The sequence below is a fragment of the Allobosea sp. NPDC055594 genome (genome assembly GCF_053618995.1).
Genome location: NZ_JBSHIO010000021.1, coordinates 1 through 52,064, shown reverse-complemented (window position 1 = coordinate 52,064; position 52,064 = coordinate 1). Strand labels below are relative to the sequence as shown.

The following is a 52,064-nucleotide window of genomic DNA, read 5'->3' as shown; positions in this document are numbered from 1 at the left end:
GGAAACGACCCCGAAATCCTCGGATGCAGCGCCTCACAGGCGAAATCTCAGCGATGACCGTGCCGCAGCGCCCTGCCGCGAGAGCGGCTTAGTCCATTGGCGCGGCGAAGTCTCTGACATTAGTTTTTGGCCCTACCGCATCGCAAAAGCCGGCCACGCGACGTCGTCAGGTATCCCTGTTCTGGCTTGTTCGCGACGGCCACATCGGAGCGACGTCAGGCCAGGTTTCGTTCCAGCAGGCACTGCTTGATGAATTCGTGCGTGCCCTCGATGCTGGCGCGGGCCATCTGCGCGGCCTTCTCCTCGTCACGGTCGAGCAGCGCCTTCACGAGGTTTTCGTTCGCCCTGACCGAGTTCTCGCGCGCGGTCCGCGAGCGGTTATAGGCCAGGAAGCGATAGCGGAGCGCCTGCTTGTGAATGGTGCCTAGAAGTCGGATCAGCGGCCGGTTGTGCGAAGCGGCGAAGAGCTTCTGGCTCATCTCGACATTGACCCGGAAATGCTCGCGGACGTCGTCGCGGTCGAGCGCCTTGATGCAGGCCTGATGGGCGGCGCTGATCGCCTTGATCTCCTTGTTCGTCGCCGTCTGGGCAGCGAGTCGTGCGGCCATCGATTCGAGCGAGATCCGGCAGACATAGAGCTGATCCAGCTCGGCGACGGTGAGCGCCGAGACCCGAACGCCGCGCCGTGGCTCGCGCTCGACCAGGCCGTCGCGTTCGAGCAGTCGCAGGGCCTCGCGGACCGGTGAGCGGCTGACGCCCATCTTCTGGCAGATTTCCTCCTCGGTCAGCCTGGCGCCGTCCGGAAGCTCGCCATAGATGATCGCTTCCTCGATGATCGGCGCGACGCTTCGCGCGTAGATCTGCGGCACTTCCACCTGGACCGTCGGCAACTGGAAAGCGTCTGCGGGCATTGGCGGGTCAAAAGCTCGATCTGCGGGCGTTGGAAGGCGGATATATAGGCGGCGCTGTGACCCGCCAAGGGAAGGCGAAGGTCGGATCACTTCAGATCCGACCTCTCCGTTTCTAGCGCGGGCTGGCTCGCGGGAGGACGCGCCCGATCGGCTCGGCATATTGCGGCAGCTTTTCGATGCGCGGCGTGTGGAGTCCCTTGTCGATCAGCCCCTTCACATAGGCGGCGATCTCCTCGAGCGGCGCGAACCAGACCTCCCCCGTCTTCAGCTGAGCCTCCAGGAACTCGGCAAAGACGTGCCAGCGCGCCAAGCGGCCGGTGGCGAAGGGATGGATCACCGGAACCCAGAGCGCGCCATAGAGCTTGGCGATCTCGAATTCCTGCCGGAAGATCTCGAAACCGTGCCGCGGCGCCCGGATCGGCATCATGTAGTTGAGGTCCATCGACTGCACATATTGCGGCCAGTCATCCATCCCCCAATGGCTCGGCATTTCGATCAGTCGGCCGCCATTGGCGCGGCTTTCGATCACATAGGGAATGTCGTCGCCCATCAGCGAGGCGTCGTAGTGGAAGCCGCGCTCGAGCAGCAGATCGAGCGAATCCGCAGAGAAGTTGTAGAGCGGCGCGCGCCAGCCGCGCGGGCGCCGACCCGTCATCCGCAGATGCACCTCAAGCCCGGCGTCGAGCCAATGCGCCTCGTCGGCCCGTGTCTGCGCCACCGGGTTCTCGTGGATGTAGCTGTGATGGGCGATCTCGTTGCCGCCGGAGAGGATCGCCTCGACAGCTTCCGGGTATTGCTCCATGCACCAGGCCGGGATGAAGAAGGTCTGGCGCAGGCCGAGCCGGCGATAGGTCTCGACGATGCGCGGGATCGCCACCGTCGGCCCGTAGCGCAGCATCGAGATCGCCGAGACGCGGCGATGGCCGTCATTGGGATGGTCGACATGGATCAGGCTGTCGGCATCCATGTCGAAGGTCAGGCAGGCCGCGCATTTCGCGCCGTTCGGCCAGGGGATCGGGTTGCTGATCATCGCGCGGGCCTCGTCATGTCATCGCCGCTCCGCCATTCACCGACAGGCAATGCCCGGTCATGAAGCTCGCGCCGGGCCCGCAGAGGAAGACCACCGCGGCGGCGATCTCCTCCGGCTGGCCGAGGCGGGCGAGTGGGTGGGCGAGCTCCAGCGCCTGCTGTTCAGGTGTCATCTGGTCGAAGCCGAGCAGTGGTGTGTCGGTCGGGCCGGGGGCGACGGCATTGACCAGGAGGCCCGGGGCGAGCTCCCTGGCCCAGGACCGGGTCAGGCCGATGACCGCTGCCTTGGTCGCGACATAGACCGAGGCGTTCTGCCGGCCGAGCGTCGCGAGTTCGGAGGATAGGTTGACGATCCGCCCACCTGTCCCGAGCCACTTCAGCGCCTCTCGCGTCACCAGAATGAGGCCGCGGAGATTGACCGAGAGATGCAGGTCGATATCGGCCGCAGAGACTGCGGCCAGCGGGGCTTCGCGCATGATGCCGGCAGCGTTGACGAGGATGTCGATTCCGCCCAGCCGCTCGGCCGCGTGCGCCGTGCCGGCGATGATCTCCTCCTCGTTGCGCAGATCCGCCCGCTCGATCGCAAAGGGCAGGTCGCCGGGCGCGGCCCGGTCGAGGCCGACGACGTTCGCACCGGCGGCCTGCAGCGCCTGCGCCGAGGCGCGGCCTATACCGCTCGCCGCGCCCGTTACCAAAGCCCGCTTGCCGGAAAGCTCCCGGCTCATCGCCCGCCCCCGTCGCGGGCGTGCAGGATACGGCCGATGAAGTTCATCAGGATCTGGGCGGCCAGGATCGCGGTGCTGCCGGTATGGTCGTAGTCGGGCGCAACCTCGACGAGGTCGACGCCCACGACGGTGCCGCGCCTGGCGAGGCCAGCGAGCAGTTCGAGCACTTCGTAATACTGGAAGCCGCCATGCGAGGGCGTGCCGGTGCCGGGTGCGATCGAAGGGTCGAAGCCGTCGATATCGATGGTGACGTAGTAGCGTTTGCCGGCCGGGATGCGCGCGAGTACGCCCTCGATGCCGAGCTTGCGTAGCTGCCGTACCGAGAGGATGTCGGAGCCCATCCGGCGGGCATCGTCATAGCCTTCCTTGGCGGTCGACGAGACGTTGCGGATGCCGATCTGGGTCAGGCCGGTGACATAGGGTTTCTCGGCGGCGCGCCGCATCGGGTTGCCATGGCCGTAGCGAACGCCATGACGTTCGTCGACGAAGTCGAGATGCGCATCGATCTGGACGAGATGAAGGTCGCCATAGCCTTCGAAGGCGTTGATGCAGGGGATGTTGATCGAATGATCGCCGCCGAGCACGACCGGCAGCGCACCGGCTTCGAGGCATTTGCGGACGCCGTACTCGATGTTGGCATGGCTGTTCAGCGTATCGGTGTGAATGATGTCGGCGTCGCCGAGATCGACCAGCTTCAGGCCCGCCGGCAGGTAGACGACATCGTCCTCATGGTCGTAGGCGCCGCCATGGCCGAAGGCGAACAGCGTCGATGCCTCGCGGATCGAGCGTGGCCCCAGGCGGGCGCCGGCGCGCCACTGCGTACCGAAATCGAAGGGCGCGCCAAGCACGGCGACATCGGCGTCGATGCTGTTCCAGTCGGCGTGATAGGGCCATTTGCCGAAGGTGCAGATGCCGACGAAGGGCAGGTTCAGGCGACCGGTCTCGTAGCTGTTGCGCGGCGTGGCGTTCGCGTCGCTGCTCATCGTCATCGTCCTCCAGGCGGGCCGTTCGAGCGGGGTGTTCTGATCGGGTTCAGCACATGACCTCTCCGCGATCGACCATCAGGGCCTGGCCGGTCATGTTGCGGGCCGCTCGCGAGGCCAGGAACAGATAAGTCTCGGCGACATCATCCGGCTCCATCAGCCCCGGCAGGACCTGCTTGGCGACGATCTCGGCGAGCAGCTCGTCTTGCGGACGCCCGCTCTCCTGCGACATGCGGGCAAGCGAGCGCATCGCGGCACCGGTCCGGACCCAGCCGGGGCAGACGGCGTTCACCCGGATGCGGCGCGGCGCCAGCTCCTTAGCGAGGGTGCGGGTCAGGCCGATGCAGGCGTGCTTCGACGCGACATAGGCCGAAAATCCCGCCTCGGCTGTTCTGCCCCAGATCGAGGCGGTGTTGACGATCGCCCCGCCATTCGCTCCGAACAGTGGCAGGCAGGCCTGTGTCGCAGCGAAGGTGCCGCAGATATTGATGTCGACAATGCGCTGGAAGGCGCCGGAGACCTCCTGCTCGACCGGGGTCAAGAGCTCGAGACCGGCATTGTTGATCAGCACGTCGAGGCCGGCGAGCCCGCTCAGGGCCTGCGTGAGCTGTACCCGGTCCGTGATGTCGGCGACGGCGCTGCGTACCTCCGAGCCGGTTGCGGCCGCAAGACGGCCGGCCGCTTCATGGACCGCGCCGTCCTCGGCCAGCACAGTGACCGCTGCGCCGGATCGCGCAAATGCCTCGGCAATCGCATAGCCGATGCCGCGGCTCGCCCCGGTTACGAGAACGCTCCGCCTTGAGAAATCGAAGCGGCATTCGGGCAGGTCCAGGGGCGGGAGCGTGGCCTGTGGCATGGTCGCCGCTCACTCGCTCAGAACGAACTGGGGGGCAGTTCGGCCTTGCGGGAGAGCGTCCAGCGTCTTGCCGGGGACTGCAGCGAGCAGCGCCTTCACATAAGGGTGCGCGTCGTCCTCGAACAGCGACTCGACGCCGCCGGCATGGCAGATTTCGCCCTTCAGCATCACGACGGCCCGGTCGGCGATCTGCCGGACGACGCCCAGGTCGTGGGTGATGAAGAGAAAGGCCAGGCCGCGCTCGGCCTGTAGCCTGCGGCAGAGATCGAGGATCGTGCCCTGCACGGACACATCGAGCGCCGAGACGGCTTCGTCGCAGACGATCAGGTCCGGCTCGGTGGCGAGCGCCCGAGCGATCGCCACCCGCTGCTTCTGTCCGCCGCTCAGTTCGTGCGGATAGCGCTCGAAAAAGGCGTGGGGCAGGTCGACGCTGGTGAGCAACTCGCGCGCCAGAGCGCCGGCCTCGGCCGTGGATCGCGCCCGCCCATGGATCAGCAGCGGCCGGCAGAGCGTCTCGCCCACCGTGCGGCGACCATTGAGCGATCCATCCGGGTTCTGGAAGACGATCTGCAGCCGCCGCCGCAGGGACAGTGGTCGGTCGTGGACACCTTTGGGACAGGGCGCGCCATCGAAGACGATGGCGCCGCCATCAGGCTTTTCCAGCCCGAGCACGCATTTGGCGACCGTGCTCTTGCCCGAGCCGCTCTCGCCGATCAAAGCGACGCATTCACCACGGCGGATGTCGAAGGAGACATCCTTGCAGGCGACGGTGGCGTTGCCGCGGCTGCGATAGACCCGTTGCAACTCGCGAATGTCGAGGATCGCTGTTGCTGCCGGGCGTTCGGTCGGTGCCGGTGGCAGATAGCGTCGTTCGGAAGGCGGTTCGATCAGGATCTCGGCGCCCCCGGCTTCCGCTTCGGCGCGGATCGGCTCGAAGCTGTGGCGCCGGTAGAGATCGGGGATCGCGGCGACGAGGCGCTGCGTATAGGGCTCGCGCGGTTGCCGGAGCACGGCCGCGGCGTCGCCTTCCTCGACCATGCGCCCGCGATACAGGACGAGCACGCGATCGCAAATGTCGGCGACGACGCCGAGGTCATGGCTGACATAGAGGATCGCCACCCCCGTCTTGGCCCGCAGATCGCGCACCAGATCGAGGATCACCGCCTGGGTGGTGACGTCGAGCCCGGTGGTCGGCTCGTCCATGATCAGCAATTCGGGCTCGAGGGCGAACGCCATGGCGATCACCGCCCGCTGAAGCTGTCCGCCGGAAAGCTGGTGGGGATAGCGCTCGTAGATCCGCTCGGGATCGGGCAGATGCACCTGCTTCAACCAGTCCAGGGCACGCTCCCTGGCGGCGGTGCGCGCCAGGCTGAAATGGTGGCGCAGCCCTTCTGCGATCTGCTCGCCGACGGTATAGGCCGGGTTCAGGGCCGTCTGCGGCTCCTGATAGACCATGCCGATCCGCCGCCCGCGCAGGCGGGCCCATTCGACCGGGGAGAGGGAGAGCAGGTCCTCGCCACGGAAGCGCAGCCCGCCGGTCGCTTTGCCGGCACTGCCGAGATGACCGAGCACGGCGTAGCCGAGGCTGCTCTTGCCCGAGCCGGATTCGCCGACCAGGCCGAGGATTTCGCCGGCCCGCAGGGTCAGCGACAGCTCCTGCACCGCTTTGATCCGGAGGGCGCCGAGATCGTAGGTGATGTTCAGCTGGTCGATGCTCAGCACGGTTTCAGTCGTTGCGGGCTCAGACATGGGACACCGCCCGGCGCATGCGCAGCCCGATCCATTCCTGCAGGAAATCACCGACCAGATTGACGCTGACGACGGAGAGCACGATCGCCCCGGCCGGACCGAACAGCATCCACGGCGCGGCGGTGACATAGGACGCGGCTTCCGAGATCATCAGACCCCAATCGGGCGTCGGCGGCTGCAGGCCGATGCCGAGATAGCCGAGCGCGCTGATGATCAGGATGGCGTAAGAGAAGCGAAGACAGGCCTCGACCAGCAGGTTCGGCCAGATGTTCGGCAGGATCTCGCGAAAGATCACTGAAACCTGGCTCTCGCCGATCACGCTCGCGGCGGAAACGAACTCCAAGTTTACGACGTTGAGCACGACGCTGCGAGTGATGCGGGCGGCGCGCGGGGCGAAGATCAGGATGATCGCCATCAGGATCGCCGCCGGCCCGCTGCCGACTGCGACCATCACGAGCATGGCGAGGATCAACGAGGGCAGGGCCATGACGGCGTCGCCCAGCCGCATCAGCAGTTCGTCGAGCAGGCCGCCTTTGTAGCCCGCCACCATGCCGATCAGGGCGCCGATACCGACGCCGAGCACGGTCGCTGCGGCGGCCAGCGACAGTGTCGAGCGGCCGCCGATCAGGGTCCGGGCGAGGATGTCACGGCCGAGCTGGTCGGTGCCGAGCCAGTGTTCGGCGGTCGGGGGCGACAGGATCGCGTCGATCGCCATCGCCTCGCCGTCGATGCCGAGCACGGTTGGGGCCAGGAAGACGACGGCGCCCAGGATGGCGATCAGGCTGCCGCCGATGAGCAGGCCGAGATCCGTTCCGTGCAGGAGGGATGGGCGCCTGGTCATCGCGCCGTCCGCAGCCTGGGATTGAGGATGAGATAGGCCATGTCGGTCAGGAAGCTCGCGATGATGTAGACTGCCGCCATGGTCAGCGTGCAGGCCTGGATCAACGGGATGTCGCGGTTCTGGACGGCGAAGATCGTCAGGCGGCCGAGGCCAGGATAGGAAAACACCAGCTCGACCACGACGACGCCGCCGATCAGATAGCCGACATTGATGCCGAGCACGGTGAGCGTCGGCAGCAGCGCGTTGCGCAGCGCATGCTTGAACACCACCGTTCGCCGCGGCATCCCCTTCAGCACGGCTGTGCGGACATAGGGAGCCGCCAGAGCCTCGATCATCGAGACCCGTGCGGTGCGCATGACATGCGCCAGCATGATGAAGGTCAGGCTCAGTACAGGCAGGATCATGTGGGCGAGCCAGCGGCCGATGCCGTCGCTCGGCGACGCATAGCCCGAGACCGGCAGGATGCCGGCGAAGGCCAGGATAAGCACGCTGCCGGTAACGAATTCCGGCATCGAGATGCCGACCAGCGACAGGCTCGACAGCAGCCGGTCGGTGGGCCGGCCGCGCTTCAGCGCCGCCAATGTGCCGAGCCCGACGCCGATCACGAAGACGAGCGCCAGCGACATCGCCGCGAGCGTCAGCGACAGCTTCAGCCGCTCGAGCAGGATCGGCCCGATCGGCAGGTTCATGCGTGGGGATTCCCCAAAATCGCCCCGCAGGATGCCACCAGCCCAGCTGAAGAACTGGACGATGGCCGGCCGGTCGAGCCCGAGCTTGGTCTGCAGCGCCTCGATCGCTTCCTGGGAGGCAAACTGGCCGAGGATCAGGTGCGCGACATTGCCCGGCATGAGCTGGGTTGCCGCAAAGACCAGCACGGAGGTGAAGACCAGCGTTGCGAGCGCCCAGAGGACGCGCGTTGCGGCCATGTGCAGGAACACATGGCCGCCGGGGGAGCGGGCGCCCGAAGCGGCCATGGTCAGGACAGCCGGGCTTCGCGGAAGTCGACCCATTTCAGCGGGCTGACCGGCAGATTCTGGACGGTCTTGGCGCGCGCCGTGGCGTAGTTGGCGAAATAGGGGATGACGGCCGGGCCGTCGAAGGCCAGAATCTCCTGGACCTTTGCATACTTGGCCTTGCGCGACTCCATATCGAGATCGCTTCGTGCCGCGTCGAGAAGCTTGTCGAGCTCAGGGTTCGAGTAGTTGTACTCGTTCCACGAGCCGGAGCTGTGGAAATAAGGATAGAGCTGCTCGTCGGTGGTCGGCCGGCCGACCCAGTTGCTGACGAAGAAGGTTTCCTTCTTCCAGACCTCGGCGTTGAAGCGATCCCACGGCACCTGCTGGATCTCGACCTTGATGCCGATCGCTTCCAGCATCGGCTTGATCACCTGCGCGGTCTCGATGCAGCCGGAGCGCTCATTGGAGGCGAAGAGCCGCACCTGAAAGCCGGCTTCGTGTCCGGCCTCCTTCATCAAGGCCTTGGCCTTGGCGACGTCATAGGCCGGTGCCTTGGCGTCCGAGCGCATGGCGCTCGACGGCGGCACGGGCGTGTCCTGTGCCACGACCCCGCGGCCCTGCAGCACGAAGCGCATCACCGCCTCGCGGTTGATCGCATGCTTCACGGCGCGGCGTACCCGCGAGTCGTTGAAGGGCGGGCGATCGCTGCGCATCACGATCGGCTGGAAGGAGGTGCTCGGGATCTCGGTGAGCTGAACGTTAGGCAGCTTGCCCACCACCGGAATCAGGCTGCTCGGCACGTCCCACATCATCTGGGTCTCGCCCGAAGACAGGGCAGACTGCTCGGCCGCCTGGGCCGGATAGCTGACGAGCCAGACCTCGTTGAGCTTCGGCAGGCCTTCCATCCAGTATTCTTCGTTCCGGACCAGCTTGAGATGCTGGCCGGGCACCCATTCCTTGTACTTGAACGGACCGGAGCCGACCGGCTTCTGGTTCAGGTTCTCACTGGCGTCCCTCGGGACGATGCGTGAGAAAGTTCCGGTCATGATCGCCGGGAAGTCGGCGAACGGTCCTTCGAGCACGAATTTGACGGTCGAGGCATCCTCCGCCGTCACGTCCTTGATCGGACCGATGGCGCGCCGCCCCGGCGAGCCTGCCTTGGGGTCGAGCACGCGCTTGATGCTGAACACCACATCCTCGGCGTCGAGAGCACGGCCATGATGGAAGCGCACGCCCGAGCGCAGCTTGAAGATCCAGGTCTTCCCGCCGTCAGGGCTCTCCCAGGAACTGGCGACGCCCGGGATCGGTTTCAGGTTCTCGTCGAGGCGCGTCAGGTTGTCATAGATGGTCTGCGTCGCGACATACTCGTCGCTCGATACGGTGAAGGCGGGGTCGAGGCGCACCAGCGCCGAACGGAAGCTGACCTTGAGAATGCCGGAGCTCTGAGCCGAGGCTCCGAGGATCGGAAGGCCGCCGAGCGCGGCTGCTGCGCCGCCGCCGAACAGGGCGAGAAAGTCCTTTCGCGTGATCATTGCCGTCCCCTTCTGTTTTTTATGACAGTTTGAGTTCGATGCGCCCGGCCGCTCCCTCGGTTGGACGCGGCGGTACCCAGTTCGCCGACAGGCCCTCCAGATAGGCTTCCGCCATGGCCGGATAGGCCGCGGAATACCAAAGCTGGCCGAGGTCCAGCGCGTCGAGATCGGCCCAGGCCTGATCCTGCGGTGTGTCGATGATCTCGATGACGGCGCTGTCGGGGCTGCTGCTGGCCTTGTGGTTCCAGACGAAGCGGGCCGGCAGATCGTGCTCGCGGATGAAGCTTTCGATGCTGGGGGCGATGCCATTCTCGGCGTGCTCTTTCGCCAGGAGCCTCCCGCGCTCGGAGCCCCAGGCTCGCAGCGCCTCGATGATGACTTCGCGTCCGGCCTCGCCATGGCGTTCGATGATGGCGCGCGCATGCACGTAGAAGCGCCCTCCGACGAGGCGGTTGCTGCGCTTGAGCGAAAGCCATGCCGCCTCGACCGGCGAATAGGCCTCATAGTCCCGCGCCAGTCGCCGGCCGAGCTCCGTGGGATCCGTCTCGGGCAGAGCGGCCGCATTGGGCGGCATGATCCACTGGAAATGGCAGTGGTCGTCGCCTTTCATCAGATTCTGCGGAATGACCACGTTCCCGTCCGGGTGGTAGGCCGCCGCACAAGCCTGGTGGAACTCGTCGCAGTACATGTGGCCCCACTGGAAGAATTCGGCGTCCTGCCAGGCTTCGGCAGCGGGGCAGTAGTGCACGTCGAAGCGGGTGTCGTAAGGCAGGTAAGTGCCACCTTCCTCCATCGCATCCTTGACGATGTAGGTGCTGGCATTGTCCCAGCAGCCGATCAGGTTTTTCATGTTGATCTCGAGGCCCATCGCCTGGTGGGCCTGGCGCATCTCGGTGCCGCGCCAGAGGCCGTAGGCCCTCAGGCCGAGCCGGATCGTCATCTCGCCTTCCCGGCCGAAGCGGGTGATCGTGGCCTTGGCGAGGTGCATGTACATCCGCGCGCTGACCTTGAGCAGGCGCTTCATGGCGGCGACGAGGTCGTCGGTATCCACCTCGTTCGGCATCGTGATCGACATGCTTCCGATCTCCAATCGCTCGTCATTCTTGGATACAGGATACTTTTAAACTGTGTCAATTAGTCAATCGCATTTTTAGAATCCCGTATACAGGATACCAGCAATAAGGTAGATGGTTTTTGTCGCGCCGGCTCCCGATCCAGGCCTTGCGGCGGCCGCCATCCCCGGAGCCGGCGATCTAGCGCGGTTTCCGGCGAGAGCTTGCCGTCGCCAGCCACAGCAAGAAACGGCCCAGCCCGCAAGACGAGGAACGGCGAAGCAAGGAGACCGTGATGACGGCACCGCAGAATAACGATGTCTTCCTGGAGATCGCCCGGCTAGGCGCGAGGAACGACGTTCTGGTCGAGTTCGACGAGAAGACCCAGTTCCCGCGCCTCAGGCGGCTCTACCGAAGCTATACCCGGGTCGACCTCGCCCACGCCGTGATGCTGGTGGAGACCGGCATCCTGTCACGCGAGCGGGGCGCCAGGCTGCTCTCCGGTCTGCGGGCGATCCATGCCATGAGCGTCGACGAGTTCCCGTGGCTCGACAACTCGAATTCCTTTCTCGTCCATGTCGAGCACTGGCTCGGCCACGAGGTCGGCGAGGACATAGCCGGCTTCCTGCAGACCGGGCGCAGCCGGAACGACCAGGACGCAGCTGCCGAGCGGCTGTTCCAGCGCGAACTGATCCTGGACCTGGCGGAGCCGCTGCTCGGCCTGGTCTCGTCGATCATCGGCCAGGCCGAAAGCCATGCCGACACGCTCATGCCGGGCTATACCCATCTCCAGCATGCCCAGCCCTGGACCTTCGGGCATTATCTGCTCCGGCATGCCTCGATCCTCGCTCGTGACCTCCAGCGCCTGCGCGACGTCTATCCGCGCGTCAACCTGTCGGCGCTGGGTGGCGCCGCCAATGCCGGCACCTCCTGGCCGATCGACCGCCGCCGCACCGCCGAGCTGCTGGGCCATGGCGGTATCGTGGTCAACTCCTGCGACGCCGGCGAGTTCGCCCGCGACCATATCGAGGAGGTGACGGCAGCGCTTTCGATCCTGGCGGCCAATCTCGGCCGCCTCGCCACCGACCTCTATCTCTGGAGTTCGTTCGAGTTCGGCTATGTCGAAGTCGCCGACGGACTCGCCGGCACCAGCTCGATCATGCCGCAGAAGAAGAATCCGCACGCGCTCGAACGCGTCAAATCGGTCGGTGGTCAGGCTGCGGGCTGGCTCGCGACGGTCATGGCCTGCCAGCGCCCGGCCTTCTCCACGGATCTCGACTTCACCTTCGCCGACGACGTCTTCGGTCGCTTCGCCGAGGTGACCTACGGCTCGATCCGCCTCATGGACGAGGTCGTCCGCACCATCACCGTCCATAAGGAGCGCATGGCGGTAAATTCCGACGCCTACTGGAGCACCACCAGCCATCTGGCCGATGAGCTGGTTCGCCGCCACGACATCAGCTTCCGCAGCGCTCACAACATCGTCGCGGTCTTTGTTCGACAGGCGCTGGAGCTCCGGCAGACGCCGCATACGGTCGAGGCGCGGCTCCTGGCTGCGGCCGGGCGCGAGGTTGCCGGCGTCGAGATCGACCTCGACGATGCCGCGCTGCGTCGCATGCTCGACGGTCGCAATTTTATCGAGACGCGGGCCTCCGAGGGCTCGGTGTCGCCCGTCGAGGTCAGGCGCCACGCCGCCGGCCTGCGCAAGGAGGTCGCGACGCAGCAGGCCGCCTTCGCCGAATGGCGCGTGGCCGCCGACAATGCGATCGGCGCGTTGCTCGCCCGCGCCGGCGAGCTCAGCCCGGCCTGAACCAAGTCTCCGAACCGGAGGCGCGTCATGCGCCTTCGGATTCCGGGCCGGCTCGCCCCCGGCCGCCGGCGGGATCCCAGGACGCAAACAGATGACGAAGCCGATCGCCTCCCCGACGCGCGCCATGGCCCTTGCCGGCTTCTGCTCCGGCTATGCCGCGACCGACCTGCCAGCCGGCTTCGCCGAGAAAGCCAAGGCCCATATCACCGATACGCTGGCCTGTGGCGTCGCTGGCGCCTGCTCGGCCGAGGCACAGGCCGTGCTGACAATGCAAAAAGCCCTAGGGGAGGAAGGGGCAGTACCGGTCTGGGGCACGCCTGTCAGCCTGTCCGCGCGCTCTGCCGCCTTTTGCAACGGCGTTGCCAGCCACGCCTTCGAGCTCGACGACACCATGGGCTGTGACCATTCCGGGGCAGTCGTGCTGCCGGCTGCGCTCGCCGCTTTGTCGCAAGCTACGCACCCGGTCGCTGGCGCTGATTTCATCGCGGCGGTGGTGCTCGGCTACGAGGTGGCCAAGCGCGTCATGGAAGCGCTTGGGGGCTACTGGCCGCACAACGAGACGGGCTGGCATTCGACGGCAACCTGCGGCACTTTTGGCGCTGCGATCGCAGCCAGCCGGATCCTGCGGCTGACACAGAACGAGACCGCCTCGGCGCTCGGCCATGCCGCCAGCTTCAGCGGCGGGCTGTGGGCCTTCATCCATGATGCCAGCCAGACCAAGCGCATTCATGCCGGCCGCGCCGCGGAAGGTGGCCTGACTGCGGCATTGCTGGCGCAGGCTGGCGTCAGCGGACCACAATACGTTTTCGAGGAGGTCTGGGGTTCCTTTCTCAAGGCCTTCGCACCCGGCGCATACGATACCAGCCGGCTTCTGCGCGGTCTCGGCGAGGAGTGGGAGTTCGCCTACGCTGCGATCAAGCCTTACGCGTCCTGTCGCGGTACGCATTCGACGATGGACGCGATCGCCGCGCTCATGCGCGAACATGCCATTCAACCCGCGGATATCGTTTCGGTCGAGGTCTCGCTGCCTGCCGGTCTCCATGAGATGTGCGGCGGGCGTGATGTCTCCAATCTCGCCTCCGCCCAGATGAGCCTGCCCTTTGCCGTCGCCTCCTTCCTGGAGCGCGGCGAGCTCGGGATCACGGCATTTTCGGAAAGAAACCGCGCAGCCGAGGCGGTTCATGAGCGGATGAAACTGATGCATCTGCGGGTCGACACTGCGCTCGCCAGCCTGTCCGAGCCGATTGTGACGCTGCATTCCTGCTCGGGTGAAAGCTTCACGCTGAGCGTCGATCCGCCACTCGGCTCCCCAGAGAACCCGCTCACGCCCGACCAGCTCCGCTCCAAGGCGGCTGGGCTCTTGAGCATGACGCTGGATGATGACGACGCACAACGTCTGCTCGGTCGACTGGCCGAGCTGGAGGTCTGGAGCGATGCCAGAGAACTCCCGGGTTTGTTGACAGCGAAGCGGCCGGCGCCCCAGTTTCGGTAGATCAAACGCACAAATTGGCATCTTGAAGCGGAAGGTGGCAGCGTGCGTAAGACCTCACTGCACACCGAAATGTCCGCTCTCCGGCATCCATCTTTTGTCCGGACGTAGCGCATGGCACACAAGGCCCAATGATCGGCGTGCTTCTTGTTATCGAACAATTTCGCTAGCGGTCGGAAATGCGCACACCCGCGAAGCGCCGGCAGCCAGGGCGACGGCGACCATCAGAAGAAACGCCGCAGCGAGAATCGGTATCTGCGGCGAGATCAGGTGCAGCGCCACCCGGGCAAGCGGACCGGTCGCCAGATCCATTCCCTGGCCGCTCACATTGAAACCCGCAGCCTTCCCTTGGGCATTCGGTCCCACCGCAGGCTGAGCGAAGCCAGGCTGCCGGGCGGCATCAGCCCTAGGGTCCCTGCGGTCGTCCTTGTTCGGGATAACCGGGCGCATGCCTCTTCCGATGAGGTTTTCGCGGACCGCATCGCTGTCATAGGCCTTGTCGGCCAGAGGCTCGCCCGCTGGTGGTGCGGCGTCGAGCATGACGGGCAGCATCTTGATGTCTGCGGCCTGTCCGGGTGTGAGCGCCAGAACGAGAGGACGCCCTTTGCCGTCGCTCAGGGCATGAGTGTCAGGGCGGCGTAGATGCTCTGCCAGATGCCCTTCCGGGACCAGCGGTTGAAGCGATTGTAGACCGTCGTGTAGGGGCCGTACTCCGCCGGGCAGCCGCACCAGCGGCAGCCGCGCCGAAGCACATGGACGATCCCGCTCAGGATGCGCCGGTCGTTGACCCGAGGCGGGCTGCCATAATGCGGCAGCAGCGGCTCGATCTTCGACCATTGCTAGTCATTCACCCAGAACAGGCGGCTCATGGAACTTCCCTTTCCCATGAGCCACCTGAATCACAAGATGCTCGTTGAGTTTAGAACCTAGTGCTCGGCCACGACTTGCGCGACGAACCCGGGACCGTTGTCTGAGCGAATGTGCTTCGGCACGCTGCGCAGAATGACCACCAATATCGACGCGCTGGTCGATGCCAAGAGCGGCCTGACCCGCCTGAAGCTGACCAAAGGCGAGGTCCATGACGGGCGCCTGGTTGCCAACACGGCATGTTCTCTTGCCGAGCGCGAGCAAATGAAGCACAAGCAAGGCCTGAGACTGCATTGAGAGGCTGGTGAACGTAAAATGTATGCTTATCTGCTATTCTCGATTAAGAACCCTGCATACCTGCCCAACATTCGATCGTTCATTGCTACAGCGTCTTCGCTTCTGCTCCCCGGCTACAGCTCATCGCCGACGGTTGTTCAGCCCTCCGAAAAATTCCTGCTCTGTTACTGGCACACGGCGTACGCCCCACTCGTAAGTGAGGTGAACCCTGGCCATATGTCAGGCGAGAAGGGGACATTCCTCTGCTCAAACTACGCCGGGCGCGGGCTTCTCACCCTCACAGGCGGGATCAAGCATATCTCACGCATCGACGGCGGAAGACTCGCTTTCGACCGGAGCCCCGGCGGAGTGGCATCCTGGGCGTGGATAGCTCCGGATGCCGACACAGCCATGGCGTGGAGCACGATCCCGCCGGCGATTACAACATTCATCGCCAAGAACCGGGACGGCTTCTGTGTCGCCGGGAACCGGCCGCGCCTCACTCACGCCGCCTCGATCCTATCGAAGGGCTACCGGCCTTCTCTAGACTATCTCCCGAAATACCTGACATCTGGCTTCGCGCTGGATGGGCAAACGTCCTACGCGAACACGATTGCCATCCCCTCCGGCAATAGCGCCACATTGAGAGACGGTGGCTACAGGATCACCGAACACCCGACGCCCAAGATCGACCCAATCCCGCAGGACCGGCCGCTCGACGAAAAAGCCGAAGCTCTGGCCGCCCTGCTTCGTGAAGCTTGCTGGCCTGCGACCAGGACACAAGCCGGGATTTTCATGTCCGGCGGGAAAGACAGCCGCACGATGACGGCAGCCCTCCTTGGTGAAGGCGTCAAGAATGCACTGGCCTTCAATTTCGGCAACGATACCACCGGCGAGGGCCAGATAGCGCGAGAAGTGTCCAGCGCCGCAGGGTACGGTTTCGAATTCCGCCCCCAGCCCATCGTTACAGACCCTCTCAACGGCCTCGCCCTGGCACTCCAAAACTCGGACGGCTTGGGAAGCGGGTTCGCGCACCAGTACAACTACAGATATGATCTCGCCTTTGCGTCTGGACGCTCGTCCTTCCACGGCCATGGGCATCTGCTTCGCGGCGGGTCTGCGCGAACGATGAAACGCGATCCCGCCTTTATGGCCGCAGCGAACCGAAGCTGGATTGTGTCCGCCTATGTGACTGAGACTGCATCCGAATCCACCGAAAGGGCTTTCGCTACTTACATGCGCGATCGGTTTCCCTCGCTTGCGAAGGAGCCGCTGGACGCCCTATTCTACCCCAATCGGGATTATCGCTTAGGACTGTTCAGCGCGACCAGTTCACTTGATCTGACGGCGCAGACTTTGATGTGCTACCCGTTGCTCGACGAGCGCGTGGCGCAGTTTGCAGGGGCGCTACACGCCTTTGACCGGATTTCAGAGCGGGTCGTCTTCGGCGCGATCAAGAAGCTGGCGCCACTTCTGGCGAATATTCCGTTGTTCGGAGAGATTTGGCGCTTCGACCGCGATCCTGACCGCACGGATTTTCCTGACAGCAATCATAATTTCCAAGACGGCCATGAAGCCCGCAAACCGCGGCAGGCTGACAAATTCACCAACCTGACCGCCCCCCAGAACTCCCTGCTGCTGGATGCCGACCAGGTCGGAGCCGCGCGCCGCAAACGCGAAAGCGCCCAATTCATCCTGGACAGTTCCGTCTGGCGGGACATCATGCCATCCATCACCCCGGATATCCATGCAGAGCTTTGGCTGCGAGCACTGGGGCGACCGAGCGACCATTCTAGCAAGCACCCCAATGAACGTTTTGCGATCAACCAGTTCATGGACCGAGTGGCGGTCGCGGCCGCAATCTATGAGGTCAGATGGTAGTTTCTCGTCGTTCCTTTCTCGCAGGCGCCGGCAGCCTTGCGCTAAGCCATAGAGCCTTTGCCGCGCCGTTGAATGTCCGGGATTTCGGCATTCGTGGCGATGGATTAACTGATGAAACAGACGGCTGGCGGGCGCTCGCCCGCCATGTTCGTCAATCTCCCGGCGCGGCCGTGCGGGGCAACAGGGGCGATGTCTACCGCCTTGATGGCGACACCACAGTCGAGCTTCCAGACGCGTGCCGACTGGAACTGGACGGGGCCCGCTTTCTTCGCCTCAAGCCCCTCCCACGAGGGCGCTACCTGATCACCTTCGGCACCGATGCATCGGTCGACGTGCTCGACATCGAGGTCGGAGACGGAGCGGATTTCAACCGTTTGGTTCGGTTCTATGACCGCGCGCAAGTTGAGTTTATCGACATTCAGGCAACCCGGCGCATAAAAAACAAGGCCTCCGACCTCGATGCCGCTGTGCTCTTCGTCGGCAACCAGAACCGGTCAACTCCTGCCGATGATCGCGCCGGCCAATTCCGTCTGGGCAGGATCCACTCGAACAACATCGACGCCGTAGTCCTGTTCACGCAGTTTTCGGTGACCGCGGGGCAACCCAACCCCCTGCGGGACATTTCAGTTGGAACATGTCGCTTCCAAAAGGCCGTCCTCGGTCTCTACCTGCGCAACGTCCAGTCAGGAACCATCGAAGACGTCCAGCAGGACGGCTTCGCAGACGGAGCCAAGCCGGCCGAGGTCGGCGGCAATGCCGTGCTTTGCAACGGCGCCAAGGATATCATCTTCCGCCGGATAGAGGCGAACGACACGCCTTCGCATGGGATGCGTATCGGCGGCCCCGTCAAGAACACATTCGAGCTGGACTCGGGGAACATCACCGTCGAGCATTTCATTTCGCGACGTTCGCGCCGATCCGGCTTCAAGTGCAAGCCTGGCCTCGACGGCTCTCGCGCGCGAAACATCACGTTGAAGCACGCGGAGATCCACGACTGCCATTTCGGCAACGCACCGAGCACGAACGAGCAAGGCGTGCTGCTGGAATGCACCGATGATTTCGAAGGTGGCCATATTTCCGTAGGCGTCAGAGAATCACGCGACGGCACGTCCAGCCATGACGCTGTGCATCTCTCGAATGTAACCAGAGCTTCCTTCGGGTGCTTGGATTCCGATCGCCCGGCCCGGCACCACCTCTGGCTCAACAGCACTCCACAAGCCAATTTCTCCCGCGGCCCTCTGCATGACATTCGTTTCGATGTGATCAATGGCAGAGGCGCCGGCGGCGCGAACATTGGCATTGATGGTTACGATCAGGAGGTCTCGGATATCAGCGTTGCGACGGCGCGTTTCCAAGGCGGGAAACGTCCGATAGACGTTCGCAGCGGAAGGCTCGCCGGCCCGATTCGAATAGGGCACGCCAGCGCAGGAGGCCGACCGACCTGCGGGCCGAGCGTCGATGGACGTCTTGTTTCGGTCGATGCCACCACCTGTTAGAGGTTGGCCCAACCGAGAGCATGGCTGGCTGCCGTGCTCATCTCGTCGGGCGAGACGCCATTGGAGCCCCCGACGATGAATCGTCCAAGGCTCTAGCCAAGTTCGGGCAGGTCTCTCCTCAGCCAGGCCAGCCGATTGATGGCGCGTGCCGCGAATTCCTGGGCGAGCATCATCGCAGCCTCATCGCGAGCCCGGTCGGCCGCCTCGAGATAGCGATCGAGCAGGAACTCGGCGATGGCGAGCGGGGCGTCGAGTTTCGGTGGGACCGGCCCGATGGGAATGGCGACCGCGCCCTCCTCGAGTTGCTGGGCCTGACGGCGGGCCTCGGCGGCGAACCGCAGCAGGGTGTCGCGAGACGGATCGGCGCTCTGCGCCGCCGCGTCCAGCACATCGGCCAGACGCCGCTCGAGCGCCGCGGCGGTGGGGGGCGTTTCGCTCTCGCCCTGCGCTTGATGCCGCTCGCGATGAAACGCCTTCCGCCGCTCCCGGCGCAGCAGCGCGACGTGGCCGAGCTCCTCATGCGCCAGAGCCTCCGCCGCGGTCCGGATATCGGCGGAGGAGGCGTGGGCCGCGACATAGCTCCAGAAGGCAAAGGCACGTTCTTCGTTCCGTACCGCCATCGATAGGGTCCGATAGACGCTGAGCAGGCGAGGATCGGCCGTCGCGGCGCCCTCATCATCGAATGTCTCGGGAGCCGTCCAGCGGATCATGGCCGGGTCGGGCGGCCGGCCATGAGCCAGCCGGGACCAGTCGCTGACGCTGTCCAGATGCCCGCGCTCATCGGCGGCGAGCTTCTCGAAGGCTTCCGCGAGCGCGATTTCTCCGTCCGATCGCATCCGCGCGCCGATCGCGGCATAGCGGCTTTCCGCCTCCTGCTCCATGGCGAAGGCGATGGCGAAGAGCTCCGCAAGCGATGTCACCGGAGCCGAAGGCTCCGCTTTCAAGAGCGACATGGGTTCCCCCTGTAGCGCTGCCAACCCGTTTCCGCAGCATCGGCGATCTCAGATGAAGTTTGTTTGCGTTGGATCAAAGTGCCGCTCCGGCCGGAACTCCATAACGACCTCGGGCCGATCTCCGGTTTCGGATCGGTCCGGCCCTTGCTGTCGAAGGCTGAGCCAGAACGCCTGCCCCTGCTGGCCGCCGCGCTCAGCGAATTTCCGAAACCGGACGGTGTCAGGTGTCAAAGCGCGTACATTGCATGGCCGACAGGTCGCAAGCTCACGGCTTCGGACGGGTCGCGCGCATTCTGGCCGGGCTCGGCGCGGCGCTCTGGCTGCTGTTCAGCGTTCAAGCGGCGCTCGCGGCAGGGCGCATTCAGGAATTCCTGCCGCAGGCGAAGCCGGCCGAGTTCTTCGCGACGGCCGATCGCTTCGGCCCGGCCCAAGGCGAGTCGGCGATCGTGCCGGCCTATCAGGGAGACCGGCTGCTCGGCTATGTCTACCTGAACTCCGACTTCACCAATGCGACGGGCTATTCCGGCAAGCCGATCAACATGCTGGTCGGCATCGACCCGCTCGGCGTCGTCACCGGCATCAAGCTGGTCGAGCACAAGGAGCCGATCGTTCTGGTCGGCATCCCGGAGCGCCGCATCGTCGAGGCCGTCAACACGCTGATCGGCAAGGAGATGAGGCCGGTCGCTGCCGGCCAGGAGCGGCCGCCCCAGGTCGACATCGTCAGCGGCGCGACAGTGACCGTCCTGGTGATGGGCGACAGCGTCGTGCGCTCGGCGGTGAAGCTGATCCGCAGTGGCCGCCTCGCCGGAGGGGGGCCAGTGGCCGCGGCGCCGAGCGCGGCCACGCTGATGCGCACGCTCGCTCCCGACAGCGGTGAGGTCCGCGACTGGCAGAGCCTGCTCGGCGACGGTTCGATCCGCCGGCTCTCGCTCTCGGTCGGCGAAGTCAACGAGGCCTTCCTCCGGGCCGGCAATCGGGCGGCCGCCGAGAATGCGGAATCCGACGACCCGGCTGACAGTTTCATCGATCTCTATATCGCGCCCGTCAGTGTGCCCGTCATCGGCCGGAGCCTGCTCGGAGCCGAAGCCTATGAGCGGCTGAAGGCCCGGCTCAAGCCCGGTCAGCAGGCGATCATCGTCGCCGGCGAAGGCGCCTACTCCTTCAAGGGCTCCGGCTATGTCCGCGGCGGCATCTTCGACCGGATCGAGCTGCTGCAGGACGGCCAGGGCGTTCGCTTCCGCGACCGCAACCATATGCGCATCGGCGCCTTGCTCGCGGATGGTGCACCGGAACTGCCCGAGATCGCGCTCTTCGTCATGCCAGACGAGTTCAAGCTCGATCCGGCCGAGCCCTGGCAGTTGCAATTGCTGGCGCAGCGCAGTGTCGGCGCCCGCGAAAAGGCCTTCCTCGCCTTCGAACTCGCCTATCAACTGCCGGAGGCCTATCTCCGCGTCGAGCAGGTCCCGGCTCCGGTGGCGGCAGCCGGCGCGCCTGCGCCAGTGCCAGCGCCGCAGGCTGGCACGCCGGCCGCTGCATCGCCGGCGCCGTCGACCGATATGGCCCAGGGCGCCGGCGGCGTCGACGAGCCGCTCTGGCTGGCGATCTGGCGGATGAACACGGTCGCGGTGGTGATCACGGCCATCGCGCTGCTCGTCCTCACCGGCATCTTCTTCTTCCAGAACCTGCTGGTCAGCCGGCCCGTGCTGTTCGGCTGGATCCGCCGCGCCTACCTGCTCTTCAGCCTGGTCTGGCTCGGCTGGTATGCCAATGCCCAGCTCTCGGTCGTCAACGTCCTAACCTTCATCCACTCGCTGATGACCGATTTCAGCTGGGAATTCTTCCTAGCGGCACCGTTGATCTTCATCCTCTGGGCAGCGATCGCCGCCGGGCTGCTGTTCTGGGGCCGGGGACCGTTCTGCGGCTGGCTCTGCCCGTTCGGCGCATTGCAGGAACTCCTGAACAACCTCGCGCAATGGCTCAAAATCCCGCAGGTCAAGATCCCCTGGGGTCTGCATGAGCGGCTGTGGCCGCTCAAGTACATCATCTTCCTGAGCCTGTTCGGCCTGTCGCTCTACTCGGTCGCACTGGCCGAGACCTTTGCCGAGGTCGAGCCGTTCAAGACCGCGATCATCCTGAAATTCGTCCGCGACTGGCCCTTCGTGATCTATGCGCTGACGCTGCTGGCGGCCGGCTTGTTCATCGAGCGCTTCTTCTGCCGCTATCTCTGCCCCCTTGGTGCCGCACTCGCGATCCCTGGACGGCTGCGCACCTTCGAATGGCTGAAGCGCTGGCCGGAATGCGGCTCGCCCTGCCAGCGCTGCGCCAAGGAATGTCCGGTGCAGTCGATCCATCCCGAAGGGCACATCAACGTCAATGAATGCATCTACTGCATGCATTGCCAGGAACTCTATCACGACGACCACCGCTGCCCGCACATGATCCAGGTCCGCCTGAAGCGCGAGAAGCGCGAGGCGCTGACCTCGCCCTCGATGCGGGCGCCCCAGAGCAACGGCCCGACCAGGACACTCTTCACCCACAAGGGCAACCCGGTCGCCGAACCGAATGCGGCCAGTGCTGCCGACCCCTCCGCATGAGCAAAGCAAGGAGACTGTGATGTCGACCGAAGACAGGAAAAAGGGCGGGCTGAACCGGCGCGACATGCTCGGGACCACGGCGGCGGTCGCGGTGGCCGGCGCAGCGGGCACGGCCGGAGGCGTCGGGCTCTCCCGCATGGGAGCGGTTTCGACGGCCGAAGCGCAGACGCGGCCGCAGCAGGGCGCGGCCCGGCCCGCAACTGCGAGCAAATACGAGGTCAAGCCGGGCGAACTCGACGAATACTATGTGTTCTTCTCGAGCGGCCAGACCGGCGAGGTCCGCATCGTCGGCTGCCCCTCGATGCGCGAACTGATGCGCATCCCGGTCTTCAACCGCGACAGCGCCACCGGCTGGGGCCAGACCAATGAGAGCCTGCGGGTGCTGACCGAGGGGCTCACCCCCGAAAGCCGCGCGTTCCTGAAGGACAAGGGCGGCACCTATCTCAACGGCGACCTGCACCACCCGCACCCGTCCTTCACCGACGGCACCTATGACGGGCGCTATCTCTTCGCCAACGACAAGGCGAACACCCGCGTCTGCCGTATCCGGCTCGACGTGATGAAGTGCGACAAAATCCTCGAGCTGCCGAACCAGTACACGGTGCACGGCCTGCGCGTGCAGAAATACCCCCGGACGGGCTACGTCTTCTGCAATGGCGAGGATCGCGTACCCGTGCCGAATGACGGGCGGGACCTGAACAACCCGAAGAAATACGTGTCGATCTTCAGCGCTGTCGACGGTGACACCATGAAGGTCGCCTGGCAGCTCAAGGTCGACGGAAATCTCGACAATGTCGACTGCGACTACCAGGGCAAATACGCCTGGGCGACCTGCTACAATTCGGAAGAGGGTGTGACGCTCGCCGAGATGATGGCGAAGGAGCAGGACTGGGTCATCGTCTTCAACCTCAAGCGCATCGAGGAGGCGGTGAAGAAGGGCGAGTTCGAGATCATCGGCGGCGTGCCGGTGCTCGACGGCCGCTCGGGCTCGAAATTCACCCGCTACATCCCGGTGCCGAACAGCCCGCACGGCATCAACACCGCCCCTGACGGCATCCACTTCGTCGCCAATGGCAAGCTCTCGCCGACCGTGACCGTGTTCGACGCGCGCCGGCTCGATGATCTGTTCGACGACAAGATCAAGCCGCGTGACGTCGTGGTGGCGGAGCCGGAGCTCGGCCTCGGCCCGTTGCACACTGCCTATGACGGCAAGGGCAACGCCTACACCACGCTCTTCCTCGACAGCCAGGTGGTCAAGTGGAACATCGACCTCGCCAAGCGGGCCTTCAAGGGCGAGAAGGTCAACCCGGTCATCCAGAAGCTGGACGTGCACTACCAGCCCGGCCACAACCACACGACCATGGGCCAGACCAAGGAAGCCGACGGCAAATGGCTGATCTCGCTGAATAAATTCTCCAAGGACCGCTTCCTCAACGTCGGCCCGCTCAAGCCCGAGAACGATCAGCTGATCGACATCTCCGGGGACCGGATGGTGCTCGTGCACGACGGCCCGAGCTTCGCCGAGCCCCATGACGCGACCCTGGTGCACCGCTCCAAGATCAACCCGCTGCATGTCTGGAAGCGCGACGACCCGTTCTTTGCCGATGCGGTCAAACAGGCGAAGGCCGACGACGTCAATCTCGAGCAGGACTCCAAGGTCGTTCGCGACGGCAACAAGGTGCGCGTCTACATGACCTCGGCAGCGCCGGCCTTCGGGCTGGACGAATTCTCGGTCAAGCAGGGCGACGAGGTCACGGTCTTCGTCACCAATATCGACGAGGTCGAGGACCTGACGCACGGGTTCTGTATCACCAATTACGGCCTCAACATGGAGGTTGCGCCGCAGGCCACTGCCTCGGTGACCTTCGTCGCCTCGAAGCCGGGCGTCTACTGGTACTACTGCTCCTGGTTCTGCCATGCCATGCACATGGAGATGAAGGGGCGCATGCTGGTCGAGCCGCAGGGCGCCTGAGACGATGGCCCTGCATCGCACAGCGATGAGCCTTTGGCTGGCGGCGGCTACCGCCGCCAGCTTCGTCCATCCGGTCCGGGCCGGGCCGGCTCTGGTCGAGCCCGGCGGTGAACCGCTTCAGGCCGTCATCGACCGGGCGGCCGAGGGCGATGTCGTCCTGCTCGCTCCCGGCGAGCATCGCGGCCCGGTCAGGCTGGCGCGTCGGCTCACGCTCCTGGGGCAGGAAGGAGCAGTTCTCGCCGGCAGCGGCCAGGGCAGCGTCGTAACCGTTTCGGCTCCCGGCGCCGCGGTGCGCGGCCTCACCATCCGCGGCTCCGGCCGCGATGCCGAGCGCATGGATGCCGGCGTCTTCGTCGAGAAGACGGCCAGCGGTGCGCTGGTCGAAGGCAACCGGATCGAGGGCAATCTCTACGGCATCTATCTGCATGGCGCCGAGAATGCGATCGCGCGCCGCAACGAGATCGTCGGCATCGCCGAAGGACGGGTGAACGAGGCCGGAAACGGCATCTCGGTCTGGAATGCGCCGGGCGCCAAGGTGCTCGACAACGACGTCCGCTTCGGGCGCGACGGCATCTTCGTCGTCACCAGCAAGAATAACGTCTTCAGCGGCAACCGTTTCAGGGATCTGCGCTTCGCGATCCACTACATGTACACCAATGACAGCGAGATCTCGGACAACCGCTCGCTCGGCAATTCCGTCGGCTTCGCCATCATGTTCTCGCACCGGCTGACGGTGCGCGGCAACGTCTCGGACGGCGACCGGGACCACGGCTTCCTGTTCAACTACGCCAACCAGTCGCGGATCACGGGCAACGCCGTGCTCGGCCGCCTGCAACCGGCCGAACGCTGGCTCGGTGCCGGCATGCGCAGCAAGGACACGCAGGAGCACGGGCTGCCGGCGACGGAGCCCGAAGCCGCGACCGGAACCGGTGCCCGCCCGGCACCGACGAAATGCGTCTTCATCTACAACGCCAACCAGAACCGTTTCCGCGACAACTGGTTCGAAGGCTGCGAGATCGGCATCCACTTCACCGCCGGCTCCGAGCGCAACGAGATCGTCAACAACGCCTTCATCCGCAACCGCAACCAGGTGAAATATGTCGGGAGCCGCTATCTCGACTGGTCGACCGGTGGGCGCGGCAATTACTGGAGCGACAATCCCGGTTTCGACCTGAATGGCGATGGTCTCGCCGACAGCGCCTATCGGCCGAACGATCTCGTCGACACGGTGCTTTGGACCGCCCCTCAGGCGAAGCTTCTGATCAATTCCCCGGCCGTGCAGGTGATCCGCTGGGCCCAGGCCCAGTTCCCGGCACTGCTTCCGGGCGGGGTCGTCGACAGCCATCCGCTGATGGCGCCGCCGCCCCGGCCCCCATTCGCAGAAGGACGACGCCCGTGACGGCCACCGTCGACATCCGGAATCTCGTGAAGCGCTTCGGCGCGGTCGCGGCGGTGAAGGATGTCTCCTTCACCCTGCCGCCCGGCGAAACGGTCGCGCTCGTCGGCCATAACGGCGCCGGCAAGACCACGCTGATGAAGCTGATGCTCGGCCTGATCCACCCGAGCGAAGGGACCGTCCAGGTTCTTGGCGAGAACCCTGCAGCCGGGGATTTCGCCGCCCGCAGGCATCTCGGCTATCTGCCGGAGAGCGTTTCGTTCAACACCGGCCTGACCGGGCGGGAGACCATCGCCTTCTATGCCCGCCTGAAGCGCCAGCCGATCGAGCTTGCGCTTGCGCTGATCGAGCGCGTCGGCCTCGGCCATGCCGTCGACCGGCGGGTCGGAACCTATTCGAAGGGCATGCGCCAGCGCCTCGGCCTCGCCCAGGCGCTGCTCGGCCGCCCGCGCGTGCTCCTGCTCGACGAGCCGACCACCGGGCTCGATCCGGCGCTGCGCCAGAGCTTCTACGACATCGTCGAGGAACTGCGCGCCGATGGTGCGACCATCCTGCTGTCCTCCCATGCGCTGACCGAACTCGAGGAGCGGGCGGGCCGCGTCATCATCATGAACCGGGGCGTGAAGGTCGCCGACGGTACCCTCGACGAGCTGCGCCGGATCGCTCAGCTGCCAACGCGCATCCGCCTGCGCGTCGCGGAGCAACTGCCTGACGCGCTGGAAAGCTGGCTGGCGCCCATCGCGAACTGGCGGCGGATCAACGGCCACGGTGTCGAGATCGATGCCGCTCCCGCCGACAAGATCGCCATATTGCGCCATGCCACCGGCCCCGAAGCACCGGTTGACGACCTTGAAGTCGTGCCGCCGACGCTCGACGAGCTCTACGCACATTTCCTGCGCTCCCAGGAGCATCCCCGATGAGAAACGTCCTGATCGTCGCCCTCAAGGAGATTCAGGAGGCGCTGCGCAATCGCTGGGTGCTGGCAACAACCTTGCTGCTGGCGGCACTGGCGCTCTCGCTCACCTTCCTCGGCAGCACGCCGACCGGCCATGTCGGCGTCCGGGCGCTCGACGTCGTCATCGTCAGCCTTTCGAGTCTGACGATCTTCCTGCTCCCGCTGATCGCCCTGCTGATCTCGCATGACGCGATCGTCGGCGAGATGGAGCGCGGCACGATGCTTCTGCTTCTGAGCTATCCGATTGCCCGCTGGCAGGTGCTGCTCGGCAAGTTCGCCGGGCATCTCATGGTCCTCGCCTTCGCAACCCTGCTCGGCTATGGCGCCGCCGCCGGCGCGCTGGTTGCGACGGGCGCCACCATCGACGCGGAAAGCTGGGCCGCCTTCGCTGCGATGATCGGCTCCTCGATCCTGCTCGGGGCGGTCTTCATCGCAGTCGGCTATCTGGTCAGCGCGCTCGTCGGCAGCCGCGGCGCCGCAGCCGGGGCCGCAATCGGCATCTGGCTTCTCTTCGTGCTGATCTACGACATGGCGCTGCTCGGCTTCCTGGTCGTCGATCAGGGGCGTGTCCTGTCCGGTGGACTGCTCAACACGTTGCTGCTGCTCAACCCGGCCGACATCTATCGCCTGTTCAACCTGACCGGCTTCGCCAATGTCAGCGCCTTCTCAGGCATGGCCGGCGTCGCGCAATCGGCCCAGCTCGGCCCCTCGCTGCTGCTCGCCGCGCTCATCGCCTGGGCACTGGTGCCGCTCGGCCTGGCGGCCGTCGCCTTCTCGAGGAGAGAGCTATGAGGCTGTTCGCCCTGTCAGCGGTTCTGATCGCCGGTCTGGCCGCCGGTTGCGACGACAAGACCAAGACCGCCGCGCCGCCGCCACCCCAGGCGCTGACGCAGCAGGCCATGGGGCATTATTGCGGGATGAACGTGCTGGAACATCCCGGACCCAAGGGGCAGATCCTGCTGGCGAGCCGGCTGCAGCCGGTCTGGTTCTCCTCGGCTCGCGACACGCTGTCCTTTACCCTTCTGCCCGAGGAGGCCAAGGACATCCAGGCCGTCTACGTTTCCGACATGGGCAAGGCACCGAGCTGGGAAGAGCCCGGCGCCACCAATTGGATCGATGCGAAACAGGCGCTCTTCGTCGTCGGCAGCAGCAGGAAGGGCGGCATGGGGGCGGCCGAGCTGGTGCCCTTCGCCCAACGCGACGCCGCCGAGGCCTTCGTCGCCAGGCATGGGGGCAGCATCCTTTCCTTCGACGCGATTCCGCGCGACGCCGTACTCGGCAGTGACAGCGACGCGCCTGCGCCGGACGGACCGCCGCCGGCCGCTGGCACACATCTGCATTGAGGAGCCCGTCATGGCCACCGTAACCCGCAGGCGCCTGATCGGCATTACGGCCGCGGCAGGCGGGCTCGCCTTGCTGCCTGTCGGCACGCGCGCCGCCGCCGAAGGTCATCTCGTCGGCTGGCGCGGCCAGTGCATGGGTGCAGTCGCCTCGCTGCAAATCCACCATCCCGACCGGGCCGAGGCGGAACGGCTGATTGCCGCCGCGCTGGTCGAGGTGGCGCGGCTGGAGCGCATTTTCAGCCTGCATCGCGACGATTCGGCGCTCGTCAGGCTTAATCGCGACGGCATGATGGTCGCGCCACCGCCCGAGCTCGTCGCGCTGCTCAGCGATTGCCGCCGCTACTGGACCCTCTCCGGCGGCGCCTTCGATCCGACGGTCCAGCCGCTCTGGACCTTGTATCGCCGCCATTTCGCCGAGCCCGATGCTGATCCATCAGGCCCCCCCGCCGCAGCCTTGAGCCGCGCGCTCGCCGTGGTCGGCTTCGAGCATGTCATGGCCGGCCCGGATCGGATTCTGTTCCGCCGCCGCGGCATGGCCCTCACTTTGAACGGCATCGCCCAGGGATACATCACCGATCGGGTCGTCGCCTTGCTTAGTAGGGGCGGCGTCGACCGCAGCCTGGTCGACATGGGCGAGCCCCGGGCACTCGGCCGGCGCCCGGACGGCAAGCCGTGGCAGATCGGAATCGCCGATGCGATGGAACCGTTCCATACCACCCAGGTGCTCGACATCGTTGACGGAGCCGTCGCAACGTCATCGGCTCATGGTTTCCGCTTCGACCGCGACGGTCGGTTCCATCATCTGCTCGATCCGCAGAGCGGCGCGTCGCCCGATCGCTATCGTTCCGTGACCGTGGCCATGCCGACGGCGACCGCGGCCGACGCCCTTTCGACGGCCTTCAGCCTCATGCCGGCACAGGATGTCCTCCGGGCGACGCAGGCGCTCGGGGCTGGCCGCGTCTATCTGACAAACGCGACAGGACGGACGGAGGCTATCGGAGCCTGAGAACAGACGTAGACCTCCTCGCGCCTGAACGATTTCCAGAAGCGCTCGACGAAGAGGTCGAGCAAGCCATCGCGGCATGGCTCGAACGAAAGGGCCTCCGGCGAATCCGGGCGCTTCCCTAAACGGCTTCGCTTGAGCGGATGATCCAGATCAGCCTGGTCTCGATGTCGGCTAGATTCTGAAATGAATGCGGCTGCCGGCTGTCAAACTGAAAAGCGTCGCCTTCTCCGAGAAGGTAGCGCTGCTCGGCAATGCGCAGCTCGATGCGGCCTTGGACGACGTAGCCTGCCTTCTCGCCATTGCGTCGCGAAGGGTCCGGACCGGAGCCGCCTCCCACTGCGATCGACAACATGAAGAACTCCATCTCCGAATGCCCGGGGGGTGAAAGGAGTTCCTTCGTCAGACCCGTCTTACCGAACAGCAGCGTCGAGCGCTGCCCTTGCCGGGTTACCGTGCCTTTTTCCGGATCGTGGTCTGCATCCACGTCGAAAAAGCTCGCGAGCGGCACCCCCAGAGCGACGCGCAGCCTGTCGAGCAGCTTCAGCGAAGGAGAAGTCCTTCCGCGCTCGATATGGCTCAGCATTCCCACCGAGATCTGACTGCGCGCCGAAAGCGCCGCCAGGGTAAGCCCCTGCTCGACACGCAGGTTGCGTATCCGCTCTCCCAAACTGACCAGCGTGGCGCTGTCGATGTCGTCGGCGTCTGACATTGAATTACGGTTCGGCGAGGAAGCAGAGGATGCTGGCATACGATAGCGCTTATAGCCCAGTTAAAATTTCATGGCGAGGACCGCAAAGCGCGCTTGCCAAATTATATCACCATGATACGAATCTGGAAGCGGTCCAGGCTTTGATATTCGCGATCCAGAGTTGATTTCTGCTGATTTTGGCAGCTTTCGCGAGAAGATTTGCGAGTTTGGATGCTCTGGAAGTCGACTTACGGGTGAAATTCCCTTCAAGAATTTTACGCGCATGAGAATTATGGCGTGAGCGGCAACCGCTCATCGCGCCACAAAAAGGAGGGGTCACCATGGCGAATTTCTCGATCACCCGCAGGCATGCCGGCGCTCTGCTGTTTGGAACGGCGCTCGCGGCGCTGTCGCCGCTGTCGGCCATCGCCAATCCTCAGCCGGGCGGGACGCTGACGATCACGACAACGCCGGAGCCGGCGCTGATCACGAATGCGCTGAGTTCGGCGCCGACGACGGCCGAGCTCGCCACCAAGATATTCGACGGCCTTCTCGAATATGACATGAACCTGAAGCCGATCCCGTCGCTGGCTGAAAGCTGGTCGACCAGTGCCGATGGCAAGACGGTGACGTTCAAGCTGCGAGAGGGAGTCGTCTGGCATGACGGCAAGCCCTTCAGCAGCGCCGACGTACAGTTTTCGCTGATGGAGGTGGTCAAGACCCATCATCCTCGCGGACAGGGCAATCTCGGCCCGGTCACCTCCATCGACACGCCGGACGCCCGGACCGCCGTCTTCAATCTCGCGCATCCCTATCCGCCGTTGATGATGGGGCTTTCCAGCCTCGAGGCGCCGATCGTCCCGCGGCATATCTACGAAGGCACTGATTTTCGGAACAATCCGGCGGTCAACAACCCGATCGGAACCGGCCCCTTCAAATTCACGCGCTGGGAGAAGGGCAACTACATCCAGCTCGACCGGAACGAGAAGTATTGGCGCCCGGGCCGCCCCTATCTCGACCGCCTCATCTTCCGTTTCATCGCAGATTCCGCGACGCGGGCGGCGGGTGTCGAGCGGGGCGAGATCGATGTCGCGACCTTCGGCACGATCAACCCGGTCGAGATGCGGCGGCTGGAGAAGCTTCCGAACCTGAGCATCGCCCAAGGCGGCTATGAGGCCATCGCACCGACGATGATGCTGGAGCTCAATACGCAGCGCGCCCCCTTCAACGACAAACGCGTACGCTTGGCCGTCGCATATGCCCTCGATCGGCAGTTCATCACCAAGAACATCTGGTACGGTTTCGGCAAGCCCGCCACCGGGCCGATCTCATCCGTGCTGAAGGGCGCGGGGGCATTCACCGATCAGGGCATCCTGCGCTTCGACGGCAAGGATCGGCTCGATGTCGCCAACAGACTGCTCGACGAGGCAGGCCTGAAGCGCGGCAAGAACGGCGTGCGCGTCAAGATTTTCCACGATCCGGCGCCGTTCGGCGAGGACTGGCGCCGCATGGGCGAATACATCAAGCAGGCGCTGAGCCGGGTCGGGATCGAGGTCGAGCTTCGCAACCGCGACTACCCCTCCTTCGTTCGCCAGGTTCACAATGAGTATGATTTCGACATGACCTCGACCTGGTCGATCGGCATGGCCGACCCCACGCTCGGCGTGCAGCGCCAGACCTGGTCCCGGATGATCAATCCGAAAGTGCCCTTCGGGAATACGGCGCAGTACAGCAATCCGGAAGTCGACAAGCTCTGGGAGGCTGCGCAGACCGAGACGGATACTGCCAAGCGCAATCAGATCTTCCATAAGCTTCAGGAGACGCTCGTCGCCGACAGCCCCCTGATCTGGATCATGGAGATGGACTTGGTGGCCGTGCAGAACAAGCGCGTCCAGAACCTGATCACGTCTCCGCTCGGCATTCGCGGCGGTCTTTACGACACCTGGCTCCAGCGCTGAGCCGGCAACCGAGGCGTGGGCGTCGCCCACGCCTCTCCGATCCGCTTTCGAGGTCCGTCAATGTGGGTTGCGCGGGGCAAGTACATCCTGGATCGCCTGATCCGGGGGCTGCCGATCATTCTGGCCATCGTGGTGGTCAATTTCTTTCTCATCCGCCTCGCACCGGGTGATGCCGCCCAGGTTCTCGCGGGCGAGGCCGGTGCTGCGAGCGAGCAGTATATGGAGCAGATCAGGCGGCAATTCGGCCTGGATCAGCCGCTTTACGTCCAGTTCTTCAGCTACATGAAGAACATCGCCCTGTTCGATCTCGGCTACTCGTTCCGGCATAATCGGGAAGTCTCCAGCCTCATCTTCGAGCGTCTGGGCGCGACCGCCTTGCTGATGACCGCCGCGATGATCGTTTCCGTCTCGCTGGGCATCGTGCTGGGAGCCGTCGCGGCGATCCGCGACCGGACGCTCATCAGCCATATCATCACGGTGTTCGCCGTCGTTTCCTACGCGACGCCGCTGTTCTGGATCGGGCTGATGTTCATCATCGTCTTCTCGATTCATCTCGGCTGGTTTCCGACCAGCGGCATCATCACCGTCGGAGCCGACTATACAGGCCTTCGCGCGATGCTGGACGTACTGCATCATCTCGTCCTGCCGGCACTGGCTCTGTCCTGTTTCTACATCGCGCTCTACACGCGCCTGATGCGGGCATCCATGCTCGAAACGCTCGGTCTCGACTTCATCAAGACGGCGCGCGCCAAGGGCCTGGGTGACCGCAAGATCGTCGTGCGCCACGCGTTGCGAAACGCCATCCTGCCGGTCCTCACCATGGCCGGAGTGCAGGTTTCGGCGATGCTGGGCGGCTCCGTGATCATCGAGTCCGTCTTCGGCTGGCCGGGGCTCGGATTGCTCGCGTTCGAATCCCTGTTCGCGCGCGATCTGAATCTCCTGCTCGGCATTTTCTTCCTGAGCTCGATCCTGGTCGTCGTCACCAATGCCGTCGTCGACGTCATCTACACGATCGTCGACCCGCGTATCGAACTGAAGCGGAAGCGGGCTCATGGCTGAGACAGTTTTTCGTGGCCTGGGCGTTCTCGGGCGGGTCCTGCGGAGCCCCGGCGGTGCCTGCGGCATGTTCCTGCTGTCCTGCGTGGTCGTGCTCGCCGTCGCCGCGCCCTGGCTTTACCCGGACGGCCCGTTCGAAATGGTCGGCGCGCCCTTCAGCCCTCCCTTCGACGAGTTCCCCCTGGGCACCGACATGCTCGGGCGGGATATCGCCGCGGGGATCGCCTACGGAGCACGCATCTCTCTCGTCGTCGGAGCCGTGGCGACACTGTTCATCACCGTGCTCGGCACGGTGATCGGCGGAACGGCCGGATATTACGGGGGGAGCATCGACTCCGCGGTGATGCGCATCACCGAGTTCTTTCAGACGATCCCGACCTTCATCGGCGCCATCGTCATCGTCGCGATCCTGGGGCCGACGCTTCCCAACGTGATCGGCGCGATCGCCATCGTCTCCTGGGCACCGCTCGCCCGATTGGTGCGTGCCGAAGTCATCGCGGTCAAGAACAGGGAGTTCACCTCCGCCTGCCTCGCGCTCGGGATGGGTGATCTGCGGATCATGATCGTCCAGATCCTGCCGAACGTCCTGTCGACGATCGTCGTCGCCGGCTCGCTGATGGTGGCCACCGCCATCCTGTTCGAATCAGGCCTCTCGTTCCTGGGGCTCGGCGACCCCAACATCATGACGTGGGGCTTCATGATCGGCGCGGGAAGAGCCGCGATCAGGACCGCCTGGTGGATGGTCACGCTGCCGGGTCTCGCCGTCCTGTTGACGGTTCTGGCGATCAATCTGGTCGGCGATGCCCTGAACGAAGCACTCAATCCGAGGCAGAAGCGCTGATGGCCGCCCAGAATCTGCTTTCCGTCGAGCGCATCAGGACCGAGTTCCGGTCGACGCGCGGCGCCTGGTTTCCGGTCGTCGACGAAGTCGACCTGTCCGTCGCGGCCGGTGAGACCCTGGCGGTCGTCGGAGAATCGGGCTGCGGCAAGAGCATGCTGGCGCACTCGATCATGCGGCTCCTGCCACCGCGGATCGCGCGGTCCGGGGGCGGCCGGGTGATGCTGGACGGGCGCGATCTGCTGGCGCTCTCGGAGGCCGAAATGAGAGGCGTCCGCGGCAAGGACGTTTCGATGATCTTCCAGGAGCCGATGACGAGCCTCAACCCGCTCATGCCGGTCGGGCGCCAGATCGTCGAAAGCATCCTGGAGCACGACGACTGCAGCCGCGCGGATGCAAATCGTCGTGGCCTGGAGCTGATGGATCTGGTCGGCATACCGGAGGCCAGAGCCCGCTTCGACCAGTATCCGCACCATCTTTCCGGGGGAATGCGCCAGCGGATCGTGATCGCGATCGCGCTCGCATGCCGCCCCAAGGTTCTGATCGCGGACGAGCCGACGACGGCGCTTGACGTGACGATCCAGGCGCAGGTCCTGGCGCTGATCGACCGCCTCAAAAGCGAGCTCGGCATGGGCGTGATCCTGATCACGCACGATCTGGGAGTGGTCGCCGAATGGGCCCAGCGCGTCATGGTCATGTATGCCGGGCGCAAGGTCGAGGAAGCGGATGCCGAGAGCTTCTTCCGTGGTCCCAAACATCCCTATAGCCGGGCTCTGCTTGCCAGCGTGCCCCGGCCCGAGGACGTTCTGAGCGGAATTGTTCGGCCGCTCGCCGAGATTCCCGGCGCCGTTCCGCCGATGGACCGCCTCGGCCAGGGCTGCGCCTTCTACCAGAGGTGCGACCGGCGCAGCGACGCCTGCCTGGCCGCCGCGCCCCCGTTACAGCAAGGCCACCGACACAACGCCGTCGCCTGCATCCATTCGGAACCCTGACGATGTCGCTCCTGTCGGTCGAGAAACTCGTAAAGCACCATCGGACGCCATCCGGGACCGTTCGCGCGGTGGACAACATCAGCTTTGCCGTCAAGCCGGGCGAGACACTTGCGCTCGTCGGCGAGTCCGGTTGCGGCAAGTCCACTTTGGGACGCACGATCATGCGCCTGCACGAGCCCGACGAAGGCGCGATCGTCTTCAAGGGCCGGGACATCGCCCATCTTTCGCGCGCCGAAATGAGACCCGTTCGCCGCGACATCCAGATGGTCTTCCAGGATCCTTACGCCTCGCTCAATCCACGACGCACGATCGGACAGATCCTTACGGAGCCCTATTCCGTGCATCGCATCGGCAGTTCCACCGAGCGGGCGAAAAAGGTCGGCGATCTCATCGAGAATGTCGGGCTGCACGCCGACCATGCCAACCGCTATCCGCACGAATTGTCGGGCGGCCAACGTCAGCGGATCGCTATCGCCAGGGCCATCGCACTGGAGCCGAGTCTGGTCGTCTGCGATGAGCCCGTCTCGGCCTTGGACGTCTCGATCCAGGCTCAGATCATCAACCTGCTGCGGCGCCTGCAGGATCTGAGTGGCGCGGCCTACCTCTTCATCTCACACGACTTGTCGGTCGTCGGCTATCTCGCCGACCGCATCGCCGTCATGTATCTCGGTGAGATCGTCGAGATTTCTCCCAAGAAGGAACTCTGGCAGCAGCCGCTTCATCCCTACACGCAGGCGCTGTTCTCCGCGATCGCCGAACCGCTGCCGCCAAGCGTCCCGCGCAGAAAGCGGATCGAGATGATCGGGGAAATTCCGAGCCCGATGAAGCCGCCATCGGGCTGCCGGTTTCACACGCGCTGTCCGATGGCCATGCCCAAATGCCGTGAAGTGCCGCCTGTTCTGGCGGAAGTCGCCGGAGGCACGAGCGGCCGGCAGGTGGCCTGCCATCTCCATTCAAGCGCGAACTGAGCGTCTCGCCCGGCTGCCGCTTGAAGAAACGCCCTTCCATCCAACTCACCGACAGGAGCAAATACCGATGTACATCACGGCGCGCATCAAGGCCGACAAGATTTTTCACGGATATGATGAGGATCTGAACCCGGTCGTGACCGATCACCCGCCGCGTGAATTCGTCGAAAAAGTGATCAAGCTGGACAGGATATTGTCGTTCACCGAGAAGTATATCTTCATCGAATGTCCGCACGATACCGTTCAGACCTGGGAGTACGAGGGAAGCCTCGAAGATATCAAGAGCAAGCTCCAGGCGGCGAAGCTCCTTCTCGCTTGACGGTTAGTCGGGAGGCATCGGGTCCCTGATGCCTCCCTTCATTTGAGCCCAATCCCTTCGAGCCGAAATCGATGCCAGATCCCAGGTCCCCTGTCCGCCTCAGCATCGCCGTGAACGGCTCCCGAATGGAAGCCGAGGTCGACCCCCGTCGAACGCTGTTGGATTTCCTGCGGGAAGACTGCGCCCTGACCGGGCCGAAGAAGGGATGCGACCATGGGCAATGCGGCGCCTGCACCGTCCTCTTGGACGGGAAGCGGATACTGTCCTGTCTGAAACTGGCGATCTCGGCCGCAGACCGTAGCGTGACCACGATCGAGGGGGTGGAGCGCGAGGGAGGCCTCCATCCGATCCAGCAGGCGTTCCTGGACCATGACGCATTGCAGTGCGGCTACTGCACGCCCGGTCAAATCATGTCTGCGCTGGAGGCGATAGCCGATCCTGAACTTCGCACGAGGCCCCAGATTCAGGAATTCATGAGCGGCAATATCTGTCGGTGCGGCGCCTATAACGGCATCGTCGATGCGATCATGGACGTGAAGGCCAATGCGAGCCTTTGACTATATCCGCGCCGAGACCCTGGAGCAGGCGCTCCTGGAACTGGGCCGCCCCGATAGCCGCGCACTTGCAGGGGGCACGTCACTCGTCGACCTGATGAAGCTCGGCGTGGAAGCGCCGACGAGGCTGGTCGACATCGGAATCCTGCCTTTGGCGGCGATCACGCCCGGGCAGAGCGCTCTGTCCATCGGGGCTTTGGCCAGCAATAGCGAGATCGCGTCGAACGAGACCGTCGGACGCCTCTTTCCGGCGATTTCGCAGGCCATCCTCGCCGGTGCCTCCGGCCAGATCCGGAACATGGCGAGCCTGGCCGGAAACCTGATGCAGCGGACGCGATGTCCGTATTTTCGGTCGACCGACTGGCCCTGCAACAAGCGTCAGCCCGGATCGGGCTGCACCGCCGCGAGCGGCTCCAACGCGCATCATGCCGTGCTCGGCGTCAGCGCCTCGTGCATGGCGGTGAACCCCTCGGATCTGGCGGTCGCGCTGCTGGCCCTCGATGCCGAGGTGCATCTTGTGGGGCCCAGCGGCCCGCGCAGCGTGCCGATCTCGCAATTCTATCTCCTGCCCGCCGAGACGCCCGAGATCGAGACCGTGCTGCGCCCGGGCGAACTGATCACGCAGGTCGTTCTGCCGCGCTCCGAGCTTGCGGCGGCCTCGACCTATCTCAAGCTGCGCGGGCGCGCTTCCTATGAATTTGCCAGCGCCTCGATCGCATCGGCCATTCTCGTCGAGGGGGGCGTGGTTCGCGACGTCGCCGTAGCGCTGGGCGGGCTGGGGGTCGTTCCCTGGCGCGACCGGACAGCGGAAGCCGAACTGATCGGAAAGGCCATTGGGCGGCAATCGATCGAGCGCTACTGCGACGCCCTGCTCGCGGCGGCCAGCCCGACGAAGGACAATGCCTACAAGCTCGATCTGGCACGCGGGGCGATCCACCGTTGCCTCGATCCGGATCGAGCGCGGGACGACGTGACCGCACGCGGATCATCAGCGGAGTAGCAATGCCAAAACATCTCGGCGAGCCTCGCTCTCGGATCGAGGGGGCGTTGAAGGTGACAGGCCGGGCGGCTTACGCCGCAGACCGCCGCCTTCCGAACCAAGCCTATGTCTGGGCAGTCAGAAGCCCCATCGCCGCCGGCAGGATCATGCGGGTCGCGGTCGCCGAGGCAGAGGCGGTCGATGGGGTGATCGCGATCTATACGCACTGCAACGCGGCCGAGGCTTTGGATTGGGGGCCGGAGAACGCATCGTGGAACTTGAGCGCCGAGGCGCTCGGGCGAACGGCCTTGGCGGAAGCCGAGCCGACCGCGCAGCCCCTGTATCAGCCATTGACCGGCTCCGAGATCGTCTTCGCCGGTCAATGGATTGCGTTGGTCGTCGCCGAAACACTGGAAGCGGCGCGAGAGGCAGCGCTGCTCGTCACCGCGGAGTTCGTCGAAGACCCGGCCTCGACGGAACTCGACAAGGACAGCGACCGCTTCCTTTCGCCGACCTTCTTCTTCGGCGCGGACATGCATGTGCAGCGCTCCGGGCTCGAGTCCAGCCGCCCCGACCAGGCCGCGATCCGCGAAACCTATGTCACGCCCGTGCAGTTTCACCATCCCATGGAGACATCCGCGACGGTCGCGGATTGGCAGGATGACGGCGCTACCGTGTTCGACTCGACGCAAGGCGTCTGGGCGGCACGCGAATTCATCGCCCGCTCCCTGAAGGTGCCGACGGAGAAGGTCCGGGTCGTCTCCTCCTATGTTGGAGGTGGCTTCGGCGCCAAGAACCAGATGTGGCCGCATCAGGCTCTGGCGGCTCATATCTCGCGAGCCTTGCGCAGGCCGATCCGCATCCAACTCAGCAGAGCGGACATGGTCGTCGCTTCAGGTCACCGCTCGGTCACGCATCAGGACGTGGACCTCAGAGCCGGCGGCGATGGCAGGCTGAATGGTCTTTCGCATGTCTCCTGGGTGCCGACCTCGATTCGGGGCAACTTCTTCGAGCCCTGCGGCCTCAATTCCCTGATGCTGTACGAGACTGCCGATCTCGACGTCCGTCACTACGTCACGCGCAAGAATATTCCGTCACCGACGGTGTTCCGCGGGCCAGGCGAAACGCCCGGTTCATTTGCGTTGGAATGCGCCTTGGACGAACTCGCCCATCGCATGCAGATGGACCCGATCGCGCTGCGCCGGCGCAATTTTGCGTCGCGCGACGCCTATCATGCGCGCGACTGGTCTGCGAACCGTCTGAAAGACTGCTACGAGCAAGGCAGTGCCGCCTTCGGCTGGGAGCATGGCTTCACGCCACCGCGCTCTATGCGGTCGAAGAGCGAACTCATCGGCTTCGGCATGGCGACCACAGCCTATCCGGCCCCGGCGCTGGCTGCGACCGTTCGCTTGCGCCTGCGCCAGGACGGCCCTCTCGTGATCGAAACATCGGCAACCGACATCGGCACCGGCATGTATACGATCCTGGCGCAGACCGTCGCCGACGCGCTCGGCTGGCCGCTGGAGGACCTTGTCGTCCGCTTGGCCAGCTCGGATTTTCCCAACGCGCCGACGGCGGGGCGATCGAAATCCACCGCCAGCGTCCTCCCGGCTGCCGCGAATGCTTGCCGCGCGCTCCTCGATCGGCTTCGAACCATGGATCGCACCCACAGCATCGCCCCCGACTCCAACCGATCCCCGTTCGAGATTCTCGCGGCCGCCGGCTCGAGCGAACTCGTCGTCGAAGGGAGTTCGACCGGCATGCCGACGGGGCAGAATCTGAGCTTTTACTCGTTCGGAGCCCATTTCGCGGAGGTCAGGGTCGACGAGGAACTCGGCCGTATCAGGGTGACGAGGTTCGTCAGCGCGCTCGATTGCGGGACGATCGTCAACCCCAAAACGGCAGCGAGCCAGATCAAGGGAGGCATCATCTTCGGGATCGGCATGGCCTTGATGGAAAAGGGCGAGTTTCATCCCGTCAGGGGCCGTTTGGTGAACGACAACCTCGCCGACTATGCGGTTCCCGTGCATGCCGACATCCCCGACATCAAGGTTGTTTTCGTGAACGGAGCGGACGAGCGCTTCAATGAATTCGGGGCGCGAGGGCTCGGCGAGATCGGCTTGCCGGGCGCTGCGGCGGCGATCGCGAATGCGGTGTTCAACGCCACCGGCAAACGGGTCCGCAACCTGCCGATCACCCCGGCCGATATCGTTCGCAGAGCGTAGGTCGGCCGCCATTGAGCGGCAGGACCCTACGAGCTCCGCCTCAGGCTTCCCGAACGGAGCCCCCGGCATCGGGCGCTGCTGGAGACGGTCGCCAATCTCTCGGCGTTGTCCGTTCACAGCCGAAGATGGCTGGCAACGTACCGAATGGACGGGCTCAGGCGCTGAGATAGGTCGCAGCGGCCAATGCATGCGTCCGGACCAGATTGAGCAATTCATCGATCGAAACCGACTCGTTGGCGGTGCCTGCGGCCGGCGTTGGGCCGTACCAATAGGCCGAGATCCCCGCATCCCGCCAATATTTGCAGTCCGACAGGGCGGCGGCGGGAAACATTACGGGGCGGAGGCGTCCGAGACCCTCGACGGTGTCCTGAAGGATGCGCGCGAGCTCGCCGGTCGGATTGCAATAATCCGGTGCGGACATTGCGACATGAACGATCGCCGCTTCCGGATAACGACCGACGATCGCCTCTGCTTTTGCGACGATGGCTTGCGGATCCAGCCCGATCGGTATGCGCGCCTCGAACTCGAAAAGACAGTCGGATGCGATCACGTTCACCTTGGCGCCACCCTGTATGGTGCCGACATTGAGCGTGATCCGGCGCATGGCTTCGGCCCCCGGGCCGAGCAATGCGCGGACTTCGGGATCATCGAGCGTTTCGACGAGTTCCCGCGGCATCTCGACCGGCAGCTCGGCCAGCGCGTCGAGGTCGCGAATGATGTCGGTCGCGATGCGAATGGCGTTGGCGCTTTTGAAAGGCGCGCTCGCATGCGCACCGGGCGTGGCGACTTTCACCGAGAACTGTACGTTGCCCTTGCCGCCGAAGCTCACACCGCGCGGGGTGGTCGACTCGCCGCTGAGGACGGAATCTGCGTCCATTTCGGATCTGATCGCTTGAAACATGTGGCCGACGCCGAACTTACCGCCGTTCTCCTCGTCCGACACGATTGTCAGCGAGACCTTGCCGCCGAAGCGCTCGCGCAAGCGCGCGAGATAGGTGAAGGCGAAGATCGACGCGGTAAGCCCGGCCTTCATGTCTCCGGTGCCACGGCCCCAGACGCGTCCGTCGGCGACCTTGCCGCTCCACGGATCATCGGTCCAGCCGGGCTGATTGCTGACGGGAAAGACATCGAGATGGCCGTTGAACATCAGATGGCGCCCGGCTCGTGGCATTTCGACCGACGAGATCAGATTCGGCCAGTCCTCCCGCGCGTTGACCTCTCTGAAAGGCAATCCTTCCTGCGCCAGATGAGCCTGAACGAAATCCATCGCCTCCCGGGTATCGCCCGGTGGATTTGGTGATTTGCAGCGCACGAGGCCGGAAAAGAACTGGATGATCCTGTCCTCGTCCTGTTCGATCCATGCCAGAATCTGGTCGCGAGCGCTGGTCATGACATTCCTCGGATCGGGCATGCGGCGGAGCGGTCGGCCAGAGGGGCCGCGGCCGGCATCAAGCCGCCGGGCCGGTCGACGCACCATCGACGAGATGCGCGATGTCTTGGCGGGCAGCTCGTCACGAACGGGCCTTCGCGGCCTGCAGCGCGCGCCAGATGGCCGCCGGGGTCGCAGGCATGTCCACGGAGGTGACGCCGGCACCTCTCAAGGCATCGATGACGGCATTCACGATCGCTGGCGGCGACCCGACCGATCCGACCTCGGCGCACCCCTTGGCTTTGAGCGGGTTATGCGCGCAATCCGTGCCGTGGGTCAGTACCGTGAAGCTCGGCAGATCGCTGGCGCGGGGCATCTGGTAGTCCATGAACGAGCCGGTGAGCAGCTGCCCGGCCTCGTCGTGGACGCAGGATTCGAACAGCGCCTGGCCAATGCCCTGCGCCAACCCGCCATGGATCTGGCCCTCGACGATCATCGGGTTGATGATCCGCCCGAGATCGTCGGCTGCGACCATGCGCTCGATCCGGACGGCGCCGGTTTCGGGATCGATCTCGACCTCGCAGACGTGACAGCCCCCGGGAAAGGTCCAGTTCTGGGGGTCATAGAACGCGGTCTCGTCCAGCCCGGGCTCGAGCTCCGCGATCGGAAAATCGTGCAGTTGATAGGCGGCGCTCGCGATCCCAGCGAAGCTCTTGGATCTGTCGGTTCCGCGCACACGGAATTCGCCGTTCTCGTAGACGATGTCGGTTGCGCTCGCCTCGAGGAGATGCGCGGCGATCTTCGCACCCTTCCGGATGATCTTGTCGAGGCCGGCCAGGATCGCCGAGCCGCCGATGACGAGCGAGCGCGATGCGATGGTGCCGCGGCCGAACGGCACCTTCTCGGTATCGCCCTGAACGATCTTCACCCGAGCGAGCGGAATGCCCAGGCGCTCGGCGACGATCTGCGCGAATGTCGTCTCGTGACCCTGACCGTGGCTGTGCGTGCCGCTGAACACGGTCACGTCCCCGCCGGGATGCACGCGAATCTGCGCCGCCTCCGCCCGTCCGCCACGGCTGCCCATCGCTCCGCTCACCCTGGAAGGCGTGCCACCCGCGACCTCGACATAGGTCGAAACGCCGATGCCGCGCAGCTTGCCGCGCCGTGCCGCCTTCCGTTTGCGAGCGGGGAAGCTCGACCAGTCGGACGCCTCGAGCGCCAGCTGCAAGGTCCGGTGATGATCGCCGGAATCGTATTCGAGGCCGAGGGGCGTGCGGTACGGGAACTGATCCGGCTCGATCAGGTTCCGACGCCGTAGGGCGACACGGTCGATGCCGGTCTCCCAGGCTGCCTTGTCGATCAGGCGTTCCAGCAGATAGGTGGCCTCGGGCCGCCCGGCTCCACGATAGGCATCGACGCTCGTGGTGTTGGTGAAACAGATGGCGACATTGCAGTAGACCGCCGGCGTTCGGTACGGCCCACATAACAGCGGGGCATAGTAGTAGCTCGGGATCGCGGTCGAGCCGGTCGAAAGATAGGCGCCGACATTCGCATGGGTCATCACGCGCAGAGCCAGGAAAGTTCCGTCCGGCCCCAGCGCCATCTCGGCCACAGTCTCGTGGGCGCGCCCCTGGACGTCGGTCTGGAAGCCCTCGGAGCGCGTGCCGGTCCAGCGAACCGTTCCGCCGAGCTGCCCCGCCGCCCATGTCAGGACCGTCTCCTCAGGATAGAGCGACGCCTTGGTACCGAAGCCGCCACCGACATCCGGCGAGACGACGCGCAGGCGCGTCTCCGAGATGCCGAGAATGGCGTTGCACAGCACCGTGCGCACGAGATGTGGATTCTGGCTCGTCGTGTGCAGGACGTAGTCGCCCGTCGCGCGATCGAATGAAGCCACCACCGCACGCGGCTCCATCGGGTTCGCGATCAGGCGATTATTGTCGAGGGCGATGCGGGTGACATGCGACGCGCCGCCGAAGGCTTCGTCCACGGCTGCCCTGTCGCCGAGTTCCCAGTCGCAGCAGATATTGCTCCCGACATCGTCCCAGACCAACGGCGCTCCCGGCGCGGTGGCCTCGCTGCCGAGGGTCACGGCCGGCAGAACCTCGAAATCGATGCTGACCGCCTCGGCCGCATCATGCGCCGCGAAAACGCTATCGGCGATGACGACGGCGACCGGATCGCCGACATGGCGGACCTTGTCGATCGTGAGGGGATAGCGCCGCGGCTCCGCCATGGCTTCGCCATGCCGGTCCCGCAAAAACCAGCCGCAGGGCATGCAGCCGACCCCTGCTGCGACGAGGTCGGCGCCGGTGAAGACGGCCCTTACGCCGGGCGATGCGGCCGCAACGGAAACGTCGATGTGCCTCAGCCGGGCATGGGCATGCGGAGAGCGCACGAAGGCGGCGAAATACGCCCCGGGCGTCGCCAGATCGTCAACATAACGTCCGCGGCCGGTGACGAAGCGCTGATCCTCGACCCTGCGGACACTGACGCCTATGCCCTGCGGGTGCCCGTGCGGGGCAGCGGAGTCCGGCAAGGTCTCCGGCATGGCGGCTGGTCGAGGGCGCGCATCCCCGCCGGCCGGCATCTCGGCCCGCCCCTCCGACCCGACCTCGGCATCGAAAGCTCCCTTCAGCATATTCCGCAGCCCGCCGCGCTCTGAATGAGGCCAGCGCCGCACCGCATCGGCCACGCACTGACATATTAGAGACTAGCCGTGCATTTCCCGCGTGTACAGCCTCAAAATGCCAAACCTCTACACTGGATGCATTATTAGTGCAGGTAATTCGGAAAAAATAGCCGATTGACAGCGGCAAGCGTCGATGCCAGCCTGCATTGATTGTGGCATTTCTAATATGTCAACAAGAGGGATGGACCTTGAGCGCCACATCCGTACGGCCCTGGCTGCTAATGGCACCGGCCCTGATATTGCTGAGTGTGCTGCTCGTGATCCCCATGCTGATCATGGTGATCTACACATTGTTTCTGTACGTAGACATCGGCGTCGACCGCGCCGAACTTGGCCTTCAGAACTGGATAGCCTTCCTCACCGATAATTATTACTATTATGCCTTATGGAAGACGGCCCGCGTTGCTTTGATCACGACGGTGGTCAGCGTCGTTGTCGGGTTTGTTCCGGCCTATGTCATCGCCCAGGCCAATGCGCGCTATCGCTGGCTGCTTATGCTGATGCTCCTATTGCCGTTCTGGATCAGCTTCGTCATTCGCACGATGTCGTGGATCCATGTCCTCGGCGTGCGAGGGGCGATCAACTCCTTCCTGCTATGGGCAGGCCTGATCGGAACCCCTTTCGAGATGCTCTACAATGAAGCGGCCGTGATCATCGGCCTTACACACTTCATCTTGCCCTTCACCATCCTCAACATCTTCGTGGCGATCGAGGCCAGCGACCGGAACCTCCCTGCCGTGGCGCGCACGCTCGGCGCGCCACCTTTCGCCGTCTTCCGCGAGGTCACCTTGCCGCTCGCGATGCCGGGGGTGGCGACCGGCGCGCTGCTCGCCTTCGTCCTGGCCGCGGGAGCCTATGTCACCCCGATCATCCTGGGCGGACCAGGGGATTTCCTGTTCGGGAACCTGATCTTCAGCACGACGATGGTCGAGATCAACTGGCCGATGGGCTCGACGCTGGCGGTCGCACTGGTGATGATCCTGGCTGCCCTGACCGTGCTCTATAATCGCTATTTCGGGCTCGAACGCCTGACCCGGGGGCTGGCATGATCTCTCCCGCGACCAGCCCGGAGCAGTCCTGGGGCTGGCTCCTCCTCAAGGCGATCACCGCCCTGGTCTACGTCTTCCTGTTCGCGCCGATCGTCGTGGTCGTGATCCTGTCGTTCAACGCAGCCGATTTCGGCTCCTTTCCGATGCAGGGGCTGTCCTGGCGCTGGTTCGTCAAGCTCTGGGAAAATCAGGCGATCGTCGGGGCCTTCGTCACGTCCTTCACTCTTGGCGTGCTGACCGCCTTCATCGGCACGCTGGTGGCGCTGCTCGCGGCCATGGCGCTCGCCCGCCACCGCATGGCCGGCCGCAAGGCCATGGGCATTCTCGTCATCGCGCCACTGCTCATTCCGGAGACGGTTCTCGCAGTCGGGCTGCTGCTGCTGCTGCGCGCGCTCGATCTGCCGCGGACCTATCTGCTTCTCCTGATGGGCCATGTGCTGCTGACGCTGCCGTTCGGCGTGCTGGTCCTGCAGGCCAGGCTCGCAGGCCTGGGGCGGACCTATGAGGAGGCTGCGGCAAGTCTCGGAGCATCCTCCTTCGCAGTGTTCCGCGAGGTGACCTTGCCGTTGAGCCTGCCCGCGATCGTTGCGGCGCTGCTGTTCTCCTTCACGATCTCCTTCGACAACCTGACCGCATCGCTGTTCTGGCGGCCGGCCGGGATCGAGACCGTGCCGACCCAGATCTTTGCGATGCTGAAGGACTCGGTCAGTCCCGAGATCAACGCCCTGGGAACCGTCATGATCGTGATCACGATCGGACTTTCGGTTCTGGCCGGCGCGATCGGGAACCGCCTGGCCGGGCAGACGAGGGCCGCGCCCGCTGCCCACGCATAGGACGCCAACCAGAAACAAAAGGGGACGAGGATGAGCAAGCCGTTGGACTATCGGCAACTGGACCATCTCAAGAGCCGCTTTCTCGCCGGCGATCTCGATCGCCGGAGCTTCCTCGGACTCGTCGGGATTGCCGGGCTCGCAGCCGGCGTCACCGGCGGGCCCTTGCGCGCGATGGCTCAAGCTGGGGTCAAGGAGATCAAGTTCCACGCCTGGGGAGGCGTCGCCCAGGAGGCGATGCGCAAGACCGGCATCGCGCAATTCGAGAAGGCCACGCAGATCAAGATCGTCGAAGGCACCTTCGGCCTCGAGGAAGAGATCCTCACCCAGGCACGGGCCGGACGTCCCGGCGACTTCCACGTGGTCAATTCGGCCGGCATCGCCTGGTACAAGCGCTGGACCGATGCGGGCTTCGGCGTGGTTCTCAACGAGAACAACATTCCCAATCTGAAGCATGTCATGGCCGCGGCCATCGACCCATTCCGCAAGGTCACGCCGAACGGCCTGTCCGCGATCCCCTACAGCTATGGCAACACCGGCATCGCCTATAACAAGAAGTACATCTCGCCCGAGCGCGCCAGCGCCGAGCGCGAGATGCTGATGATCGACCCGAAGCTCAAGGGCAAGCTGAGCGGGCATAACGACTTCCAGACCCGGATCTGGGCGGCGGCGCTCCAGACCAAGCAGGATCCGAACAACATCAAGGACATGGATGCGATCTGGGCGAAGGTTCGCGAGAGCCGCTCCCTCGTGAAGAAATACTGGGGGTCAGGAGCTGAATCGACGGAGTTGCTCGCATCGGAAGAGGTTTACGCGAGTGACATCTGGTCCGGCCGCGCCGCCGCCCTGATGGCGCGCAACAGCGACATCGGCTACGTCGATTACTCGAAGGGGTATTGCTGGGGCTCCGACCTGCTGGTCCTGAAAGGCGCGCCGGTGGAGGCGTGCGAGCAGTTCCTGAACTTCCTGCTCGATCCGCAGGTCCTGATCGCCGTCGCCGAGGCCCAGCTCTATCCGCCGACGCTCGATCCGACCAAGGTCGCGCTGCCGGATGCGGTCAAGGCGCTGCCGAATTTCGACCCCACCGGCACCCTGTCGAAGTTCGCCGTTTCCGATCCAGATTACTGGACGAAGAACGAGAAGTCCTGGAAGCCGATGTATTCCCGCATCGAGAAGGGCTTCTGATGAATGCGCAGATCCCGCGCGACCGGACGCAGGTGGGCACGAGCCCACCTGCTGTGTCGCAGTTTGCGGATGGAACCCCTGACGCCGTCAGGCTCGACGGCGTCGCCAAGGCCTTCGGCTCGTTCGTCGCCGTGCGCGACGTGAACCTCTCGCTGCGCAAGGGCAGCCTGACCAGCCTGCTCGGGCCGTCCGGCTGCGGAAAGACGACGCTGCTGCGCCTGATCGCCGGCCTGGAAACGGCGTCGCGCGGAGAGATCGCGATCAACGGGCGCTCCGTCGGCAATGTCGCGATCCACAAGCGCAATATCGGGCTGGTCTTCCAGAACTACGCGCTGTTCCCGCACAAGACGGTCGCCGAGAATATCGGCTTCGGCCTCAAATATCGCGGCGTCGCCAAGGCGGAGATGGCGGCGAAAATCAAACGGGCCCTCGACGTCGTCCGTCTGCCGGGAATGGAGGAGCGCTATCCGAACCAGCTGTCCGGAGGCCAGCAGCAGCGCATCGCGCTGGCGCGCGCCGTGGTCTTCGAGCCGGACGTCCTGCTGCTCGACGAACCGCTTTCGGCGCTCGACGCCAACTTGCGCGACAATATGCGCGTCGAGATCAAGCTGATCCAGAAGGCCCTCGGGCTGACGACGATCCTGGTGACGCACGACCAGCAGGAAGCACTGGCGATGTCCGACGAGATCGTCGTGATGAACCAGGGCGTGGTTCAGCAGATCGGCGATCCGAAATCGGTCTATCGGTTTCCGCGGAACCGCTTCGTCGCCGGCTTCCTCGGCCAGGCCAACATCTGCGGCTGCGAGGTCCTGGAGAGCGCCGCGGATACGAGCGGACAATGGCGCGTTCGACTGGATAACGGCACCGAGCTGTGGGCGGTTCCCGGCGGAGAGACGCGCCAGATGCCGGTACGCGCCGGCGACAGGGCCGATGTCGTGATCCGCGGTTCGGACATGAAATTGAGCGTCAGCGAGCCGCGCGACGCGGCGCTCCCCGGCAATCGCCTTGCGGGCAGCATCGTCGACTCCAGCTATCTCGGCGACGACACGCAATATGTCGTCGATGTCGGCGGTACGAATTTCAAGCTCTCGCAACGGACCTCCCGGGAGGACGGAGCCGGAGCCGGGGACCTGCTGAGGCCCGGCACAAGGGTCTTCATCACGGTCGCCCGCGATGCATGCGCGATTCTCGGCGTCAGTTGAGCGAGGAAGGACGGAGCGTGACTGAAAAGACCGTTTGCTTTCGTGGAGCCGACTGGGTAATCGGCTGGGATTCCACCGCTGCCGGCCATCGCTATCATCGCAACGCCGACGTCGCGTTTCGAGGCGATACGATCCTGTTCGCCGGTCCCGGCCGCTTCGAGGGACACTGCGACGAGGAGCTGCCCGGAAGCGGCCTGTGCCTGATGCCCGGGCTGGTCGACATCCACAACCACTCCTCGACGATGCCGGCCTATCGCGGCGTACGGGAGGAACTGGGCAATCCCAACTTCTTCTTCAGCGGGCTCTACGAGGGGTGGGGTCTGTTCATCCCGCCCGCCGAGACGCGGCGGCATGTCAGCAAGCTCGCGCATTGCGAATTGCTGCTGAGCGGCGTCACCACCTATGTCGACATGTCCTACCCTTTCCCGGGCTGGGTGGAGGGCGTCGAAAGCTCCGGCATCCGCGCCTCGATCTCGCCGCTCTTCGATTGCGCCTCGATCGCGGCGATCAGCCCGCACCAGCTCGAATACCGCTGGGCGCCCGATGGCGGGCAGTCGGCCTACCGGAAGGCGAAGGAGGTCCTGGCTGAGACAGAGGCCAGCAGCTCCGGACGCCTGACGCCGATGATGTCGCCGATGTCGGTCGACACCTGCACGCCGGAACTGCTGCGCGAGGCCCATCAGCTGGCAGGGGAACGGGGCTGGCCCTACCATCTGCACGCGGCGATGTCCGTGATGGAATTCCACGAGATGGTGCGCCGCACCGGGCTGACATCGATCCAGTGGCTGGAGACGATCGGCGTCCTGGGACCGACCACCATCATCGGGCATGGCGCGATCCTCGACCATCACTCCTGGGTTCACTGGCACACGCGCACCGATCTGGACATCCTGGCGCGTTCCGGATCGTCCGTGTCGCATTGCCCGGTGGTGCTGAGCCGGCTGGGCGTCACGCTGGAGAGCCTCGGCCGCTACCGCCGGGCCGGCATCAATGTCGGCATCGGCACCGATTGCGACCCGCACAATATGCTGGAGGAGATGCGCCAGGCGGCGATCATGTCCCGCGTCGCGGACCAGCACATGTTCTCCGCGACCACCGCCGATGTCTTCGATGCCGCCACCATCGGCGGCGCCAGGGCGCTGCAGCGCGACGATATCGGCCGTCTGGCGGTCGGTGCGAAAGCGGACATCGTCGTCGTCGACCTGACCAATCCGATCATGCAGCCGCTCTACGATCCGCTCCGCAGCCTGATCTTCAGCGCCTGCGATCGGGCGGTGAAGGACGTGTATGTCGGCGGCAGGAAGGTGGTCGGAGATGGCGAGGTTCTGACGATCGACCATAAGCGGCAGGCGGAAACGGTAGCGGAAATCCAGGAACGCGTGGTCGCGGACATGCCCAACCGGGACCGCCGGCAGCGTACGGCCGCCGAAGTCTCGCCGAGAACCTACGCCTGCAGCGATCTCTGACGGTGACGAAGCCCCGCCAGAGAATGGTCGATCAGGCGGGCGATCTCGCCGGCGAGGAGCCCGAGCCCCGCACGTCGCTGACGACGGTCGCCTATAACCTGATCGAGAAGCAGCTCATCGTCGGCGAGATCCCGCCCGGTGCCCTGCTCTCGGAGGCGTCGCTCAGCAAGGCGATCGGCATCGGGCGCACCCCCGTGCGCGAGGCGCTCCAGCGTCTGGCTCGGGAAAGGCTCGTCACGATCATCCAGCGCAAGGGCGCCCGCGTCAGCGCGATCGACATCGACCAGTACATGGCCGGGCTGAGCCTGCGCCGTGAGGTCGAGCGGGTCATCGTCAGCAATGTCGCGCTGACTGCCAGCTGGCCTCAGCGCCAGTCGCTGCACTGCTTGGCCGCGGGGCTTCGCGAGGCGATGGAATCCGGCGATCTGGCCAAGGCGCTCGAGATGGACCGGCGCTTCAAGCTGCTCGAGATGGACATCTGCGAGAACCAATTCCTGAGCGCCGCCGTGCGGCCGCTCTACGGCCTCGCCCGTCGCTTCTATTTCGCGCAGGCTGTCGAGCCGGTACGCGCGGTCGGCCTGGCCCAGGCGGCTCTAATCGACCACATCGCGCGGGGCGATGCGGATGCCGCGGGAAGAGCCAGCGATGCCTTCATCGAAGCGCTGGCACGGTTCGGAGCGGAGGTTGGCAAGCCGGTCGGCGCACGCGCGGATGAACACTCCGAGATCGCCGATATCGAGCTCCGGCTGGCGGACAAGGCCTACGACCTGATCGAATGGAAGATCGTCACCGGCGCCTACGCCGTCGACGAGCTCCTCAGCGAAGGGCAGCTGAGCCAGGAGCTCGGGCTCGGACGGACGCCGGTGCGCGAGGCCTTGCAGCGCCTCGCGGCGCATCGGCTCGTGACGATCGTGCCGCGGCGCGGGCTCCTGGTCACGAATTTCGACGCCTACGATCTGTCGCGCCTGACCGAGGCACGCCGCCCGCTCGAAAGCATGCTCTGCCGGCTGGCTGCACGGCATGCCAGCCGCGAGGACCGCCAGCGGCTCGCGGAGGTGGTGGAAGGCATCGACGGCGTGACCGATTACCAGAACGGCTCGGCCATTACGCTCGACCAGAGTGCCAAGACGCTGCTCCTGAAGGCTGCTGGAAACGTCTTCCTGGCGGACGCGATCGCTCCGGTCCATGGCCTGTCACGAGCCCTGTATTTCCGCAAGCGTTCCGCTCCCGACCTTGATGTCGTGCGGGCCCAGCTCAGCATGCTGAAAGCTGTGGTCCGGGGCGACGAGGCCGAGGCCGGCCTGGGGGCGATCCGCTTCGTCGCAGAAGTCGCGCGCGTGATGCACCAACGGCGTGAGATATGGAGATGATGAGATGAGCGATCTGAGAACGACCATTCTCGACTGGATCAAGCAGGACGAGGACGAGCTCGTCCAGTTCTACCGCGACTTCGTCAAGGCGCGCTCGCCGAACCCGCCGGGCGACACTCGAGAGGCGATCGGCTTCGTTGCCGACCGGCTGACCGAATGGAAGATCGGCCATGATGTCGTCTTCGCGAAGGACAAGGAGCACCTGCCGAACATCGTCGCCGATTTCGACACCGGGAAGCCCGGACGGCACCTGGTCCTGAACGGCCATGCCGACGTGTTCCCGATCGGAAATCCGGATTCCTGGGAGCGCGATCCCTGGTGCGGCGATGTCGTCGACGGCCGCGTGTTCGGGCGGGGCTCGACGGATATGAAACCCGGTACGACCGCGAGCATCTACTGCTACCGTTACCTCGACCGCCTGCGCGACAGGCTGAAAGGTAGGCTGACGCTGACGGTGGTCTCGGACGAGGAAACGAGCGGGCGCTGGGGCGCCGGCTATCTGTTCGAGACGATGCCGGAGCGGGTCCGTGGCGATTGCCTGCTGAACGGCGAACCGACCGGCGTCGAGACGATCCGCTTCGGCGAAAAGGGCATCATCCGCTTCAAGGTGCGGGTCAAGACGCGCGGCGCGCACTCGCCCTATCCGCATCTGAGCCCGAGCGCCATCGACAAGGCCTGTGAGATCATCCTCGCGCTGAAGACGATGGCGGGCTCGGAGGGCGAAGGCATCCCGGTCGAGATTCTCGATCATCTCAACAAGGCCGACGTCCGGTCACTCATCGACAAGATCATGGGCGTCGGCACCGCGGACGTCATCAAGCAGTACACGGTGAACATCGGCACCATCGGCGGTGGAACGACCGCTAACATGATTGCCGATTATTGTGAGTTTCATGTCGATATTCGCGAGCCGGTCGGAACTCCGAAGGATGAGACGCTTCGCCGCGCGATCGAGATCGTCGAGAGGACCCCGGGGGCCGAAGTGTTCGAGATCGGCGGATCGCCCACCAACTGGAGCGCGACGCAGCACGAGATAATCGACATCATCTCCGACACCGTCGTCTCGCTCGATCGGCCGAAACCGGTTCTCCTGCCGATGCTCGCGGGTTCGGACTGCCGCTTCTGGCGGGAGGCCGGCGTTCCCGCCTATGTCTATGGGCCGAATTCGCGCAATATCGCGGCCCCGAACGAATCGGGCTCGATCGAGGATTTCCTCCACGTCGTTCGAGTCCACGCGCTGACGGCAGCGACATATCTCACGCGATGATGCAAAGCCTGCCGCTCTGGTGAGCGCATCTTCGACCGGCGACCGTGAGATCTTCCTCACGGTTTCCCTGCACCTCCAGATCATGTTCGGCGATTTGCGAGGACGCCGTCGACCATTTGGAGCGTATCGGCACGGACGTCGCTGGCGGCTGCGGCAGCGACGTAGGGATCTCACTGGTCGTCGTTGCCGGGCGCTCGGGCCTTCGTCCGGCTGCGATGTCGCTGGCCCAAATCAGTTCGCTGTGGAGCAAGGTGAGCCAAGCGCCCCAATGCTAGTCGTTTAGTCCCGGGATTTGATGGATCGGGTTGAGCTTGAACGTTTCGGGCTCGATGGTCCAGCGTTTGCAGATGAGCTCGTAGGGCGTGAGGCCTTTGAGGGTCTTGAG

44 protein-coding genes and 1 pseudogene are annotated in these 52,064 nt (G+C 64.9%); 28 read left to right on the top strand and 17 right to left on the bottom strand.

What is annotated here, in order from left to right:
• Window positions 1-215: 215 nt before the first annotated feature.
• From ACWGRX_RS24885 to ACWGRX_RS24840, 10 genes are all read right to left on the bottom strand, one after another.
• A complete protein-coding gene (locus tag ACWGRX_RS24885; protein WP_452119737.1) occupies window positions 216-911 on the bottom strand; it encodes a GntR family transcriptional regulator in 696 nt (231 codons plus the stop codon).
• A 112-nt stretch (window positions 912-1,023) separates the two neighbouring features.
• Window positions 1,024-1,941, bottom strand: a complete 918-nt coding sequence (locus tag ACWGRX_RS24880) for a polysaccharide deacetylase family protein (protein ID WP_452119736.1) — start codon at window positions 1,939-1,941, stop codon at window positions 1,024-1,026.
• 13 nt (window positions 1,942-1,954) lie between these two features.
• A complete protein-coding gene (locus ACWGRX_RS24875) occupies window positions 1,955-2,665 on the bottom strand; it encodes an SDR family NAD(P)-dependent oxidoreductase (RefSeq protein WP_452119735.1) in 711 nt (236 codons plus the stop codon).
• Window positions 2,662-3,648, bottom strand: coding sequence for an agmatinase (gene speB / locus ACWGRX_RS24870; protein ID WP_452119734.1), 987 nt, complete (start codon window positions 3,646-3,648; stop codon window positions 2,662-2,664). Before speB ends, ACWGRX_RS24875 begins: the two co-directional genes overlap by 4 nt.
• A 49-nt stretch (window positions 3,649-3,697) precedes the next feature.
• Window positions 3,698-4,504: an SDR family NAD(P)-dependent oxidoreductase gene (locus tag ACWGRX_RS24865; RefSeq protein ID WP_452119733.1), complete on the bottom strand. Its 807-nt coding sequence runs from the start codon at window positions 4,502-4,504 to the stop codon at window positions 3,698-3,700.
• A gap of 9 nt (window positions 4,505-4,513) precedes the next feature.
• Entirely contained in the window at window positions 4,514-6,253 is a 1,740-nt protein-coding gene (locus tag ACWGRX_RS24860) for a dipeptide ABC transporter ATP-binding protein (protein WP_452119732.1), read from the bottom strand.
• A complete protein-coding gene (locus ACWGRX_RS24855; protein ID WP_452119731.1) occupies window positions 6,246-7,094 on the bottom strand; it encodes an ABC transporter permease in 849 nt (282 codons plus the stop codon). Before ACWGRX_RS24855 ends, ACWGRX_RS24860 begins: the two co-directional genes overlap by 8 nt.
• On the bottom strand, window positions 7,091-8,068 hold the full coding sequence (locus tag ACWGRX_RS24850) for an ABC transporter permease (protein WP_452119730.1): 978 nt from the start codon (window positions 8,066-8,068) through the stop codon (window positions 7,091-7,093). Before ACWGRX_RS24850 ends, ACWGRX_RS24855 begins: the two co-directional genes overlap by 4 nt.
• Window positions 8,069-8,070: 2 nt before the next feature.
• Complete coding sequence (locus tag ACWGRX_RS24845; protein ID WP_452119729.1) at window positions 8,071-9,582, bottom strand: ABC transporter substrate-binding protein; 1,512 nt, start codon at window positions 9,580-9,582, stop codon at window positions 8,071-8,073.
• Window positions 9,583-9,601: 19 nt separating this feature from the next.
• Window positions 9,602-10,657, bottom strand: a complete 1,056-nt coding sequence (locus tag ACWGRX_RS24840) for an L-2-amino-thiazoline-4-carboxylic acid hydrolase (protein ID WP_452119728.1) — start codon at window positions 10,655-10,657, stop codon at window positions 9,602-9,604.
• A 272-nt stretch (window positions 10,658-10,929) separates the two neighbouring features.
• On the opposite strand from ACWGRX_RS24840, the gene argH reads away from it, so the two are divergent.
• Window positions 10,930-12,444 (top strand): argininosuccinate lyase, encoded by a 1,515-nt coding sequence (argH, locus tag ACWGRX_RS24835; RefSeq protein WP_452119727.1) that lies wholly within the window; start codon window positions 10,930-10,932, stop codon window positions 12,442-12,444.
• A 91-nt stretch (window positions 12,445-12,535) separates the two neighbouring features.
• Window positions 12,536-13,936, top strand: coding sequence for an MmgE/PrpD family protein (locus ACWGRX_RS24830; protein ID WP_452119726.1), 1,401 nt, complete (start codon window positions 12,536-12,538; stop codon window positions 13,934-13,936).
• 147 nt (window positions 13,937-14,083) lie between these two features.
• On the opposite strand, the gene ACWGRX_RS24825 is transcribed toward ACWGRX_RS24830, so the two are convergent.
• Both ACWGRX_RS24825 and ACWGRX_RS24820 read right to left on the bottom strand, forming a co-directional pair.
• Window positions 14,084-14,521 (bottom strand): hypothetical protein, encoded by a 438-nt coding sequence (locus ACWGRX_RS24825; protein ID WP_452119741.1) that lies wholly within the window; start codon window positions 14,519-14,521, stop codon window positions 14,084-14,086.
• A 26-nt stretch (window positions 14,522-14,547) separates the two neighbouring features.
• Window positions 14,548-14,760, bottom strand: coding sequence for a transposase (locus ACWGRX_RS24820; protein WP_452119740.1), 213 nt, complete (start codon window positions 14,758-14,760; stop codon window positions 14,548-14,550).
• A gap of 175 nt (window positions 14,761-14,935) precedes the next feature.
• On the opposite strand from ACWGRX_RS24820, the gene ACWGRX_RS24815 reads away from it, so the two are divergent.
• The 3 genes from ACWGRX_RS24815 to ACWGRX_RS24805 all read left to right on the top strand — a co-directional run bounded on the left by ACWGRX_RS24815 (window position 14,936) and on the right by ACWGRX_RS24805 (window position 18,453).
• On the top strand, window positions 14,936-15,097 hold the full coding sequence (locus ACWGRX_RS24815; RefSeq protein ID WP_452119725.1) for a hypothetical protein: 162 nt from the start codon (window positions 14,936-14,938) through the stop codon (window positions 15,095-15,097).
• A gap of 216 nt (window positions 15,098-15,313) precedes the next feature.
• Entirely contained in the window at window positions 15,314-16,957 is a 1,644-nt protein-coding gene (locus tag ACWGRX_RS24810; RefSeq protein ID WP_452119724.1) for an asparagine synthetase B family protein, read from the top strand.
• Complete coding sequence (locus ACWGRX_RS24805; RefSeq protein ID WP_452119723.1) at window positions 16,951-18,453, top strand: hypothetical protein; 1,503 nt, start codon at window positions 16,951-16,953, stop codon at window positions 18,451-18,453. The genes ACWGRX_RS24810 and ACWGRX_RS24805 overlap by 7 nt, the downstream gene beginning before the upstream one ends.
• Window positions 18,454-18,545: 92 nt before the next feature.
• On the opposite strand, the gene ACWGRX_RS24800 is transcribed toward ACWGRX_RS24805, so the two are convergent.
• Window positions 18,546-19,406, bottom strand: a complete 861-nt coding sequence (locus ACWGRX_RS24800; RefSeq protein ID WP_452119722.1) for a ferritin family protein — start codon at window positions 19,404-19,406, stop codon at window positions 18,546-18,548.
• A 245-nt stretch (window positions 19,407-19,651) separates the two neighbouring features.
• Here ACWGRX_RS24800 and ACWGRX_RS24795 point away from each other — a divergent pair, with 245 nt between their 5' ends.
• Genes ACWGRX_RS24795 through ACWGRX_RS24765 form a run of 7 tightly spaced genes read left to right on the top strand, consistent with a single transcriptional unit; the run spans window position 19,652 to window position 28,672 of the window.
• On the top strand, window positions 19,652-22,000 hold the full coding sequence (locus tag ACWGRX_RS24795) for a 4Fe-4S binding protein (protein WP_452119721.1): 2,349 nt from the start codon (window positions 19,652-19,654) through the stop codon (window positions 21,998-22,000).
• Between the two features lie 19 nt (window positions 22,001-22,019).
• Window positions 22,020-23,972, top strand: a complete 1,953-nt coding sequence (gene nosZ / locus ACWGRX_RS24790) for a TAT-dependent nitrous-oxide reductase (RefSeq protein ID WP_452119720.1) — start codon at window positions 22,020-22,022, stop codon at window positions 23,970-23,972.
• A gap of 25 nt (window positions 23,973-23,997) precedes the next feature.
• The gene (locus ACWGRX_RS24785; protein WP_452119719.1) at window positions 23,998-25,371 is read left to right on the top strand and encodes a nitrous oxide reductase family maturation protein NosD; all 1,374 of its coding nucleotides are present in this window, start codon (window positions 23,998-24,000) and stop codon (window positions 25,369-25,371) included.
• Window positions 25,368-26,288, top strand: a complete 921-nt coding sequence (locus ACWGRX_RS24780) for an ABC transporter ATP-binding protein (RefSeq protein ID WP_452119718.1) — start codon at window positions 25,368-25,370, stop codon at window positions 26,286-26,288. The genes ACWGRX_RS24785 and ACWGRX_RS24780 overlap by 4 nt, the downstream gene beginning before the upstream one ends.
• Entirely contained in the window at window positions 26,285-27,115 is an 831-nt protein-coding gene (locus tag ACWGRX_RS24775; protein WP_291644263.1) for an ABC transporter permease, read from the top strand. The genes ACWGRX_RS24780 and ACWGRX_RS24775 overlap by 4 nt, the downstream gene beginning before the upstream one ends.
• The gene (locus ACWGRX_RS24770) at window positions 27,112-27,666 is read left to right on the top strand and encodes a nitrous oxide reductase accessory protein NosL (protein WP_452119717.1); all 555 of its coding nucleotides are present in this window, start codon (window positions 27,112-27,114) and stop codon (window positions 27,664-27,666) included. The genes ACWGRX_RS24775 and ACWGRX_RS24770 overlap by 4 nt, the downstream gene beginning before the upstream one ends.
• A gap of 10 nt (window positions 27,667-27,676) precedes the next feature.
• Window positions 27,677-28,672: an FAD:protein FMN transferase gene (locus ACWGRX_RS24765; RefSeq protein ID WP_452119716.1), complete on the top strand. Its 996-nt coding sequence runs from the start codon at window positions 27,677-27,679 to the stop codon at window positions 28,670-28,672.
• Window positions 28,673-28,790: 118 nt separating this feature from the next.
• Here the strand turns inward: ACWGRX_RS24765 and ACWGRX_RS24760 are convergent, their stop codons facing one another.
• A complete protein-coding gene (locus tag ACWGRX_RS24760; RefSeq protein WP_291640593.1) occupies window positions 28,791-29,381 on the bottom strand; it encodes a helix-turn-helix domain-containing protein in 591 nt (196 codons plus the stop codon).
• 320 nt (window positions 29,382-29,701) lie between these two features.
• Between ACWGRX_RS24760 and ACWGRX_RS24755 the strand changes: the two genes are divergently transcribed.
• From ACWGRX_RS24755 to ACWGRX_RS24715, 9 genes are all read left to right on the top strand, one after another.
• Window positions 29,702-31,318 carry an ABC transporter substrate-binding protein gene (locus ACWGRX_RS24755; protein WP_291640591.1) on the top strand — a complete coding sequence of 539 codons (1,617 nt, stop codon included), beginning with the start codon at window positions 29,702-29,704 and terminating at the stop codon, window positions 31,316-31,318.
• 60 nt (window positions 31,319-31,378) lie between these two features.
• Window positions 31,379-32,377 (top strand): ABC transporter permease, encoded by a 999-nt coding sequence (locus ACWGRX_RS24750; RefSeq protein WP_291640588.1) that lies wholly within the window; start codon window positions 31,379-31,381, stop codon window positions 32,375-32,377.
• Window positions 32,370-33,215 carry an ABC transporter permease gene (locus tag ACWGRX_RS24745; RefSeq protein WP_452119715.1) on the top strand — a complete coding sequence of 282 codons (846 nt, stop codon included), beginning with the start codon at window positions 32,370-32,372 and terminating at the stop codon, window positions 33,213-33,215. Before ACWGRX_RS24750 ends, ACWGRX_RS24745 begins: the two co-directional genes overlap by 8 nt.
• Window positions 33,215-34,204 carry an ABC transporter ATP-binding protein gene (locus tag ACWGRX_RS24740; protein ID WP_452119739.1) on the top strand — a complete coding sequence of 330 codons (990 nt, stop codon included), beginning with the start codon at window positions 33,215-33,217 and terminating at the stop codon, window positions 34,202-34,204. The genes ACWGRX_RS24745 and ACWGRX_RS24740 overlap by 1 nt, the downstream gene beginning before the upstream one ends.
• A gap of 2 nt (window positions 34,205-34,206) precedes the next feature.
• The gene (locus ACWGRX_RS24735; RefSeq protein WP_452119714.1) at window positions 34,207-35,172 is read left to right on the top strand and encodes an ABC transporter ATP-binding protein; all 966 of its coding nucleotides are present in this window, start codon (window positions 34,207-34,209) and stop codon (window positions 35,170-35,172) included.
• A gap of 67 nt (window positions 35,173-35,239) precedes the next feature.
• A complete protein-coding gene (locus tag ACWGRX_RS24730; RefSeq protein WP_291640582.1) occupies window positions 35,240-35,491 on the top strand; it encodes a hypothetical protein in 252 nt (83 codons plus the stop codon).
• 71 nt (window positions 35,492-35,562) lie between these two features.
• Window positions 35,563-36,048, top strand: a complete 486-nt coding sequence (locus ACWGRX_RS24725) for a (2Fe-2S)-binding protein (protein ID WP_291644251.1) — start codon at window positions 35,563-35,565, stop codon at window positions 36,046-36,048.
• Entirely contained in the window at window positions 36,035-37,045 is a 1,011-nt protein-coding gene (locus ACWGRX_RS24720) for an FAD binding domain-containing protein (protein WP_452119713.1), read from the top strand. Before ACWGRX_RS24725 ends, ACWGRX_RS24720 begins: the two co-directional genes overlap by 14 nt.
• 2 nt (window positions 37,046-37,047) lie before the next feature.
• Entirely contained in the window at window positions 37,048-39,249 is a 2,202-nt protein-coding gene (locus ACWGRX_RS24715) for a xanthine dehydrogenase family protein molybdopterin-binding subunit (RefSeq protein ID WP_452119712.1), read from the top strand.
• A gap of 154 nt (window positions 39,250-39,403) precedes the next feature.
• On the opposite strand, the gene ACWGRX_RS24710 is transcribed toward ACWGRX_RS24715, so the two are convergent.
• The gene (locus tag ACWGRX_RS24710) at window positions 39,404-40,639 is read right to left on the bottom strand and encodes a M20/M25/M40 family metallo-hydrolase (RefSeq protein ID WP_452119711.1); all 1,236 of its coding nucleotides are present in this window, start codon (window positions 40,637-40,639) and stop codon (window positions 39,404-39,406) included.
• Between the two features lie 121 nt (window positions 40,640-40,760).
• Entirely contained in the window at window positions 40,761-43,169 is a 2,409-nt protein-coding gene (locus tag ACWGRX_RS24705; RefSeq protein WP_452119738.1) for a xanthine dehydrogenase family protein molybdopterin-binding subunit, read from the bottom strand.
• 329 nt (window positions 43,170-43,498) lie between these two features.
• Here ACWGRX_RS24705 and ACWGRX_RS24700 point away from each other — a divergent pair, with 329 nt between their 5' ends.
• Genes ACWGRX_RS24700 through ACWGRX_RS24670 form a run of 7 tightly spaced genes read left to right on the top strand, consistent with a single transcriptional unit; the run spans window position 43,499 to window position 51,679 of the window.
• A complete protein-coding gene (locus tag ACWGRX_RS24700) occupies window positions 43,499-44,359 on the top strand; it encodes an ABC transporter permease (RefSeq protein ID WP_291640574.1) in 861 nt (286 codons plus the stop codon).
• Window positions 44,356-45,192: an ABC transporter permease gene (locus ACWGRX_RS24695; RefSeq protein WP_291640572.1), complete on the top strand. Its 837-nt coding sequence runs from the start codon at window positions 44,356-44,358 to the stop codon at window positions 45,190-45,192. The genes ACWGRX_RS24700 and ACWGRX_RS24695 overlap by 4 nt, the downstream gene beginning before the upstream one ends.
• A gap of 30 nt (window positions 45,193-45,222) precedes the next feature.
• Window positions 45,223-46,374 (top strand): ABC transporter substrate-binding protein, encoded by a 1,152-nt coding sequence (locus ACWGRX_RS24690; protein WP_291640570.1) that lies wholly within the window; start codon window positions 45,223-45,225, stop codon window positions 46,372-46,374.
• On the top strand, window positions 46,374-47,576 hold the full coding sequence (locus tag ACWGRX_RS24685; RefSeq protein WP_452119710.1) for an ABC transporter ATP-binding protein: 1,203 nt from the start codon (window positions 46,374-46,376) through the stop codon (window positions 47,574-47,576). Before ACWGRX_RS24690 ends, ACWGRX_RS24685 begins: the two co-directional genes overlap by 1 nt.
• 17 nt (window positions 47,577-47,593) lie before the next feature.
• Window positions 47,594-49,042, top strand: a complete 1,449-nt coding sequence (locus tag ACWGRX_RS24680; protein ID WP_452119709.1) for an amidohydrolase family protein — start codon at window positions 47,594-47,596, stop codon at window positions 49,040-49,042.
• 2 nt (window positions 49,043-49,044) lie between these two features.
• Window positions 49,045-50,412: a GntR family transcriptional regulator gene (locus ACWGRX_RS24675; RefSeq protein WP_452119708.1), complete on the top strand. Its 1,368-nt coding sequence runs from the start codon at window positions 49,045-49,047 to the stop codon at window positions 50,410-50,412.
• Between the two features lie 4 nt (window positions 50,413-50,416).
• Window positions 50,417-51,679, top strand: a complete 1,263-nt coding sequence (locus ACWGRX_RS24670; RefSeq protein WP_452119707.1) for a M20/M25/M40 family metallo-hydrolase — start codon at window positions 50,417-50,419, stop codon at window positions 51,677-51,679.
• A 271-nt stretch (window positions 51,680-51,950) separates the two neighbouring features.
• Here ACWGRX_RS24670 and ACWGRX_RS24665 read toward each other — a convergent pair.
• Window positions 51,951-52,064, bottom strand: a pseudogene (locus ACWGRX_RS24665) (IS481 family transposase); the annotation flags it as partial.

Excerpts from the sequence above, each read along its gene's own strand:
- ACWGRX_RS24885 (WP_452119737.1), bottom strand. The coding sequence starts at position 911 with ATGCCCGCAGACGCTTTCCAGTTGCCGACGGTCCAGGTGGAAGTGCCG.
- ACWGRX_RS24880 (WP_452119736.1), bottom strand. The coding sequence starts at position 1,941 with ATGATCAGCAACCCGATCCCCTGGCCGAACGGCGCGAAATGCGCGGCC.
- ACWGRX_RS24875 (WP_452119735.1), bottom strand. The coding sequence starts at position 2,665 with ATGAGCCGGGAGCTTTCCGGCAAGCGGGCTTTGGTAACGGGCGCGGCG.
- speB (WP_452119734.1), bottom strand. The coding sequence starts at position 3,648 with ATGAGCAGCGACGCGAACGCCACGCCGCGCAACAGCTACGAGACCGGT.
- ACWGRX_RS24865 (WP_452119733.1), bottom strand. The coding sequence starts at position 4,504 with ATGCCACAGGCCACGCTCCCGCCCCTGGACCTGCCCGAATGCCGCTTC.
- ACWGRX_RS24860 (WP_452119732.1), bottom strand. The coding sequence starts at position 6,253 with ATGTCTGAGCCCGCAACGACTGAAACCGTGCTGAGCATCGACCAGCTG.
- ACWGRX_RS24855 (WP_452119731.1), bottom strand. The coding sequence starts at position 7,094 with ATGACCAGGCGCCCATCCCTCCTGCACGGAACGGATCTCGGCCTGCTC.
- ACWGRX_RS24850 (WP_452119730.1), bottom strand. The coding sequence starts at position 8,068 with ATGGCCGCTTCGGGCGCCCGCTCCCCCGGCGGCCATGTGTTCCTGCAC.
- ACWGRX_RS24845 (WP_452119729.1), bottom strand. The coding sequence starts at position 9,582 with ATGATCACGCGAAAGGACTTTCTCGCCCTGTTCGGCGGCGGCGCAGCA.
- ACWGRX_RS24840 (WP_452119728.1), bottom strand. The coding sequence starts at position 10,657 with ATGTCGATCACGATGCCGAACGAGGTGGATACCGACGACCTCGTCGCC.
- argH (WP_452119727.1), top strand. The coding sequence starts at position 10,930 with ATGACGGCACCGCAGAATAACGATGTCTTCCTGGAGATCGCCCGGCTA.
- ACWGRX_RS24830 (WP_452119726.1), top strand. The coding sequence starts at position 12,536 with ATGACGAAGCCGATCGCCTCCCCGACGCGCGCCATGGCCCTTGCCGGC.
- ACWGRX_RS24815 (WP_452119725.1), top strand. The coding sequence starts at position 14,936 with ATGACCACCAATATCGACGCGCTGGTCGATGCCAAGAGCGGCCTGACC.
- ACWGRX_RS24810 (WP_452119724.1), top strand. The coding sequence starts at position 15,314 with ATGTCAGGCGAGAAGGGGACATTCCTCTGCTCAAACTACGCCGGGCGC.
- ACWGRX_RS24805 (WP_452119723.1), top strand. The coding sequence starts at position 16,951 with ATGGTAGTTTCTCGTCGTTCCTTTCTCGCAGGCGCCGGCAGCCTTGCG.
- ACWGRX_RS24800 (WP_452119722.1), bottom strand. The coding sequence starts at position 19,406 with ATGTCGCTCTTGAAAGCGGAGCCTTCGGCTCCGGTGACATCGCTTGCG.
- ACWGRX_RS24795 (WP_452119721.1), top strand. The coding sequence starts at position 19,652 with ATGGCCGACAGGTCGCAAGCTCACGGCTTCGGACGGGTCGCGCGCATT.
- nosZ (WP_452119720.1), top strand. The coding sequence starts at position 22,020 with ATGTCGACCGAAGACAGGAAAAAGGGCGGGCTGAACCGGCGCGACATG.
- ACWGRX_RS24785 (WP_452119719.1), top strand. The coding sequence starts at position 23,998 with ATGAGCCTTTGGCTGGCGGCGGCTACCGCCGCCAGCTTCGTCCATCCG.
- ACWGRX_RS24775 (WP_291644263.1), top strand. The coding sequence starts at position 26,285 with ATGAGAAACGTCCTGATCGTCGCCCTCAAGGAGATTCAGGAGGCGCTG.
- ACWGRX_RS24770 (WP_452119717.1), top strand. The coding sequence starts at position 27,112 with ATGAGGCTGTTCGCCCTGTCAGCGGTTCTGATCGCCGGTCTGGCCGCC.
- ACWGRX_RS24765 (WP_452119716.1), top strand. The coding sequence starts at position 27,677 with ATGGCCACCGTAACCCGCAGGCGCCTGATCGGCATTACGGCCGCGGCA.
- ACWGRX_RS24760 (WP_291640593.1), bottom strand. The coding sequence starts at position 29,381 with ATGTCAGACGCCGACGACATCGACAGCGCCACGCTGGTCAGTTTGGGA.
- ACWGRX_RS24755 (WP_291640591.1), top strand. The coding sequence starts at position 29,702 with ATGGCGAATTTCTCGATCACCCGCAGGCATGCCGGCGCTCTGCTGTTT.
- ACWGRX_RS24750 (WP_291640588.1), top strand. The coding sequence starts at position 31,379 with ATGTGGGTTGCGCGGGGCAAGTACATCCTGGATCGCCTGATCCGGGGG.
- ACWGRX_RS24745 (WP_452119715.1), top strand. The coding sequence starts at position 32,370 with ATGGCTGAGACAGTTTTTCGTGGCCTGGGCGTTCTCGGGCGGGTCCTG.
- ACWGRX_RS24740 (WP_452119739.1), top strand. The coding sequence starts at position 33,215 with ATGGCCGCCCAGAATCTGCTTTCCGTCGAGCGCATCAGGACCGAGTTC.
- ACWGRX_RS24735 (WP_452119714.1), top strand. The coding sequence starts at position 34,207 with ATGTCGCTCCTGTCGGTCGAGAAACTCGTAAAGCACCATCGGACGCCA.
- ACWGRX_RS24730 (WP_291640582.1), top strand. The coding sequence starts at position 35,240 with ATGTACATCACGGCGCGCATCAAGGCCGACAAGATTTTTCACGGATAT.
- ACWGRX_RS24725 (WP_291644251.1), top strand. The coding sequence starts at position 35,563 with ATGCCAGATCCCAGGTCCCCTGTCCGCCTCAGCATCGCCGTGAACGGC.
- ACWGRX_RS24720 (WP_452119713.1), top strand. The coding sequence starts at position 36,035 with ATGCGAGCCTTTGACTATATCCGCGCCGAGACCCTGGAGCAGGCGCTC.
- ACWGRX_RS24715 (WP_452119712.1), top strand. The coding sequence starts at position 37,048 with ATGCCAAAACATCTCGGCGAGCCTCGCTCTCGGATCGAGGGGGCGTTG.
- ACWGRX_RS24710 (WP_452119711.1), bottom strand. The coding sequence starts at position 40,639 with ATGACCAGCGCTCGCGACCAGATTCTGGCATGGATCGAACAGGACGAG.
- ACWGRX_RS24705 (WP_452119738.1), bottom strand. The coding sequence starts at position 43,169 with ATGCCGGAGACCTTGCCGGACTCCGCTGCCCCGCACGGGCACCCGCAG.
- ACWGRX_RS24695 (WP_291640572.1), top strand. The coding sequence starts at position 44,356 with ATGATCTCTCCCGCGACCAGCCCGGAGCAGTCCTGGGGCTGGCTCCTC.
- ACWGRX_RS24690 (WP_291640570.1), top strand. The coding sequence starts at position 45,223 with ATGAGCAAGCCGTTGGACTATCGGCAACTGGACCATCTCAAGAGCCGC.
- ACWGRX_RS24685 (WP_452119710.1), top strand. The coding sequence starts at position 46,374 with ATGAATGCGCAGATCCCGCGCGACCGGACGCAGGTGGGCACGAGCCCA.
- ACWGRX_RS24670 (WP_452119707.1), top strand. The coding sequence starts at position 50,417 with ATGAGCGATCTGAGAACGACCATTCTCGACTGGATCAAGCAGGACGAG.